Below are 56,086 nucleotides of genomic sequence, written 5' to 3' on the forward strand. Positions count from 1 at the left end.
CGCGGCCTTTCACGAACACCTCAGTCTGGTGGAGCGGGACCGGGCAGCCGCCTATTTTGCCGACAGCGAGCAGGGCGCCCAGGCGCTGATCTGTTCAGAGATTGGCAGTGAGGGCCGCAACTTCCAGTTTTCCCATCACCTGGTGCTGTTTGACCTGCCGGCCAATCCGGATCTGCTGGAGCAGAGAATCGGGCGCCTGGATCGTATTGGCCAGACCGAGACCATCGATATTCACATCCCCTACCTGCAGGGAACCGCCCAGGAAGTGCAGTACCGGTGGTTCCAGGATGGCCTGAATGCCTTCGCCGAGAGCTGTGCAGTGGGGGTTGCCGTTCAGGACAAGGTACAGGATCAGTGGCAGCGGGCCATCGAGGGTGGCACCGGGGTCGTCGACAACCTGGTTGCCCACTCCGCCGAAGAGGCCGCACGCCTCAGGACCCTGCTTCAGAATGGCCGCGATGCCCTGATTGAACTCAATTCCTGCCGCCGCGACGTGGCTGATCGGTTGATTGACGGTATCGAGGCTGAGGAAGGTTCTGCCCAGGTGCGGGATTACATGATCGAGGCCTTTGATATTCTGGGTGTGGATGTGGAAGACCACAGCGATCACTCGGATGTGTTGCGTCCCGGCGAGCACTATCATGCCGGCCATGTGGCAGAGTTACCGGAAGACGGCGTTACCGTGACCTGGAGTCGGCAGCAGGCCCTGGAGCGCGAGGACCTGTCCTTCATGAGCTGGGAACATCCGATGGTGACCGGGGTGATGGACTCCGTAACCAGTTCCGGCCTGGGCAAGGCGGCCCTGGCCAGCCTCTCGGTCAAGGCGCTGCCACCGGGGACACTGCTGATGGAAGCGCTGTTCACCGTGCACTGTCCGGCGCCGGAGTCGCTGCAGTTGACCCGTTACCTGCCAGTATCCCCGTTGCGCCTGCTGGTGGACGTGAATGGCAAGGAGTTGTCGGCGGCATTGCCCCATGACCGGCTGAACGAATTGTGCTCCAACATCCGGCGCAAGACCGCTCAGGCAATCGTGCCCCAGATACGACCCCAGGTGGAAACCATGGTGGATCATGTTGAACGCCTGTCGGAACCTCACCTGGAGCCGTTAAAAGAGCAGGCACTGGCTCGGGTCGATGCCAGCTTTGGCCCCGAAATCCGCCGATTGGAGGCTCTCCAGGTCGTGAATCCGGCCATCCGCAACGAAGAAATCGATTTTTTCCGGAATCAGCTGGATGCGGCGAGGGACGCCATTGGGCGGGCCAGTCTCGCGCTCGAAGGGATCCGGGTTATCGTAACCGCGTAAGTCCGTATGTGACCGGCATTACTGACTCCGTGGCGACCGCTGTTATGCTTTCATCTGATGCGGTAATGTGGGCGTACCTACTTTAGTCTAATAATTTCCCGAACCATGGATGACTGAGAGAACCTATGATGACTTTTCTTCTGTTTGTTGTGGCGCTGGCCGGTCTCTTGATCGTGATGCGTCGTGAATCCGGTGCCATGCCGGCGATTGGCGTGATGGCAGTGGTCGGTCTTGTGTCCCTGATCTTTGCCTCCGGATGGCTCGCCCTGATTCTGTTTGTCGGTGCCGGTGTCACCGCCGCCGCGGGCTTGCCCGGTTTCCGTCAGAGCTGGCTGACACCGAAGATTTTCGCCACCTTCAAGAAGGTGGCGCCCAAGGTTTCCGATACGGAAAAGGTTGCCCTTGAGGCCGGCACCGTCGGCTGGGACGGCGAGCTGTTCACCGGCCAGCCGGACTGGCACAACCTGCTGATCAACCGCTACACCGGCCTGACTGAGGAAGAGCAGGCGTTTGTGGACAACCAGTGCACCCAGGCCATCGCCATGTGCAACGCCTGGGATCTCGCCGTCGAGCGCGCAGACCTGCCCAAGGAACTCTGGGATTTCCTGAAGAAAGAAGGTTTCTTCGGTATGATCATCCCGAAGGAATACGGTGGTCTCGAGTTTTCCGCCAAGGCCCAGACCGCGGTGCTGCAGAAACTGGCCGCCAACGAGATGCTGATGGTCTCGGTCGGGGTGCCCAATTCCCTCGGTCCGGGCGAGCTGCTGGTCAAATACGGTACCGAGGAACAGAAGAAGCATTACCTGCCCCGTCTGGCCGACGGCCGCGAAATTCCCTGTTTCGGCCTGACCGGTCCACGGGCCGGCTCAGACGCCACCTCGCTCCCGGATACCGGCATCGTCTGCAAGCGCAAGATTGATGGTAAGGAAGTGGTGGGCATTGAGCTCAACTTCGAGAAGCGCTGGATCACGCTGGCGCCGATTGCCACCGTGGTCGGCCTGGCCTTCCGTATGTTCGACCCCGACGGCCTGCTGGGGGACGAGAAAGACTACGGCATCACCTGCGCCCTGATCCCCCGTGACACCAAGGGTATGGAAATCGGTCGTCGCCATTGTCCGATTGGCACGCCGTTCCTGAACGGGCCGATCAAGGGCAAGAACGTGTTCATTCCGCTGGACTACATCATCGGTGGTCAGGAGATGGCCGGCCAAGGCTGGCGTATGCTGGTTGAATGTCTGTCGGTCGGCCGCTGCATCACCCTGCCTTCCGGCGCAGCCGGGGCTGCGGCCTATGCGGCCGGTACGGCCGGTGGCTTTACCCGAGTCCGTCGCCAGTTCAATACCCCGGTCGCGGATATGGAAGGTGTGCAGGAGCCGCTGGCCCGAATCGTGGGCAAGACCTACATTGCCCAGTCGGCCGTGAACCACACCGCCAACATGATCGACCGCGGCGAGAAGCCGGCCGTACCCTCGGCCATTCTCAAATACCACCTGACCGAATTCCAGCGCGGCGTGCTCACTGACGCCATGGACGTCCACGGCGGCAAGACCGTGACCCTCGGCCCCCGCAACTACCTGGGAATAGGCTTCAGCGGTGCTGCAGTGTCCATCACCGTGGAGGGCGCCAACATCATGACCCGCAGCCTGATGATCTTCGGTCAGGGCGCGATCCGCTGCCATCCCTACGTTTTGAAGGAGCTGGCGGCCAAGGACAATGATGACATCCAGGCCTTTGATAAGGCTTTCTTCGGGCACGCTGGCCTGATTTTTGGTAACGCCGCCCGAGCCTTCACCCAGGCGCTGGGTCTTGGCCGTGCCGATGTACCGTTCGACAGCGCCAGCCGCCGGTACGCGCAGGCGGTAGCTCGCTTCAGTGCCGCATTCGGTCTGTGTGCGGACGCCGCCATGACGACGCTGGGCAGTGAGCTGAAAATGCGCGAGCTGATCTCCGCTCGCCTGGGCGATATGTTGTCCAACCTCTACCTGGCCTCCATGGTGTTGAAGAACTGGCACGAAGGCCAGCCGGTGGAAGGTGAGAAAGAAGTGATGGAATACAGCCTGGGCCTATTGCTTTACCGTACTGAAAACGCCCTTGACGAATTCCTCCAGAATCTTCCGAACCGGGTCGTGGCTATGGCGCTCCGGGGCATCACCATGCCTCTGGGCCGTCGCTGGGATGCGCCTCATGATGACCTGTCCCGCAAGCTGGCCAGGGCCATTTCCACCGACACGCCCATCCGTAACAAGCTGATTTCCGGCGTCTGGACCACCGATGGCGAAGGCACGGTAGAGAACCCGCTGGCGCGATACAATGGTTTGCTGAAGGACTACGACAAGGCCGAGCAGCTGTACCGGAAGGTGACCAAGGCCTACGCCAAGGGCGAGCTGCCCATGACCGCGTTGCATCCGGAGGAGCGCTTCGAGGCGGCCCTGGAAGCGGGGGTTTACACCAAAGAGGAGGCAGACTTCATGCGGCAGTATGAAGCCGTCGTGCTGGAAATGCTCACGGTCGACGACTTTCCGTTTGACGAGTTTGCCAGCAACAAGGATACGGTAATCGATCATAACCCGGCCTGATGGGGCCAACCGTTTCCGACTAAACAAGGGGTGCCGGCGGGCGCCCCTTTTTTGTGCCCGGTTATAAGGCCTTAACTTGATTGCGCTTTAACGGCATACTCGAAGAATGCGTGCCGAATAAGGTACGGGCCAAGTCAGCAGAGGAGGGGAGTCAAACCCGATGTGGCTTTCAGTATTGGCAGTAAGCGCCGGAGCCGTCATTGGCGCCAATCTGAGGTGGGTTCTGGGCCTTTGGTTGAACAGCACCTACCATGCAGTGCCGTACGGGACACTGGTGGCCAACCTGAGTGGTGGCTGGCTCATCGGTCTGCTGATCGGTTACTTCAGTCACGGTAGCACGCTGGCACCGGAGTGGCGCCTGTTTGCCATTACCGGGCTGTGCGGTGCGCTGACCACCTTCTCCACGTTCTCGCTGGAAATGTTCGCTGCTATCCAGGAAGGCAAATGGGCCATGGCGCTCACCGGTATCCTCGCTCACGTTGTGGGGTCATTGCTGATGACGGCACTCGGGATTTATACCTTTGGATTGGTTCGTGGCTAGGTCCGGTTTCGGCGCCTATGGGTGGGTAACACTACCTACTTAAATTATTGAAAATCCACTTGGCAATCCTGAAATTCAGGAGTAGAGTTCTGTGGGTAGGAAAGATTCAGTTAAGCATTTCATGAATGAGACGTACCTCCGCAGTTAGTAGTGACCGTCCTGTTTTTGATTCCGCGAGTTCTGTATTTCCGTAAACGCCAGCCTGCATCAAGAAGGTGCGAGGCGGCAGATTAAATGATTGATTTCAGGAAGTTTAAGTATGTCTACTACTACCGGTACTGTTAAGTTCTTCAACGAAGCTAAAGGCTTTGGCTTTATCACTCGTGAAGGCGGCCCGGACGTATTCGTTCACTACAGCGCAATTCAGGGCAGCGGTTTCAAGACCCTGGCAGAAGGCCAGCAGGTTGAGTTCACCGTTACCCAGGGCCAGAAAGGTCCGCAGGCGGAGAACGTTGTTGCTCTTTAATCCCTGAGGGATTAAGCGACAAACGTGAAAAAGGCAGCTTCGGCTGCCTTTTTTCATGCCTGATCCGCTTGCTCGCTTTGTGATTTTCTCCCCGGCGTGTAATCTTTATGCCCCTGTTGCTCGTTTAAATGGTTGTCGAGACGTTCAGGACCCGTTCATGCTCAATACCCTCAAGGCCATCTGGATTCTTTTCTGGGCCTCCCTGCTGACCTTAATCCTGTTTCTGCCCATTGTGGTAGCAGCCCTGGTGGGCAAACGCGGCGATGCCGCTTTTCATGGCACGCAGGTATACGCCTGGGCCATTCTCAAGCTCTGTGGCATTCGTCTGATCGTCAGGGGCAGGGAGCATATCCAGCCCCGCCAGCGCTACGTGATTCTGAGCAATCACGCCTCCTATTTTGATCCGCCGGCGCTGGTTCTGGCGCTGGGGCTGCAGTATCGCTGGGTCATCAAGAAGGAGTTGCGAAAGGTGCCCCTGTTCGGGCTGGCCCTGGAGACGTCGCGCAACCTGTTTATCGACCGCTCCCGTGGCAGTGACGCCCTGGAGAGTATCAAGCGCGGGGTGGGGCAGTTACCGGAAGGCACCGGAATCCTGATTTTTCCCGAAGGCACCCGGTCATGGGACGGCAAACTGCTGCCCTTCAAGAAAGGCGGATTCGTCATTGCCAAAGACGGCCAGTTGCCCATCCTGCCCATCACCATTCGTGGTTCCCATGATCGGCTGCCCAAGGGCCAGGCCGCCTTTTCGCCGGGCGAAATCGAGATCTTGATCCATCCACCGGTTGCCACCGAAGGCCAGTCGGTCGAATCCCTGATGGATGGAGTTCGAGGCACCATCGAGTCCGGCCTGTAGTGAACAGATTCGCGGCCGGACCGGCAAACTAGCGGGCGAAAATTTCCTCATAGAAACGCATGGTGCCCTGCCAGGAGCGCGAAGCCGCTTCCTCGTCGTACCCCACCGGCAAGCCAAAGTTTTCAGCAAACCTGTCTGCCCCCGGATTGGTGAATGAGTGCAGGACGCCCGGGAAGCTAACCAGGGTCAGATCCACACCGGCATCCTGCATTTCCTGAACCAGGCCGGCGACCTGCTCGGATGGAACCATGTCATCCGCTCCGCCGGTGTACACCTGAACCCGCGCTTTGACCATTCCAGGCTGGGCCTTGATCGGGCTGCCAAGGGCACCGTGGAAACTCACCACGCCGCTGAGGTCGACGCCCAGCCGTGCCATGTTCAGTACGACGGCTCCCCCGAAGCAGTAGCCCTGAGCCGCAATGCGGGTGCTGTCCACGCTCTCGTGGTTTTCCAGTAGTGACTTGGCCTTCATGAAGCGGGCCTTGACCTGGTCAATGTCCCGGGTCGCTTCCTGCATGAACTTCTGGGCGGTATCCGGGTGTTCGGCGAGCTTGCCGCTGCCGTACATGTCGAGGGCGAACGCCGTGTAGCCGGAGGCGGCAAGCTTCTCTGCCTGCTCACGGGCAAACTCGTTGTGGCCCCACCACTCATGAACCACAAGTACGCCGGGCCGTTTGCCCTCCAGCTCGTCGTCCCAGGCCATGTAGCCGGTGAACGTCTGATCGTCGATCTGGTATTCCACGGTTTGGGTCTGCATTTCTGCCATCACCTGCGAGGTTGCAAGGGAGAATGAAAGTGCTGCGACTGATGTGGCTGTTTGCAATGTAGTCATGATGGGACTGCTCCTTGTAATACACGCTATTGCTTCCGTCGGACAATCACCTTTTTACTACACTTCAGACACAGACACACGAATTGGCGTAACCTTCGCGGAACCGAGGAGATGATCGATGAAGATTGGCGTGCCCAAGGAAATCAAGAATAACGAATACCGGGTGGGGATGACGCCGGCTGCGGTCCATGAACTCTGTGGCCACGGCCACGACGTGTTCGTCGAGACCCAGGCGGGGGCGGCCATTGGGTTTACCGATGAGGATTACCAGAGTGCGGGCGCCCAGATTCTGGCGGATGCCAAGGCGGTTTTCGGGGCGGCGACACTCATCGTCAAGGTCAAGGAGCCTCAGCCGGAAGAGCGAGCCCTGCTGAACCGGGAGCATACCCTGTTTACCTATCTGCACCTGGCGCCGGATCAGGCCCAGACCGACGATCTGGTGGCGTCCGGTGCCATCTGCATTGCCTATGAGACGGTGACTGACCGTAGTGGTCGTCTGCCGTTGCTGGCGCCCATGTCTGAAGTGGCTGGACGTATGTCGATCCAGGCCGGCGCCCACTGTCTGGAGAAATCGGTTGGTGGTCGCGGAGTGCTTCTGGGCGGAGTGCCCGGTGTCAGCCCCGCCCGGGTGACCGTGGTCGGAGGTGGCGTCGTCGGACAGAATGCTGTTGCCATGGCCATCGGCATGGGGGCCCAGGTGACCGTCCTGGATCGCAACATGGATGTCCTGCGCAATCTCGATCACCTGTACGGCAACCGGATCACAACACTGTTTTCCACCGTCCATACCCTCGATCAGGCGATGGTGGAGTCTGACCTGGTGGTCGGCAGCGTTCTCATACCCGGAGCGTCCGCGCCCAAACTGATTACCCGGGATATGATCCGCCGGATGCCCGAGGGCAGTGTGCTGGTGGACGTCGCCATTGATCAGGGCGGGTGTGCGGAAACCTCAAAACCGACCACCCACGATGACCCCACGTATATTGTTGATGGTGTGGTACATTACTGCGTGGCCAATATGCCCGGCGCCGTGGCGCGCACCTCGACGCTGGCTCTGAACAACGTAACGCTGCCCTTCGTGGCGGCCCTGGCCAACAAGGGGCCGATTCGGGCAATGAAGGAAGACCCGCACCTGATGGCCGGACTGAATATAGCCGATGGCAAGGTGACGTACAGGGAGGTGGCAGAAGCCACTGGGCATTCATACACAGACCCGGAATCCCTGCTGGGATCCTGAGCCGTGACACACTCGGAGAAATCATGAAACTGATCGGATCGACCACTTCACCCTACGTTCGGCGCATTCGCATCCTGCTGGATGAAGAACCGTATGAATTCGTTAACCTTAATATCTATGGTGAAGGCCGGGATGAGCTGCGGAAGAACAACCCAACCCTGAAGATTCCGGTACTGGAAGACGACGGCCAGGAAATTTATGACTCACGGATCATTGCCCGCTACGTCAGCGCCAAGCAGGGCCGCGATCCCCTGACGTGGGACCAGCAAAACCAGCTGACCATGATTGATGGTGCCAATGACTCGGCAGTCACCCTGCTGCTTTCGGAAAAGTCCGGCATCGACACCAGCCAGGACCTGATGTTCTACAACCTCCAGCGTGAACGCATCATGACCACGCTGCGCACCCTGGCAGCCATGGTCGATGACGGTCAGTTCGAGGCCTGGAACTACCCGGCTATCTGCCTGTACTGCCTCGTTGACTGGCTGGAGTTTCGCGATCTGGTGGACTGGACCGGCGTCGAGAGCCTGCTGTCATTCCGGGACAGTCACCGGACCAAGCCCTGGGTCGCCGAGACCGATCCTCGCCAGGCCTGAGCAATTGCGGCTGCCTCGTGAGCTCCGGCGGGCGGCCGCAGGCACCGGAGTGCGAAGCGGAACAAATTTTCACCAGATGGCCTTCCCCATTTGTCGTTCTTGACTATAGTTAAGGGCAGGAACGGTCGCTGATCCGACCCGATCAGACGCCCGTACTTGACTGTACTTACAACGACTAATAAAAGGGGGTCATCCATGCTCCTGTCTCATGCCTTCGGTCTCTTCACCCACCCGGATGATGAGTGGGCTTCCATTCGAAAAGAACACGAAACGCCTCGTCGGCTCTACGTCGCCTACGTTGTCATTCTGGCCGCCATCGGTCCGATCTGCGCTTACATTTCGACGGCTTATTTTGGCTGGACGGTCGGTAATGATCGGTTGATCAAACTGACGGAAATCAGTGCCCTGCAACTGAGTGTACTCACATACCTGGCAATGCTGGTGGGGGTTTTCGCGCTCGGTTATGCGGTTAACTGGATGGCCAAGACCTATGGCGCCCGGGAGGAGCACGTGCCGTCCAATGGCATTGCCCTGGCGGCCTATTCCTGCACGCCGCTGTTCCTGGCGGGATTCGCGCTCTTGTATCCGGTGCCCTGGTTCAATGCCGTGGTTTTCCTGATTGCCGCCTGCTATGGGGCCTGGTTGATGTATGACGGGCTGCCCATTGTCATGGGGATCGAGAAAGACCGTGCCGTATTCTACGGCGGCGCTCTGCTCACCGTTGCCCTGGTCATTCTGGTTGCGACCCGGGTCGGTTCCGTCATCATCTGGAACTTCGGCGTCGGTCCGGTCTTCGTCAGCGGATGACCGCCGCCGGCATTGTTCAGAATTAAGGGAGGAAGCAGCCTCCCTTTTTTGTGCCCGGTTTTGGCGTCCGGAAGGCCGTCAGGTGGGCAGGCCCCGGGTGATCACCGAAGGATCCCCCCGCCCCTCGACCGCTGCCAGTTCCGCAGCAGAAAGCCACTCTCCGGGCGGCTGGTCCATCACCACTGCGCAGGCGGCCAGCGCGTGCGCCCAGGAACAGTGATTGGCGAACAGCATGCCGGCCTCGTTCAGGGTGCCCCCGCGGTTGATATAACCCAGGACCCGGGAGCGAACCGGATCAGGAAACAGGCTGTGCAGGTGTCCGCGAAAAACCTCCGGACGCATGTGGGTGAGTGCGACCCTGCGATGGATGCGGCGCGGGAACAGCCGTTCGCGCTCAAATTCGGACAGGCAGGTTTCGGCTTCCAGGGTATCCCTGGGCTGACGGAAGCGGCCCGGCTCCTGGAGATAGACGAGGCGGAAGGGTGTGCCGGTCTCCCGCAGCCGTTCACTGGTCCGAATCGCCTCGGATAACTGGTAGGCGCCATTGGCAATCAGAAGGATGGGTTCGCCCTCGGAGGTGTCTTCATCGACCACCAGTGCGCCGTGCCGTGCCAGTGTCTCGGCTTCGCCCGCGTCGAACACGCAGGGGCGCTCCCGCTTCGGAATGACCATGCAGCTGATTCGTCCCCGGTCGGTGTAAACCCCCGGCAAGGCAGCCAGGGTGCTGTTGTAGTCAGCGGGAAACAGAACCCGGGAAACGTCGTTCATTTCACCGAGCAGTGCTTCGCAGAAGGTTGTGTCCTGGTGCGACTGTTCGTTCTTGCCGTTCTCCCAGGTGTGGGAGGTGGCGATAACCGGAAATCCCAGCCAGCGGGCCGGACGCCCGACCTCCCTCTGGTGCCGGGCAAAGATCAGTTCCTGACGGATGGCGCCGAGCATCTTGACGCAGAAGGCCTCGTAACTGGCGACCAGGTTCAGGCCGGCCTTGTTCGCAAGGCACGCGGACACCACCGCTTCCTCGTTGAGGGCGGTGATAATCTGGCCCTGCACCGACTCCTGATCGTTCTCCGGCTGCGTTACCCGGTGTTTCAGGTCCGCCAATACACCACCAAGCCGGTTGCTGGCCATTTCGTCCGGGTTGCCGACGCGGGCACGCAGATGGCGGTTTTCCGCAACCAGTGCCCGGAAAAAAGTGTCCACGGCGCTCATCGGTGAAGTCAGGCTGTTGCTCCAGGGCAGACGTGGCAGGGTCGGCTCCGGCGGGTTACGCCGGGCCAGCGGGTGGTCTCGTTCAAGGGCGCGCCCCTGCAGGGAGTGCTCATTAAGCAACGCGGTACTCCGGCTCAGATCGGTCGGATCAACCCACAGTTTGCTGGTATGTTCCAGAAACAGCTCACGGGCCCGGGCATCCATGCGGGGGTTGCCGGGCAACGGCAGGTTGTGGGCCGCGTTGCTGCCGGCCCCGTAAAAGCCGAAGCCCTTCGTGGTTTCGGCGATGCCGTAGGGAATGCGCACCGGGTAGCCGCTTTCGCCCCGGAACGCGCTGTCAGCCTGGTACCGGAGGGATTGTTCCATCTCGAACAGGGCACACACGAACGCTGCCGGATCGCGGCCGTCGAAGCGGTAGGGATCGAAGCCCCGTTCCGCCAGATGCGACTCGAAACGCTCCAGACCCGCCCGGGTCCCGAGTTCGGTCCGCTGCTCGATGCGTCGACCGTTGGCGATCATCACTGGCAGCACGAGCCCACAGTCATCGGCCCGCCACCAGCGAGGGATCCAGTCACTGCCGCGCTGCTCCTCGGCGGCGCCATCGGAGAGAAACGTCACCAGGGTCTCGCCGGGTAAGGGCATGTGGCCGTACTGAAGTTCGGCAAAACCAAGGTATCCGCCTTCCAGAATGCCGCCGGCGGTGTGGGGGTTGATGTGGCTTCCAAGAGGCGCGCTCATGCTGCCGTCCGGTTTTTGCCGGTAGCTGTAGAAATCGGCGGCCAGCCGTGACAGCCCATCCGGCTTCCGATAGCGTTCCGCCTGTTCCGGGTGCAGGTTGCCGGTCAGCACGTTGAGAGCATCCACGGCGGCCGCACAGTGGCCCTGACCCATCAGCCAGCTGCGGGTCCGGCCGGTCAGATTGTTGAGCGCCAGGTAGGCGGCGTAGGCCGGTACCATGTTCAGTGCGCCGCCGGTGTGGCCTTCCGGGCTGACCTTGAAATCCTGCGGCGCAAGGGGTTGGCCACCGGCGTCGACCCGGTTGGCGTAAGTCATGTGAACCACCAGCCAGAGTCCGGCGCTGGCCAGCCTGTCCAGCGCCGCCAGTTTGCGAAAGACGGTTTCGGTGTCGGGTTGCAACCCGGCCTCGACCAGGCGATTGGCGAGGCTGCAGGCGTGGGCACAGGTGACATCAGTATGCTGGATGACGCCATAACCCTGGCGCCAGATATTGTAGGACTGGGACGCCGGGGTGTCGGCTGCGTCCGACCCGGTTGTGGTTGGCGAGGGCATGGCACGCCTCCATTTCTCCATTGGTAGCACTGATTGTAAAAGGCACCCACTCCTTATCCCTTGATGCAAGTCAGTCGGAACAGCATCTTGTCCAGCGTGGCGGAAGCGGTGCATCGTATCGCCGGACCATTGCTGCCGGGTCGCCACGGGATAATGCTGAATATCGTTGCCCGCCGGCGCCGATTCTGCCAGCCTGAAGACACTACTAAAAAGCGCAACAGGAGAGACAGCGATGGCTCAGGATAAACGGCGCCGTTATTCATCGCCTGTGGTCGACGGCATCGGCAAGTCCGCCAGCCGGGCGATGTTACGGGCGGTTGGCTTCGGTGATGATGACTTCAGGAAACCCCAGGTGGGTATCGCATCCACCTGGAGCAATCTCACCCCCTGCAACATGCACATCAACCGCCTGGCTGAAGAGTCCGCCGTCGGGGCCGATGAGGCTGGCGGCAAGTCACTGATTTTCAACACTATTACCGTTTCTGACGGCATTGCGAATGGCACCGAGGGCATGAAGTATTCGCTAGTGTCCCGGGAGGTCATTGCCGATTCCATTGAAACGGTGGCCGGCTGTGAAGGCTTTGACGGACTGGTGGCCATCGGCGGCTGCGACAAGAACATGCCCGGTTGCTTGATGGGGCTGGCCCGGCTCAATCGCCCGTCGGTGTTTGTCTACGGTGGAACCATCATGCCCGGGGAGAACCACACCGACATCATCTCCGTGTTTGAGGCGGTTGGGGCGCACGCCCGTGGTGACCTGGATCTCATCGAGGTCAAGCAGATTGAGGAAACTGCCATACCCGGGCCGGGTTCCTGCGGCGGCATGTACACTGCCAACACCATGGCCTCGGCGATCGAAGCCATGGGCATGAGCCTGCCGGGAAGCTCGGCACAGAATGCAGTGTCTGAGACCAAGGCCGAGGACTGCCGTGCCGCCGGCGCAGCCGTCCTCAATCTTCTGGAGCGGGAGATCAAGCCCTCGGACATCATGACCCGGGAGGCCTTCGAAAACGCGATCACCGTGGTCATCGCTCTGGGTGGGTCGACCAATGCCGTTCTGCATCTGTTGGCGATGGCCAGTACCGTGGGCGTAGAGCTCGATCTGGAGGATTTCGTCGAGATCGGCAAGCGGGTGCCCGTGCTGGCGGATCTGCGTCCCAGCGGCCATTACATGATGTCGGAACTGGTGGCGATCGGCGGTATCCAGCCGCTGATGAAAATGCTGCTGGAGCGTGGGCTGTTGCATGGCAACTGCATGACTGTGACCGGGCAGACCCTGGCGGAAAATCTTGCCGATGTGGCGCCGTACCCGGAAGGTCAGGACATCATCCACGCCTTCGACAATCCGATTAAAGCCGACAGTCACCTGCGCATTCTCTACGGGAATCTTGCCCCGACCGGTGCGGTGGCCAAGATCACCGGCAAGGAGGGCACCCACTTTACCGGCCGGGCCCGGGTGTTTCACTCCGAGGAGGAAGCCCAGGAACGGATTCTCGACGGCACGGTCGTGGCCGGCGACGTCCTGGTTATCCGCTACGAAGGACCCAAAGGTGGGCCGGGCATGCGGGAGATGCTCAGCCCAACCTCTGCGATCATGGGTAAAGGGCTGGGCAGCGATGTTGCGCTGATCACCGATGGTCGCTTCTCTGGAGGTAGCCACGGTTTTGTGGTGGGGCATATTACCCCGGAAGCTGCCGAGGGTGGGCCGATTGCGTTGGTTGAGGACGGCGACACCGTCACCATTGATGCGGTCGGCAACCGGATCGAGCTGGATGTGACCGACCAGGAGCTGGAGCGGCGCCGCCAGAACTGGCGGGAACCGGCACCCCGCTTTGAGCGGGGCGTGTTAGCCAAATACGCCCGCACCGTCAGTTCGGCCTCGAAAGGGGCGGTTACCGATCTGCCGTGAGGGTCCGGGGCTGGGGGGCGAGCCGTTCGGGCCGCGCCCAGTAGTAGCCCTGGCCATACAGGCCAGGGAACTGTTGCAGCCAGATGGCAATCGACTCGTCCTCTACGCCTTCGACCACCACATCCAGATCCAGTGCATCGCCCAGTTCCAGAGCCGCCCGGAAAATGCGCTGGCGGGTGGGATGCTGGAGGATGTCCTTGAGGAAACTCCGGTCGATCTTCAGTTCGTCCAGGTCAAAGGTGGCCAGCGTGCCGAGGGAGGAGTGGCCGGTGCCGAAGTCGTCCAGAGCGATCCGGAAACCGGCCTGACTCAGGGTCCGGATCATTGTTCGGGCAGCCGTGGCGTCCACCATCATGGCCGTTTCGGTGATTTCCAGAATCAGGTTCTCTGGTCGGGTGCCATGGTGCCGGGTAATGGCGATGACCTCCTCATGGAAATCCGGATGCGACAAGTCCTTCGCTGACACGTTGACGGCGATGCTAACGTGTTCTCCGTGGCGATCTTTCAGCTGGCCATGGTCCTGGCAGGCCCGGTCCATCACCCAGAGCGTTACCGGGTGAATCATGCCAACCTGTTCTGCCAGGGGAACCCAGTGCGCGGGAGGCACCGGGCCAAATTCCGGATGCTGCCATCGGATCAGAGCTTCCAGTGACTCGGTGCGCTTGTCCCGGATACACACCTTGGGCTGGTATTCCAGCCACATCTCACCGTTTCGCAGGGCTCCTTCCACATCCAGCATTAACACCTGTTGCCGGTACTGCCATTCGGCGATGGCCGGGTCATAAACGGTCAGGGTCTGACGTCGGTCCAGAGCGGCAAAGCCGGCAGACGACAGGGCACTGGCGACGTCGTCACCGTGTTCGGGAGCGTGAGCAATGCCCACGGAGGCGCTCCAGGAAAATGCAAACCGACCTTCCCGGAAATTCTCTTCGAGCCAGTTGGTGAGTTCCCCGAGTATCTCTCCTGTCGCTCCGGATGCCTCATCGCGATGCAGGGCAAAGGCATGGGTGGCGGTGTCTATACTGGCGATGGCGTAACCATTGATCATCACCAGGCGGTCGCCGAGGAGCTGTTTCAGGAAACTGTTGAGGTGCCTGAGGTAGCTTTTAAGCAGTTCTTCGGTAGTTCGGTAACCCAGAGCCTGCTCGATCTCGTTGAACCGCTCCAGCCGGATCAGGCCAAGGGTGTAGGGCTGTTTCCGGCTGTCCAGCGCATCAAGGCTTTCCTCCAGCATGGCCCGGTTGGGTTTGCCGGTGATCCGGTGGGTCTTGAGCAGACGATCATAGTCCTGCTCCACCAGGGTTCTCAGCCGTTGTTCCTGTTGGGCCCGGATATCCGACTTCATGCGCCGTTTGCGTTCTTCGAACATCTGCCGGCCGACAGCGCTGGTCAGGATCAGTGACCCGGCCGCCGCCCCGAGGAAGAAGGCCGAATCCGTCAGGCTGTTGATGGGCACCCAGCCAATGGTGCGCAGGGAGGAAATCAGCGAGCCGGCCAGGATGGCCAGAATGGAGAGGGCGTAGTAGCGGGCATAGACGTGACTGCTGAACTGCCTGAGAACCAGTCCGAGAATCATGGTGCCCCCGGCCATGGCGAGCAGCAGGAACGAGCCCTGACCAAGCAGCGGCAGGCCCAGGGGGATTGCCAGCAGGTGCACGAAGGCCAGGACACTGATGCCAAAAAGAATCCGGACGGCGTTCCGGGGCACCGGCATAAAGTGCGGGGTAAACTGGCACAGCGCAATCAGGCACAGGGGCAGAGTGATGTTCAGGAGTCGGTTCATTTCTGGCAGGTTGGGCCAAAGGTACCAGAGCCCGAAACCCTCCATCACCAGCTGGCTGTAGACCAGGCTGAACATCAGGACGCTGAGCCAGGCGAGCCCCGGGCGTTTCATCTTGACCACGATGCTGAGGTTGAACAGCAGGGCAAAGACCAGCAGGCCGGTGATCGATGCCTTCCAGGCCAGGGTGCCGGCACTTTCGCTGATGACGGTATCCGGTTCCAGTATCGACAGCGGCAGCATGGTTGGACCGGCATTACGGACTTCGAACAGCAGAATGGAGGAGCCTGGTGGCAGGGTTATCGGCCAGACCCATTGCGGGAGCGCAATCGTTCGGTGGTCGAACGGATACAGGTCGCCCATGGCTGGCAGTAACGAGGCCGAGCCGTCTTCGCCGATAACCGCCGGCTGGATGTAATCCAGGGATGGCGCCGAAACCACGGCCCACTTGCGCAGGGGCTGATCACCGGGGTTATTGAGGGTCACCCTGAAGGTGACGGGTACAGAGAAGTAACCCAGGCCGGAGCGATTCTCCGGAATCGGCTGCCAGTTATCGTCTAGCCAGCGTTGCTGGTCGAGGACCTCGGTCAGGGATTTTGTCAGATAATGCGTCTGGGGAGATTCCACGGCTATCGGCGGAGGCCTGGAAGACGTGGCTTCAGGTTTCAGGAGGCCGGTATTCAGAATGGTGGTGGCCAGCAGGCCGTAGCCAAACGCGAGAATCAACAGCAGAAACGGAGACCAGCGCCGAAGAAAGAGGCGGGTGCGACGGGGCTGTTGCACCCTCGCGTCCTTGTCCTCAGTGTGTCCTGCGCTTGAGTCCATGCAATCGAAGTCCCTGTCGCCACCGCGGCGGATTCGCCATCTTGTTACAGTCTAATTACATTTTGAAAAATATTGTAACGCTATGAATTTTCGGCAATTTTAATACATTTTAAGGTATTTTGCATTTCCTGTTTAAAACGAGTGACTTAAAATTGTGACCTGATCGTGTTCCTCGTTGCCTGTTATAGTGGTGTCATTGACGGCTGTAGCCCGGCGGAGACCGCCCCCGAGGTGCAGGAACAAACATGTGTTTAAGACAGGATTGGTTTGAATGAGAGTGCGCGGCTTTGCCCCGATGGTGTTTTTTCTCCTGATTTGTCTGCCGGCTTCAATCGCGGCGCATCAGTCGTCGGAATCGACCAGTCAGGAAGCTCAGGCATCGGGCCCTAACCTTGCTTCCGTCAATGCTGCGGTCGCCGTGATCGACGAAGACTCGCTGGTTTTTGGCAAACACGCCGATCGGCCCGTGCCAATCGCCTCACTCACCAAGGTGATGACGGCACTGGTGGTGCTGGATTCCGGCGAACCGCTAGACGAGTGGCTCACCTTCACCGAGCGCCACACACCGGCGGCGGCCAACGCTTACACCAGGATCCGTGTTGACTCCGAGCTTCGCCGGGGCGAGGCGTTGCGCATCGCCCTGATGTCGTCAGAGAACTTTGCGGCCTACACCCTGGCCCGGAGTCATCCCGGCGGCTTCGACGCCTTTATTGAGGCAATGAACGCCAAGGCCCGGGAACTGGGCATGGACGGAACCCGTTTCGTTGATCCGACCGGTCTGTCCGCCGACAATATCTCGACCGCCGCTGACCTCGTGCAGCTCGTGAAGGTCGCTGCAAAGCACCCGGAGATTCGCGAGTATTCGACCACCGGTTACCACCGCGCGCATTTCCGCAACCCGCGCTACAGCCTGTCCTTTGGCAATACCAACGCCCTGGTGCACCGGCAAAGCTGGGGCGTGGAGCTGAGCAAAACCGGCTACCTGAGTGAGGCAGGTCGGTGTCTGGTGATGATCTCCGAGATGAATGGCAAGCAGGTGGTGACCGTGCTGCTGGATTCTCTGGGTACCCGATCCCCCATGGGGGATGCCGGTCGCATCAAGCGCTGGCTGGACACCGGGGCACCGGGGCAGGTCGCCAAGGCAGCCCGGCGATACGAACAGCAGAAAAACGCGGCGTACGCGGCCGCCAAAACCAACACGGTCAGTGCGACGAACTGACACCGAAGGGAAACGACCGGTCATGATCCAGATCTTTACCACGGGTGGCACCATCGATAAGGTGTATTTCGACGCCAATAGCGCGTTTGAAGTGGGCGATTCCCTGCTCCCGGAGCTGCTGTCGGAATCGAACATTCATGAGGGCTACCGTTTGCGCGAGTTGATGCGCAAGGACAGTCTGGAGATGAACGACACCGATCGAGCGGCCGTTCTCCAGGCGGCAACCGAGAGTGACTGTGATCGGATTCTGGTAACCCATGGTACGGACACCATGGCCGATACTGCGGCGGTCCTGGCCGCCCTGAAGGACAAGACTATTGTCCTCACTGGCGCCATGCAACCGGCCCGTATGCGGCGATCCGACGCGCTGTTCAATATCGGGTTCGCCTGGGCCGCGGTGCAGCTGTTACCCCCCGGTGTCTATCTCGCCATGAATGGTGAGGTGTTCGAGGCAGGCGCGGTCCGAAAGAACCTTAAGGCCCAGCGCTTCGAGCGGACCTGACTGAAACCTGGCCCACGCTGTCGACTTCCTCCGGCGTCAACATCCGGAACTGACCCGGTTCCAGCCCCGGATCCAGCCTGATGGCACCGATGCGCAGGCGATGAAGAGCGTCCACGTGGTTGCCGACGGCGGCCAGCATGCGTTTGACCTGATGGTACCGGCCCTCGGAAATGGTCAGCTCAATCAACCGTGGTTGCCTGACCCGTACCCGCGCCGGTCGCGTGGGTTGCGGGTCGTTGCGCAGGGCTACGCCCTCCTCCAGGAGCTGGATTGCGGATTCAGAGAGGTCATCGCTCAGGGAGACCAGGTAGGTCTTCGGGCATTCCACCCTGGGTGAGGTAATCCGGTGGGACCACTGGCCATCCGTGGTCAGCAACAACAGCCCGGTGGTGTCGGCATCAAGGCGACCGGCGATGTGAAGGCCAACGGCAAGCTCAGCCGGCAGCAGATCCAGAGCGATCGGGTGTTCGCTGTCCCGGGTGGCGCTCACGACGCCCGCAGGCTTATTCAGCATCAGGTACCGCTCCCCGGGAACGGCGCAGGCCTGTCCATCCAGGGTGACGGTCACATCGGCACGCAGCTTGGTGTTGGCCAGTTTGCACGGCACGCCGTTGACCCGTACGCGCCCGGCGCCGATGGCGCGCTTGGCATCCTTTCGTGATAGCGGTGTGCTGGCGGCAATAAATTGATCCAGTCGTACCATGGCTAACACTAACAGGTTTGCTCGGGCGCTGGTGTCGCCAGGTCGGCCAGGCAGAGCACGGGTGTCTCGCCGGTGAGTCGTGCCCAGAGTATCCCCAGCGCCTTCGGATCAAGCTCCGGTCTTGGGGTGCGGACGCTGCGTACGGGCTGAACGCCGTCGGCACCCTGACGGGCCAGCACGAAGGTAAACGGGTGGGCGCCGGGTATTCCGAGCCGGATATCGGTGGCGGTTATCCGGTCACCGTCGCGGTTGTAGTCGAGCAGGCCCCGGGTGAACCACTCCAGACGCTGCGCCTCGGGGAAATCTGCAACCGCCCGGGCAAGCTCCGGTTCCCGCGCAAAATATTGAAGTTTCAGTGGCGCATCGCCATCGAAAAAGCCGGTCACGATTTCCACATGCTGGCGCTCGGTAAGGGCTGTGGCCCGCCATAACACGGTGTTGAAGGGCATGGGCTGGATCAGCAGTGTCGGGTCATGCAGTCCGGCGCGGGCCAGTGCAGGCCGGATTCGCTCTGTAATGACCTGCTGTGCCGTCAGTGTCCAGCCGAGGTACAGGCTGGACAGCACCAGCCCGGCGACCACCGCCGAACGGGCCGGTGGCCGGATCAGGAAGGCGAGACAGCCCACCAGAAGGGGCAGGGTGTAGAGCGGATCGATGATGAAGATACTGCTTAGCGCCACCGGTGGGCCAAGGGGCCAGAACAGCTGGGTCCCGTAGGTGGTAAAGCAGTCCAGCAGCGGATGGGTGATCAGCACCAGCCCGGTGAGCGTCAGCCAGCGCTGGAAACTCTGCTCGGGTCGCCAGCGCCAGAGCAACCACGCCAGTAGCACTGCGAGGGGCGCCAGCACGAACACCGAATGACTGAACCCCCGGTGCTGAGTGAAATTGCTGACGGCGGAGCCATAGTCAATAACCACGTCCAAATCCGGCAGGGTGCCGAGCATGGCGCCCACGACCAGGGCGGTCCGGCCCAGGGTCTTGCCTGCAACGGCACCGGCTATTGATGCGCCCAGTGCCACTTGGGTGATGGAATCCATGTCGGGTTATCGCTCTACGCTGACCCCCAGTTTCTCCAACACAGTTTCGCCCGGATAGCCATCGGCAACCAGCCCTGAGGATGCCTGGAATTGACGGATGGCGGAGCGGGTTCCCGGCCCCATGATGCCATCCGGCTTGCCGCTGTCGTAGCCGCGTTGATTGAGGGTTTCCTGCAACTCAAGAATGGATGTCCGTGACAGCGATGGCACATCTTCCGGTGGCGGATTCTGCAGCCCGCCGGCTCCGGCGACCCGGTCGGCCAGATGGCCAACCGCGATGGCGTAGAATTCGGACCGGTTCCAGCCCATGATTACGCGGAAGTTGTGGTACGCCAGGAATGCCGGCCCCTCATGGCCGGCCGGCACCACCAGCGAGGCTTTGATCGGTTCGTCGGCCAGGGCGTTGCCAAAGGCGTCGGTGATGCCCAGTTCACGCCATTTGGAGAGCGGAAGCTTGCGGCCGTCCGCCAGCGCGTAGTCGAAGTTGTCCGGCAGAATGACTTCCCGGCCCCAGCGGTAGTCCGGGTCCCAGCCCATGGACTCCAGAAACTTTCCAGCGGACATCATGGCATCCGGCAAGCTGTTCCACAGATCGCGGCGGCCGTCACCGTCGGCGTCCACGGCGTGTTTCAGGAACACCGTGGGCATGAACTGCACGTGCCCCATGGCGCCCGCCCAGGAGCCCTCCATCTGCTCGGCGGCGATCGCCCCCTCATCAATAATGCGCAGGGCGGCTATCAACTGCTGGGTAAAGAAACTGCTGCGTCTGGCATCGCAGGCCAGTGTGGTGAGTGAACTGGGTACCGACATCTTGCCGAAATAGCTGCCGAAGTTGGTTTCCAGGCCCCAGAAGGCGACGAGGTAAGGTGCAGGTACGCCGGTTTCCGCGGATACACGCTCCAGGAGATCGGCATGTTCTTCCAGCATTTCGCGACCTTTGCCGATGCGATCCTCGTTGACGCGTCGGTTCAGGTAGTCGGCGAAGGTGGTGGTGAATTCTGGCTGGCGCCGGTCCAGTTCAATGACCCGATCCAGGTGCTCGACACTGGCCATTACAGTGCTGGCTGTCTCGCGGCTGACTCCGGCAGCCATGGCGCGGTCCTGCAGGCGCGCCTTGCACTCACTGAAGGCCTCGGTGTTGGCGGTTGATGTGGGTTCCTCGCTCAGCGCTGGCAGGGCGAGGGTGGCCAGGAGGCCGGCGATTGACAGGCGGCTCAGGGCGCCCCGGCTGGGCAGATTCCTTACGAATGTGTTCAGCACACAAAACCTCGGCATGGTAACAATGGTGTGAAAATTCTGAGGCCCATGGTAGCGCGTTTTGGAAGGACAGAAATACCGACTTGGGCCCTTGGTAGTGACAATTGTTTAACCTCCGGGTTCCAGTGTGTCGCATTAGTACGTCTGTTTGTCGTCTTTTTGTAGCGGCAGGGTTTCCGGTCCGGTCCGGGCCGATGTTCCATAGTGAGGCGATAACATCTGGGTCGCGGTTAACGGAAGGTAGTACAGATGCCAATGCTGAAAGCGCTGGTGGCGGACGATGCCAGCTTCGTGAGGGATCTGGCCAAGCGGGACCAGGAGTTTCCGGGCATTCTCGATCAGGCCGTGATTGATATCGAGATCGGTGAGGGGCAGATGGCCCGCCTGAACCGTTTCGTTAACCAGTTGCAGGCGGTCGACAAGCGTCAGGACACGGATTTCGTCAGCGTTACGATCCGCTTTGTGGATGAGGACCCGAAGAAACTTGAGGACCTGTCGCGCTTTATCGCCCGCAACCGTTAACCGGAGAGGGCTATTCCGTACTTTCCGGCACTCGCTCGACCAGCCGCTCCCGGGGGAAGTGACAGATGAATTCGCTGCCCTCGCCAAGGTGGCTGCGGATTTCCAGGTTGCCGTCGTGATTGATCAGGACATGCTTGACGATGGCCAGACCCAGGCCGGTACCGCCGGTATCCTTGTGACGACTGGGGTCGGCCCGGTAGAAGCGCTCGGTCAGGCGGGGAATGTGGATCGGGTCGATGCCAATGCCGGTATCCCGGACGCTCAGGTGGGCTCCTTCCCGGTTGGTGGTCCAGGTGACGGTGATGTGGCCGTGGGGAGGGGTGTATTTCACCGCATTGAAGATGAGGTTGGAAAACGCGCTGCGCAACTGGCTTTCATCGCCCCGTAGCAGCCGATGGTCGGCGACCGTTACGCTGATCTCATGCTGTTTCTCGCCACTCAGCGCCCGGGCATCGTGACAGATCTGGCCCAGCAGCCCTTCCACGTCGGTGAGACTGTCGTTTACCGTCTGCTCCCCGGTTTCAATCTTGGACAGCAGTATCAGGTCGGTGATCAGGGCTTCCATCCGGGATGACTGTGCCGCCATGGTGTTGATCGCCCGTCGCCATTTCGGTGGCAGGTCGTCGGCATTGTCCACCAGGGTTTCCAGGTAGCCGCTGATCACCGTCAGTGGTGTCCGCATCTCGTGGGATACGTTACCGACAAAGTCCCGGCGCATCTGTTCCAGCTGGTAGAGACGGGTCACGTCCTTGGCGACAATCAGGCGATCGTCGTCGCCGAACAGGCTGATCTGGATTTGCAGGTGAATGTGGGGTCTGGCGGGCGAGTGGATTTCCAGCGGCTCCCGGTAGTCACGGGAATCGAAATAGCTTTTGAAGGCCGGGGTCCGAATCAGGTTGTGAATGTACTGGCCCTGGTCGGTGTTGCGCCGGAATCCCAGCAGGTACTCGGCAGAACCGTTCCACCACTCCATCGCACCCTGGTGGTCGGTCATGATGACCCCGTCACGCATGGCGTTGGTCGATTCCTGGACCCGATTGATCTGGGCCCTGAGCCGGTCCCGGGCTCTCAGGTGACTCTGGTGCAGTTTGTGAAGGTTGTCGAAAATGTCGCCCCACAGGCCAACGCTCTGGGGCGCGTCATCTGAGGCGCTGGGATTGGCGAGCCACTGGTACAGGCGTCGGGCCTGAACCAGGGTCCACCACAGGTAAACGATCAGGCCAACGGTCAGTCCGTAGAGTGGCTCACCAAAATACAGGCCGACCACTGTCGAGCCAATGAGGCCGCCAATGATATAGCGGAGGTACCGCGACCAGTTGTGCTGCATCAAACGCTGCCTTGTGTCGTGTGCGGAGTTGATGCCCTGCCGCCGGCGCCGGTCAGGCGGCCCTGGTTGAGAACCGGTACCCCGTTCCCCGAACCGTCTGGATCAGGTGGTCATACCTGTCACCCAGTGCCTTACGCAGCCGGCGAATGTGGACATCAACGGTACGCTCTTCTACGTAAACGTTACCACCCCAGACCTGATCCAGGAGTTGGGATCGAGTATAAACCCGTTCCTGATGCGTCATGAAGAACTGGAGCAGCCGGTATTCCGTCGGCCCCATGTTCAGCGCGCCATCGTTTGTGGTGACTCGGTGGCCAATCGGGTCCAGCGTGAGTCCCTCGACTTCGATCGGGGTGTCGACCCCGGGAGGCGTGGCTCGCCGCAGAACCGCCTTGAGTCGTGCCACCAGCTCTCTTGGGCTGAAGGGCTTGGTAATGTAGTCATCCGCTCCCACCTCAAGCCCCTGGATCTTGTTGTCCTCTTCCACCTTGGCGGTGAGCATGATGATGGGGATGTCGGCGGTCGATTCCTCTTTTTTCAGGCGACGCGCGAGTTCGACGCCGCTGGTTCCCGGGAGCATCCAGTCGAGCAGGACCAGATCCGGTTGTTTGTCGACAATCAGGGCATGGGCTTCCCGGGCATCCGCTGCCTCTAGGTAGTCGTAATCCGCCATTTCGAGGGCCACGGCAATCATTTCCCGGATGGGCGCCTCGTCATCGACGATCAGGACGGTTTTTCCAGACATAAGCTAAACCTGTGTCAGACCTTGATTTGTTGCTGACTCATTACAACGCTCAAGTATTACAAGTATATGACAGGTTCAGGCAATCATCAGATCGATCACCAGCCCCGCAAACACGGCAAACCCGGCCCAGTTATTATTCAGGAACGCCTTGAAACAGCCTTCCCGGGACCGTTGCCGGGCCAGGTACTGCTGGTAGACAAACAGACCGGCCATGCCCGCCAGGCCCAGATAATAGAAAGCCCCCAGTTCAGCCCGTTGACCCACCATCAACAGGACGACGACCACCATGGTCTGAAGCATCGCAATGATGGCGCGGTCGGCATCCCCGAACAGGATGGCGGTGGACTTGATGCCCACTTTGAGGTCATCGTCACGGTCGACCATCGCGTAGAAGGTGTCGTACGCCACCGTCCAGAGCACGTTGGCGGTAAACAGCAGCCAGGTGATCTGGCTGAGTGCGTCTGCCTGTGCCGCCCAGGCCATGGGAATGGCCCAGGAAAATGCTGCCCCCAGGAACAGCTGGGGCAGGTGTGTGTAGCGTTTCATGAAGGGGTAGATGAACGCCAGCAGGGCCCCGCCAAACGACAGGTAGAACGTCAGGGTGTTGGTGAACAGCACCACCATCAGAAAGGAGGCCAGGCACAGGCCGGCAAAGAGTGCAACGGCCTCCCAGGCCTTGATCCGTCCGGCCGTCAGTGGCCGGTCCTGGGTGCGCTTGACGTGGCGGTCCCAGTCGCGGTCAGCAAAGTCATTGATGGCACAGCCGGCCGCGCGCATGAAGAACACGCCCAGTGTGAACACAATGATGTTGCCAATGTCCGGGCTGCCCTCACCGGCGAGCCAGAGTGCCCAGTAGGTCGGCCAGAGCAATAGCAGGCTGCCGATGGGGCGATCGATGCGCAGTAGGCGGGCGTAGTCGGCAAGCCGGTTCTGGACGTGATCGGGCATGGCGTTGAGCAGCATAGGGCAGATCCGTTTGGTGGCGCGGTGAACGGGATGCAGGGATTATAGCCAGCCGGAGGTGACGGATTAAAGGCTGGCGTCAGCGATACAGGCCGGGGAGAAAGTATTCGCCCACCAGCAGGGCCCGGTCATTGTGATGAAACAGCGATCGCCGCGCGACTTCCGGCTGGCCGTCCAGGGACCGATTGCAAAGACCGGTTTCCAGGGGGCCGCGCTGCCAGTCCGGGCTGCTGAACAGGTAGGCGCCAAGGGGCCGGTTGCCGAGATGGCGAAGACGTCGGCCGCGACCCTCCAGGCAGGCAAGCGGAATGATGGTGCGAGCCAGGACCCAGGGTACCCCATCACCACACAGCCGGACCTCGCGAATCCAGGCGCGCTGTCGCGCCGGGATGTTGAGATGACGGGCTTCTTCCAGCGTTGGCACGGCAAACCCTTCCCCCTGGACCTCGACATGGAAGGAGTGCAGGCACTGGTGTTGCAGCGCCCGGGTGAACGAACCCTCCACCTGCAACCAGTAGCGGGCGGGACCGTGAACGTCCGGATTTCGAAGCCCTGCGGCGGCAAGCGAGCTGTACCAGTCGGTCGGCGGAATGGTCAGGCAGCACTCGTCGGCGCGTCCGGCAGGTTGGGTAGTGATAGTGTCAAAGTCCTTTGACGGCATAAATTCCGGGCGCGTTGCGCCAGTAGCCCTTGTAATCCATCCCGAACCCGAACAGGAAGCGGTCTTCCACTTCGAGGCCGGTGAAGTCGGCCTTCAGGCCGGGCTGGGCCTTGCGATCGTGCTGTTTGTCGACGAGAACCGCGGTCAGGACCTCCTTGGCACCGTGGGCCCGGCAGTAGTCCGCTATGGCACACAGGGTCGTACCTTCATCAAGGATGTCGTCAACGATCAGGATGGTACGGCCGTTCATGTCCGCGTCCGGGCGCAGCTTCCATTCAAGGATGCCACCAGTGGTTTCCTGCCGGTAGCGGGTAGCATGCAGGTACTCGGCTTGCACCGGAAACTTCAACTGGGTCAGCAGTTGGCCGGTCAGAATGAGACCGCCGTTCATGACGCAGAAAAGCAGCGGATTGCTGTCCCGAAGGCGGTCGGTGATGTCGTCAGCCAGGTTGCGAATGGCGGCTTGTACCTGCTGTTCGTTGACCAGGCAGTCGGCTTCTTCCATAACCTGGTTCATTTCGGCGACGGTATCGGTCATAACGGTCGGTCCTGTCGTAAAACGGCCGATTATACCGGAGAGGGCAGGTGGAAGGGAGGGGCAGTGCCGTGCCCCGGGATCTGTATTTATGGCTATTGGCAGAAATCTCCGGGGCTATCCGTCGGCACTGGCATTGGTCCGGGACGAGGGGATGGGTATGATGGCTGCCTGACGTGTTCAGCGGCCCGATCTGCCCGGTTCGGGCTCTGTCGCCAAGACAAAACAGTTGCGCGCGCGATTGTAGGACAATTAGTATTGCGCCCAACGGAATCAGGAGAGTGAGCATGAAAAAGTGGCAGTGTGTGGTGTGCGGTCTGATCTACGACGAAGCCGAAGGCTGGCCGGAAGACGGTATCGAGCCGGGCACCAAGTGGGAAGACGTGCCGGAAGACTGGGTCTGTCCGGATTGTGGCGTCGGTAAGGAAGACTTTGAAATGATCGAGATTGGCTGACCCCCTCGGAGCAAGGTTATGACTGAACAGGCCCCCATCGTTATCGTCGGCACCGGGCTGTCGGGTTACTCGCTGGCTCGCGAGATGCGCAAGCTGGACAAGGAAACGCCCATCGTCATGGTGACGGCGGATGACGGCGTGAGTTATTCCAAGCCCATGCTGTCCACCGGGTTTACCAAGGACAAGGATGCGGATGGCCTGGCTCAGGCGGCGCCTGAGCCCATGGCAGAGCAACTGAACCTCCAGCTGCGCACCTTCACAACCGTGACCGGGATTGACACCCAGGCCCATGAGCTGGTGCTTGGCGACGAACGGCTGGCGTACAGCAAACTGGTGCTGGCCTGGGGCGCAGACGTTATTCGGCTCTCGATTGATGGGGATGGCCTGGAGCACGTATTTTCCATCAACGACCTGATGGACTACCGGGCATTTCGCAAGGCTCTGTCAGGTGGTAAGCGGGTCGCCATCATGGGCGCCGGGCTGATTGGCTGTGAGTTTGCCAATGATTTGCGTAACGGCGGTTACGACGTGGACGTGATTGCGCCGTCCGATGTTGTGATGCCGGGCCTGCTGCCGGAGCCGGCCGCCGATGCGGTGCAGCAGGAGCTGGAAAATCTGGGGGTCCGATTCCATCTGGAAACCGTGGTGGATCGCATTGACCGTGACGGCCAGGGGGTAAAGCTCACGCTTGCCAACGGTGAGGCATTGAATGCCGACATAGTGATCTCCGCCGTCGGTCTGCGCCCCCGGACCGAACTGGCCCACGCGGCGGGAATCGAGGCCGGCCGCGGCATAATCGTCAACCGGGCCCTGGAGACCTCCGCTCCGGATGTCTACGCCCTGGGAGATTGTGCCGAGGTCGACGGGCATGTCCTGCTGTACGTCCTGCCGCTGATGGCGTGCGCCCGGGCACTGGCGAAAACCCTGGCCGGGGAACGCACGGAGGTGCGTTACGGCACCATGCCGGTCATGATCAAGACTCCGTGTTGTCCTACCGCGGTCTGTCCACCGTCACCGGATGCCGCAGGGGAGTGGCACGTGGAACGGGACGGTTCCGACGTCAAGGCCCTGTTCCGGAGCCCCGAGGGTGAGATTCTCGGTTTCGCCGTAACGGGACGATTTGCAGTGGAAAAGCAGGCGCTGTCCAAGGAAACGCCGCCCATCCACGGTTGATGCCCAGCCGTTCCATCCGGCCCCCCAGAGCCTCTGGGGGCCACGATTTTGTCCCCGGCGGCCATGCTTTTCATTGCGAAATGCGCCGGCTTGGGGTAGAAAACTTCTTCGTGTGCTAACGAATTAACAGGAGCAGGCATGCTTGAAGTAACTAAAAGGCTGGTGGATCTACTGGATCTTTCTCCCATCGGCGACGACCACTTTCAGGGTGACAGCGAGGATCTCGGCTTCCCCAATGTCTTCGGCGGACAGGTGCTCGGTCAGGCGCTGATGGCTGCCAGCCGCACCGTCGAGAACCGCCTGTGCCATTCCCTGCACGCCTACTTCCTGCGCCCCGGCAACCACAGCATGCCAATCGATTACGAAGTGCAGCGGGTCCGGGATGGAGGCAGCTTTTCCGTTCGCCGGGTAATCGCCCGTCAGGGTGGAAAGGAGATCCTGACCGGCTCCATGTCGTTCCAGGTTGCCGAGCAGGGCTTTGAGCACCAGCTTGATATGCCCGAGGCACCGGATCCGGACACGCTGAAGTCCGAACATGAGTGGGGCAAGCTGATTGCCCCTCACGCTCCGGAGAAAATGCGGGATTCGCTGACCCGCGACCGGCCGATCGAAATCCGCCCGGTGGATCCGGTTAACCCGTTCAAGCCGGAAAAGCGCCCGCCCCACAAACAGAGTTGGTTCCGGGCCCAGGGGCACCTGCCGGACGATCCGGTGCTGCACCGGTGCCTGCTGACCTACGCCTCGGATTTCCAGTTTCTCGGAACGTCACTCAATCCCCACGGCGTGACGTTCATGAGCAAGAACCTGCAGGTGGCAAGCCTTGATCATGCGATCTGGTTTCACCGGGATTTCCGCATGGACGAATGGCTGCTTTACGACAAGGACAGCCCGAGTGCGTGTGCCGGACGCGGATTTAACCGCGGCAATTTCTTCAACCGGGAAGGGGTGCTGGTGGCATCAACGACCCAGGAAGCGTTGATTCGCCAACGCTGAGTCGGCGCTAGCCCAGTTTCTGTTGCTGGCTGTCCGAGTGGCTCAGCCAGTCCAGCATGTCATCGAACGGCAGGGGTGGTGTGAGCAGGAAGCCCTGGATCATGTCGCAGCCCATGCCCCGCAGGAGTCCCGCGGTGGTCTCGTCCTCCACGCCTTCGGCGACCACCTTGTACCCCAGGCTGTGGCACATATCGATGGTGGTCTGGACGATGACACGGTCCTCGGCCCGGGTGACCAGGTCCGAGATCAGCGAACGGTCAATCTTGATCTCACTGGCCGGCAGTTGCTTGATGTAGGACAGTGACGAGTACCCGGAGCCAAAGTCGTCTATGGACACCGGAATGCCGCTGTCATTGAGCAGTTTCAGGGCGGTCAGGGAGTTGGCGGGGTCCTGCATCATGGACGTTTCCGTGACCTCGAATGTGATGCTGTCCCGGTGCTGCTGAAAGCTGCTCATCAGCCGCTGCACGTGCAGTGGGAAATCGGGCTCCCGAAGGTTGTTGGGGGAGATATTGACCGACAGGTCCAGGGGCCAGCCGTGCTCGAGCAGCCGGCTGCGCATGGTGAGGGCCTGCTCCAGAACCCAGCGGGTCAGGGGCTTGATCAGGCCGGTCTGCTCTGCCAGCACCACGATTTCATCCGGACGAATCTGGCTCTGTTTTTCGGGCCAGCGGATCAGGGCCTCCAGGCCTACCACCGCACCGGTTGCCAGTGACACCTTGGGCTGCAGATACAGCGCCAGTCGGTTGTCGATCAGGGCCTGGCGCAATTCGGAGACGATGGTCAGCCGGTCGGCGCTGAAGGAGTCCCGGGACGGCTTGTAATAGGCCATGCCCCGCTCCAGCGCCCGCTCAGTGCCTTCGGCGATGACCGCACGACGAATCAGGGTATTGGCATCCATTCCGTGGTCCGGAAAGATCGCCACGCCCAGGCGGGCATCCATGGGCACCTGCATCCCCAGGTAATCAACCGGGTAGCGGATATCCTCCAGGGCGTTGACGACGGACCGTGCCGCGGCTTCGGCGACGTCCGCATCGACCACAAACGCGAAGGTCTGTGGGTCCAGGGAGGCCAGGAAATAGCTGCGTTTGTCGGTCTGTTCGACGGCAATGGCCCCGGGCAGGTCGCGTAAAACGGCGTTGTAGTGCTTCGAGGCCAGTTCAAGAATCTGGTCGCTGTTGCGGTGGCCCAGGGTCTTGGTGACCGAATCCAGGTTGTTCAGATGAATGACGACGATGCCGAACCGCTTTTCCGGACTGCGCATCATCAGATCGTTCAGGGTCATCTCAAAGCCGCTGCGATTGGGCAACCCGGTGAGCGGGTTGTGAAGGGCGTGGTCCATCAGTTTGAGCTCGGCGGACCGGCGGGCGGTCATTGCACGCAACTCGGCTTCCCGCGCTTCCACCTTGTCCTGGCGCTCCTGGAGCATCCGGACGGCCATGGCCATGGCCAGTAACACGGCCTGCAGCGCAGAACCGATCTGCATGGCATAGACCGTGAGAAAACTGTTGGGCAGGAATCCGTACTTGTTGGCCGCGGTAATGGCACTGCCGAGGGTTAATGCGCCCCACGCCAGGGTGTAGTAGGCCGCCTGACGGTTACCCCGAAGCCACTGCTGGGGGCCGAGCAGAGTCAGCAACAGGCTGCTGGGTATGGAGAGTGCAACCACCAGGCGGATTGACGTGCTGTAGTCCAATACGAAGGTGGCCAGCGCCGCCGCTGAGTTTATGGCAATGGCGAGGATAACCGTGCGTTCCAGGGCCGGGCTGGCACGGTCAAGGTTCAGGAACGAGCGCGAGAACCAGAGCGTGAAGATCAGGGCCATCGGGATGCTCAGCAGCATCGCCCGGTTCTGGATCTCCGGGCTGGTGGGCCAGAGCGCCTGAAAGGTCATGCCATTCAGGGTGCCGATCAGCAGGAGGTAGCCCAGGGTCGAGAGCACATACAGCAGGTAGACCCGCTCCCGTAGCGCCAGGAAAACGAAGAGGTTCAGGAAGATGGCGGTAATCAGGATACCGTAGTAGACCGCGTGTACCTGATCCTCGATAAACGAGCTCTCGAAGAATGACTTGTCATTCCAGAGTGTCAGGGGAACCTGCATAGCTCCGCTGGTCTGGACTTCGAGCAGGATGTCGTAGCGGCCCTCACCGGAACGCTCGAACGGAAACAGAAAGTGCCGGTGAAGGATCGGACGCTGCTTGAACGGGAAGGCATCGCCGGTGGTCACGCTGCGAACGATCTTGCCGTCCTCGACCAGAAAAAACCGGACCCGATCCAGGTGGGCGTAGCTGATTTCCAGGAGATTCAGGGATTGCTGGTCCGGGACCGGAAATCTCAGCCAGAGCGTGTCTTCGATGTAGCCGAAGTTCGGGCTCCGGCCCCGAAGTGACTGCCAGTTTCCGGATTCGAGCAGATTTTCAGGCAGGGCATCCGTGCCGGCCGGGACAGTCAGATAACTGGCATGGGGCACATAGTAACCCTCCGCCCCGTGGGACGGCGAGGCGAACGCAAGCAGCAGAAGCAGCGTCGCAAGTAGTCTTGGCCAGTCAATAAATGTCACGAAGTGTCGCATTCAGTCTCGTTGTAAGCGCGAGTATGGCCGTTCACCGGAAACGGCTCAAGCGTCAGCGACTGCAATTGTGATGCTCTCGCCAGCCGGGGTTCATAGCTGGGTGAGCCACTGCCTCACCCACGGCAGCGCTTCGGCCTCAGGCTCCATGGTTTCCAGGGCATCAATGCGCAAGGTGTCGCCGACTTTGCGGGCAGCGGTCTCGCTGAGGGCTTCTTCCATAAGGTCGCCGGCGCCGCAGAAGGTATCTCCGTAGGAGCTGTCGCCCAGGACAATGACCCCGAAGGGGCGACCCGGTTGCTGGGGCAGCCGGTCGCGCAGATCGACATAAAATGGCAGCAGGTTGGCGGGCACCTCGCCCTGGCCGGTGGTCGATGTGCACACCAGCAGGGCGTCCTCGTTTCCGGTGATGTCCTCCAGGACCGGGTGCTCCAGCACCGTTACCCGATGCCCCTCGGCCTCCAGGCTCTCTTTGATTGCCCGCGCGGTCAACAAGGCACCGCCGTAGACGCTGCCCACCAGAATTCGCATGCTTGTCATTTCTTTTCCTGTCAGTTCGGTATTTCCCCGGGGTTTACGGGGCGGAGTAGGCGTCCGATCATAATCGCAGCAGGTTTACCGCTCAAGATCAGGCCGTTCCGGCAGTGCTCGCATCCCGGCTGCGAACCCTGGGCGCTATGCGGTTCCGGCCGGCTTCCTTGGCATTGTAGAGATGCACATCTACCTGCTTGAGCAACTCGTCGATTGAGCCGGCCTTGGCGATGGAACAGACGCCGGCGCTGATGGTGACCGGCAGGTCGGCACCGCGGAACTGGAACCGGGTGCTGGCCACTTCCGAGCGAAGTCGCTCAGCCAGGGTCAGCGCCTGGAGCAGCGAGGTGTCGGGCAACAGCAGCAGAAACTCCTCGCCACCCCAGCGCGCCGCCACGTCGGTCTGGCGAATGATGGCTTTCATCAGAGTGGAAAATTCCCTCAACACCGCGTCGCCGGCGTCGTGGCCAAAGCGATCGTTGATGGCCTTGAACAGGTCCAGGTCGATCAACGCAATCGAGAAATGATGACCGGAGCGCCGGTACCGGGAAAATTCAGCGCCCAGCCGGTTCTGCATGTCCCGGCGGTTGGACAGACCGGTGAGTTCGTCGGTCTTGGCAGCATGCTCATGGGTTTCTGCCAGTGCCACCAGTTCGTTGCGGGCTTTCAGGCGGCTGGCCTCGAGCACGAAGCAGAGAATGGATTCGAAGGTCAGGGTGGCAAAGAACCGGATCTTAAAGTCGGTACTGTATTCAGTTGAAACCAGGGGCATTCCGGGGAACTGGAAGACAATGACCGCAACCAGGTAACAGAACAGCAGCACAGCGGTTCCGGTCTTGAGGTTGGTCAGATAGAACAGCAACGGTGGGAACACATAGAACCACAGCGGGCCGGTATTGCTCTCGCCACCCGAGGCAATCAGGTAGGTAAACAACAGGCCGACAACCAGGAGCAGGCCACCTTTCTGGGCGGTGCGGTCGCCGGTGTGGGCAAACCAGGCCATGTTGGCGGCGACCACCAGCACAAACGACCAGAGTACCCAGGCGTGGGTGTTGTGGCCCGCATACCACGCCTTGGCGCCGATACCGATCAGGAACGCAATGGCCATTACCGACAACCAGGTGATCAGTCGCGATACCTGGGCGTCCTCGCGCTCGCCGACGGCCCGTTGGCCGCATGAAGTTTGGTCGGTCATGTGAGCCTTAACTGGAGTTATTATAGTTTTGACGCTTTTTCCCGGAATTATGGGGCAGTTCCCGTAAAGAATGCATCCTTTGGCTACTCATTGTGTGATCTGGGTGAGCTATACCCCCGTTTATTTCAATTTGATGTCAAAAAATTTATAGTTGCGGCGCGTAACTGTCGCAGTTTCCCCATTCAGACCAAACGAGACCCAATCTGTTATGGCCCGTTCAACCGGATTTCTGGATACTCTTCTCACCAGCCCTTCCACGGAACGATACAGGGTCGGATTCAGCCTGCTGTTTCTACTCGGCATATGGCTGACCGTTGGTTCTTTCAGCCAGGGAATGCCTAACAGCATGCTGTTAATGGCGGCTGCCGTTATCGGTGGCTACATGGCAATCAACATCGGCGCCAACGACGTTGCCAATAACGTGGGGCCTGCAGTTGGCTCCGGGGCGCTGACCCTTGGGGGCGCAATCGTTATCGCCGCCATCTTCGAGGCCAGCGGCGCCCTGATTGCCGGTGGCGAAGTGGTGTCGACCATCAAGGGCGGCATCATCGACCCGACGTCCCTGGCTGACAGTCAGGCCTTCGTCTGGCTGATGACCGCTGCGCTCCTGGCCGGGGCGCTGTGGCTCAATCTGGCGACCTGGATGGGGGCGCCGGTCTCGACCACGCACTCCATTGTTGGCGGCGTCCTGGGTGCAGGCATTGCCGCCGGCGGCTGGGGCATCGCAGATTGGGCGGTAATGAGCAAGATCGCCGCCAGCTGGGTCATCTCACCGGTTCTCGGGGGCGCGCTGGCCGCGCTGTTCCTGTTCGCGATCAAGAAAACGGTGCTGTATCGCAAGGATGTCGTTCCTGCGGCGCGCACCTTTGTGCCCCTGCTGGTGGCCATTATGGCGTGGGTCTTCGGGACCTACCTGATGATCAAGGGCGTCAAGAAGGTCGTGAAGGTCGACTTCCTGGAGGCGTCACTGATTGGTCTGGTGGCGGCAGCCCTGGCCTATGTGCTGGTCCGCACCATGGTGAATCGCCGGGCGGCCACCATGGAAAACAGCGCCGTGGGCGTAAGCTCACTGTTTACCTGGCCCCTGATCTTTGCCGCTGCCCTGCTGAGCTTTGCGCACGGTGCTAACGACGTTGCCAACGCGATTGGCCCGCTGGCGGCGATCAACGATGCCCTGGCCTCGGGTGGGGTGGTAACGGCAGCCAGTATCCCGCTGTGGGTGATGCTGGTCGGCGCGCTGGGTATCGCCGTCGGCCTGATGCTGTTCGGTCCGCGCCTGATCAAGACCGTGGGCAGCGAAATCACCGAACTGGACAAGACCCGCGCGTTCTGTGTCGCCCTGTCGGCGGCACTGACGGTGATTCTGGCTTCTCAGCTCGGTCTGCCGGTCAGTTCCACCCACATCGCGCTTGGCGGGGTATTCGGCGTCGGTTTCCTGCGCGAGTATCTGAAGTCCAACTACGCGACCCAGCTGCACAAGATCATGGAACATCATGATCCGGAGGAGCAGGAGCGCCTGAAACCCTTCCTGGATGATTTCCGCAATGCCTCGGTCGAGGAAATGGAAAAGCTGCTGAAGCAGGCCAAGAAGAATAAGCAGGTACCGCTGGTGAAATCCGAGCGCAAGCGTCTGAAAAAGATCTATCGGGAAGAAATGGTCAAGCGTTCACATCTGATGAAGATTGCGGCGGCCTGGATCATCACCGTGCCGGCCTCGGCCATCATGGCGGCGATCCTGTTCTTCACCCTGCGCGGGTTGCTGATCTGATCGACCGGGCTGGTTGCAGCCCGTCAGTTTGGTCATACTATTTGAAGGTAAGGGGCGAGCACGCCCCTCTGGCATCCATATTTGTCCGTGGAGTGAAGTATGAGTTCATCTGTAGAGAGCCGGCAGGCCAAGACCATTGATGAGCTGCGAGTGTTCATCAAGAAAGTGCTGAGTGAGCCGACCATCGCCGTCAAGTCCATGGAGATTGCCCGCAAGCATCGCAATGAGCCGAATGCGAACGAGATCATTGCCCGGGAGATCAGCGCCAATACCACGATCCGGATCCCTGAGAGCTGGAGCGATGCGGATCACATGTTCCTGGAGATCATTCACGAAGTGCTGGATGACGAAGAGGCGCTTTACTGAAGTCAGCCTTGATCCTCAGTGAGGGAGGCGGATAACCGACCACAACCGTGCGGAGCCATGGATGACGGAGCCGAGCGCACAGGGATGTGTTCACAGCGTGTTGTGGTCAGTTACCCGACTTCTTTGCGGTTTCCGCGCCAGTGAGGCCTCAGGCCTGTCTGGCACCAAGTTGGCCCTGTTTCAGCACTGCATCGGCCATCTGATGCAGAATGCTCATCTCGTCCTGAATCCCCTCATCCGTCGACAGTTCCCGCTGTTCAGCCAGAATATCCGTCAGAATCTCCCGCGTGGTCAGCGGGTTCGCCAGCACCACCCGGAACACGATGCACGGGAAGTGATAGTAGCGTGATGGTTCCAGTCGGGTCCGTGAGACAAACGCCTTGCCCCGCTCCCGCTGGGTTTTCTGGATAAACTTGGTGATGCGGTTAAGGCAGGTGTTGAGCTTCTCCGCCTGCAGTGGGTCCGCCATTGCCAGGGCCTTCTGGACATTTTCCGGGCAGTAGCGGTAGGTGAGGATGTTCAGCTCCGGTCGGGTGACCAGTTCAAAGTCCGGTTCGTCCTCTATCATCCCGGCAAACGTCTTGGCCTTGTCGATGCCCTGATCGATCAGAATCTCGTAGCCTTCCCGCGCCAGGATCTTCAGGCCGGAATGGATCAGCATCGACATGCCTGGGCGTGAACCCTCCAGGGTGGTGCTGCCCAGGTCCCGGGAACCTTTCCGGATGATGTACTGGGCATGGTGTTCTACGGCGCTGGCCAGGCTCGGGTCCTTGAAGACCACCAGACCGACGCCCATGGGCACGTAAAGCTGTTTGTGGGCATCGAAGGTGACTGAGTCGGCCTTCTCAATGCCCCGGAGCAAGTGCTTGTGGGTTCGTGAGAACAGGGTCGGGCCTCCCCAGGCCGCATCCACATGGAAATGGGCGCCGAATTCCCGGGCGATGTCCGCCATTCCGTCGAGCGGATCGACGTTGCCGGTCTCGGTGGTGCCTGCTACCCCGCAGATGGCCATGACCTTGATCTTCTGGCGCTGAAGTTCCAGGCATTTGTCGCGCAGAGCGTCGGTCTGGATGCGGTTTTCATCGTCTGTATCCACCGGCACCAGCGACTCCCGGCCCAGGCCCAGCACATCGGCGGCCTTGCGCAGTGAGTAGTGGCCCCGGCGGGATACCACGATTGCCGCTCCTTCATAGCCGTAGTATTTCAGGGCCCGGAACAGACCTTCCTGATGCAGACCGCGGAAGTTGCCTTCGGCCGGGAAGGCACGGTTGCGGGCCACCCAGAGTGCTGTCAGGTTGGCAATGGTGCCGCCGGAGCACATGGCGCCCAGGGCATAGCGGGGGTTGTGCATCCACTTGCGATAGAAAGCGCCGTCCTCTTCGTACACCAGGCGGTGAATCATGCCGAGGACCTGACGTTCCATGGGTGTGAACGCCTTGGAAGTCTCGGTTTTCACCAGATTCTGGTTCAGCGCAATCATGATCTTGGACAGCGGCAGCATGAAATACGGCAGCGCTGAGGTCATGTGGCCAATGAAGGCCGGGGAGGCGGTATGAACGGAATTGGCCACCAGTTTATCGAGCAGGAACTGGGCCTGCTCGGATACGAACACGGGTTTTTCGGGGATCGCGTAGTCGGAGAAATTCTTCTCTACTTCCGACAGGTCCCGTTCAACCGCAACGATATGCTCCTGCAGGAAGCCTGCAAGATTTCTGGAGATGTTCTGGTCGATCCGGCTCAGCGTGGATTCCGGGGCCTCGGGCACCGTGAACACGCGATACATGGCCTCAACCGAGGCCTGGGCGGATTTTTTCTTTCCGGTCATAGGTACCACACGTAATCAGTGGTCATCCGCAGGGCCGGTTCCGGATGCCCGACGGATATTGCCGAAGTGTTGATCCGGCGTTGGTAACTCGCCGCCTGTAGCAGGCTGGCGCACTGGCATCCCTGAGGGGGCGTAGTATACGGCGTGAGAAGACGTTACGCCACAAGGCCCCGTTCCAGTGCGCGCGGCAGGTCAGAGAATTTCCCGGTGGATATCCAGTATGGCAGCATCCACCCGTTCCTCGATGGCTTTTTCAACCTGGTCGAGGCGCTGGGTAATCTGCTGGGACGAGGTGCCGAGTGCCGCAATGGTCCAGGTTGCACAGTCCAGAGCGTCCTGGTCCGCGGTTTCGGACACCGCCAGATCCGGCTCTCTGCCCCAGACCGCGCGCAGGGCTGTAAATACCTTGCGTTTGGCCTTGAGATCTTCGCAGCCGTACAGCTGGAAGTGCAGGGTGAGGACGCCCACGTGGGGCGTGATCACCGGTTGCGGGCCAGGCTGGCTCAGCAGTTTTCGGAGGGCTTCAGACATAGTGATCCGTGCTCAGAATGGGATCGGACTAGCCTACTACAGGTGTTGCACGTTTGATAATGGCGGCGGCGTCCGTCCCCGAGGGCAGGTTGCCGTAGTTGAGCCCGCCGCCGGCTTCCAGGCGGGTGGCGCAAAAGGCATCTGCGACCGCCGGGTCCGAATGCTGCAACAGCAGGGCGGCCTGCAGCGCCAGGGCCATGCGATCGACCAGATTGCGGGCCCGGTACTGGAAGTCGCTGATGTCGGCAAAGTCGTTCTGCAACTGGGCCAGGAACCGGTCAAAACGGGCGTCGGCTCCCCGCGCCAGGGCCGCTTCGCGGAAGAAGGCGTCCAGGGTGTCCGGTTCTTTCTGCAGGGCGCGCAGGGTGTCCAGGCACTGGACATTGCCACTGCCTTCCCAGATCGCATTGACCGGAGACTCCCGGAACAGCCGGGGCATGATGCAGTCCTCCATCACGCCGCTGCCACCAATGCACTCCATGGCTTCGTAGGCGTGATTCGGAGACCGCTTGCAGATCCAGTATTTGCCCACCGGGGTCGCCAGGCGAGCCAGCAGGCGTTCGTGTTCCTGACCCTGACTGTCCAGCGCCCGGCCAATGCGCATGGTGTAGGCCAGCGCCGCTTCGCTTTCGAGGGCCAGATCGGCCAGTACATTCTGCATCAGGGGCTGATCGATCAGGCGATTGCCGAAAGCGCTGCGATGGCGGCAGTGGTGAGTGGCCTGGGCCACGGCCTGGCGCATGCCGGCGGAACTGCCGATCATGCAGTCAAAGCGGGTCATGGCCACCATCTCGATGATCGTGGGTACGCCCCGGCCCTCTTCGCCGACCATCCAGCCCAGGGCGCCTCGCAACTCGGCCTCGCTGGAGGCGTTGGCCACATTGCCCATCTTGTTCTTGAGGCGTTGAATCTGCCACGGGTTCTTGCTGCCATCCGGCCGCCAGCGGGGCATGAGGAAGCAGGACAGGCCGCCGCGGGACTGCGCCAGCACCAGGAAAGCGTCGCACATAGGGGCCGAGACAAACCATTTGTGGCCGACCAGTTCGTAGGCCTGGCCCGGACCCTCAAGACCTACCGGGTAGGCTTTGGTGCTATTGGCGCGAACGTCACTGCCGCCCTGTTTCTCGGTCATCGCCATACCGATGGTCACCGAGGCTTTCTGGCCGTCGGGAAGGTTGCGGGGGTCGTAGCTGTTGGCGAGGATCCTCTGTTCCCAGTCCCGGGCGAGGTTCGGCTGTTTCCGGATTGAGGGTATGGCAGCGAACGTCATTGTGATCGGGCAACAGTGGGCCGCTTCCACCTGGGAATGCATGTAGTACTTGGCGGCCCGGGCAACGTGCGCTCCCGTGCCCGGATGGGTCCAGGGGCTGCTGTGCAGGCCATGCTCCATGGCGATAGCCATCAGCTCATGATAGGCCGGATGGAAATCCACCTCGTCGATGCGATGCCCGAACCGATCATGGGTGTTGAACACCGGCTTGTTGTTGTTGGCACGGAACCCAAGATCGATAGTTTTCGCGGCACCCGCCAGAGCGCCAAACCGTTTCAGGTCATCCTCGGCCCAGCTGGCCCCTTCCCGAGTGGCCGCTTCCTGCAGGGCCATGTCCTGCTCGAAGAGGTTGTAGTCCTCAAGTGCTGGCGGTTGGTTCACCACGTCGTGGGTGCTGGCCAGATACCGGTCTTCGGTATTGCCGGTCTGACTTTCGGGATGGGGCTGCCGTGCGTTCATGGCTATCTCCTGGTGCCGGTCAACCCCTGCATGCAGAAGCGAATAATGGTGTCGACCAGCATATCGTTGTTGTCAGTTGTAGCCGCGGGCTTCGTTCCGGCCTGGGTTGGAGACAACGGGCCGACGAGACTCTCCGCGATTGCGCCCACAAGGCAGGTACTGCTCTGGCAGGCGTCCTGGTCCGGAATGCATCCTTCTTCGATGCCGTCTCGGATCGCTGTTTCGAATAGGCTTGCGTAAGCCTTCCGGTATTTCAGCCGTTCCTCTTCAACCTTGGGGTCCACTGGCTCGGCAATCAGTGACCACGCCATCGTCGGCCCTCTCAGCGCCCGTTCGGCGAACTGCCGCAATGCCTTTTCCAGACGCACATCGGCCTCGTCGCTGGTTGCCAATGCCTCGGCGACCTTGTCCACTTCACGCTGGGTCGCCAGGCGGAACACTTCTGCGAACAGGTCTTCCCTGGAGTCAAAGTGCCGATAAATAGTGCCGGTTGCTACGCCTGCGAGGCCTGCGATCCGGGTGATCCGGGCACTCCGGAAACCGCCCCTGGCGACGCATTCATAAGTGCAGTCGATGATGCGTTGCCGTGCCTCGGCCTTGCGTTGGCGCATTTTCTCCGTTTCACGATAAGCCATACCGGCTCCCTACAAGTAGTGAATCATTATTCATTCTTTTAGTCAATCTGTCAGGGTTCTGATATTGGTCCATTTTGTCACATAAAATCAGCGTGTTATTTTTGGTTACAAAAAGTTACAAAAAAGGCATTGTTCAGAAATAGCGCAGTCACAAAAACCGGATTATAAAGACGCCAAGACGATGCCCCCGTTGGCAGTTCGTCGAGACTGAGTGTAGTCGCCCTGAGTGGGCTGCCGGCACTCGACCATCTGTTTTCGTTGATGGAGAAAATATCATGAGTGAATTCGACGAAAGCAATCTGGAGTCGTCAGGAAACTGGGGCGGCGACAGTGACGACAGCCATACCATTGCAGGCCGTGCGCGGGTTCGTGCCCAGTTGCAGGCAGACATCGAAGCCTACCTGAGCCAGGGAGGGAAAATTCAGGAGGTTGATACGTACTTCCGATCTGATTCCCCCCGCAAGGTGGACGTGGGTTTCAATAACCGCTCCCTGTGATTCCTTGTCAGGACAGGCCGGGATAATCCATCCCGGTCCTGTTTTTGACGTCGTTCTCGGTACGCCTGGTCGACCTGGTTTATGCTCGTGCAATCCCATCGTGTCCGGAGTTAATCCGGTGCGGTAGCCAATTCCCGGGAACACGGACAGCCCTGACCATGAATGCCTTCGCCCGCCCTCTGGTTCTCGTACCGCTGGTCCTGATCGGTCTGACCGCAATCGTTTGGCTATGGCCCGGGACGATGGGCGGGGAAACCCAGGGCGTCATAACACCGCAGGAACCCTCATCATTGATCCCGGGTAAGGCGCCGTCGGTGCAAGAATCCACGCCCCCCTCGCAACTGGTGGGTCGGCCCCGGGATGTGCCGGTGCCGGAGCAAATGCCCGCCTCCCTGGCCGGCACCTCCGTTCCGGGCGGATGGGCGCGGGTGGATGCCTTCGGTGGGCTTATCCCGACGTTGGCTCTGCGGCAGATGTTCGAATACTACCTGTCTGCGCTCGGGGAGGAGTCCCTTTCGCAGCTGGTTGCCCGAATCGAACAAACCCTGTCGGTTCTGGAAGAGCCGGCTCGAAGTCAGGCCCTGGAAACCCTGGGCGCCTACCTTGACTACAAGCTGGCGGTTTCCGACCTTGAAGCCGGCTACGGGGACGGATTGGATGCCCTGGAAATGCAGCGGCGGATGGCAGAAATCCATGCCCTGCGACGGACCTGGCTGGACAGTGCGACGGCGGAGGCGTTTTTTGCCCAGGATGAAGCGATAGATCGTTTCCAGGTCGAAAAACTTCGCATAGCCCGGGATCCGGAACTGACCCCTCAGCAAAGGCAGGCGGCTCTGGAAGACGCCGAGGCATCGTTACCGGAGTCCCTGCGCCGGGCGCGGAGAGATACCCGACGCTTTGCCGACTACGAACGGGCGCGCCAGGAGCTGGCGGACGATCCGGTGGCCCTTCGGGCGTGGCGGCAAGAGGCATTTGGTGCCGAAACCGCGGCACGGCTGGAGACGCTGGAGCAGGAACAGGCGGACTGGACCCGGCGCTGGCAGGCCTACTCGACGGAGCGGGAGAGGCTGATGGCATCCGGGTTGGCAGGCCCCGAGTTGCAGGTCGCCCTTGATCGCCTGCGAAACCAGCGCTTCGATGAACGGGAGCGCATTCGAGCCCAGGCGCTGGATTCGATTCGGTAACCCGATTGTCACGCGTCGTTCCTATCCCGATGCGGGAGTCTGCAACTGCTGGCCGAGGCCGTGTATGATGGGCGCAGAGCGTCATTCCGGCGTTGTCGTCAGCCATTGAGTTCCCGTCATCAATCAGGAGGTTATTCGTGCCGAGTCCCACCCCCCGTGCGTTTCCCGCCACCCGCTTACGTCGCAACCGCGCGAGTGATTTTTCCCGGCGCCTCGTGAGGGAGAACCAGTTGGCTCCCGACAACCTGATTTACCCTGTGTTTGTCCTTGAAGGCGAGGGCCAGCGGGAGTCGGTGCCGTCAATGCCCGGCGTTGAGCGGTTGAGCGTGGACCTGTTGGTGGAGCAGGCAGCGGAGTTGGTGGAACTGGGCATCCCGGCAATCGCTCTGTTCCCGGTGGTGGCCGCCGAAAAAAAGAATCTGTCCGGCTCTGGCGCCTGGGATTCGGACGGCCTGGCCCAGCGCGCGGTTCGCGCCCTGAAACAGGCCTTCCCGGAACTGGGTGTGATAACCGATGTGGCACTGGATCCGTTCACCACCCACGGGCAGGACGGAATCATCGACAATGACGGGTACGTAATGAACGACGTCACCGTGGAGGCGCTGGTTAACCAAGCGCTTTCCCACGCCGACGCCGGCGCAGATGTGGTCGCTCCCTCGGACATGATGGACGGCCGTGTCGCCGCCATCCGGGAGGCGCTGGAAGCCGCCGGGCATGTTAATACCCGGATTCTGGCCTATTCTGCCAAGTATGCCTCGAGTTATTACGGGCCGTTCCGGGATGCGGTCGGCTCTGCGGGCAATCTTGGCAAGGGCAACAAGTCGACTTACCAGATGGACCCTGCCAACGCCGACGAGGCAATACACGAAGTGGCCATGGACCTGGCAGAAGGGGCCGACATGGTGATGATCAAGCCCGGTATGCCCTACCTCGATATCGTGCACCGGGTGAAGTCCGAGCTGCAGGTGCCCACGTTCGTCTATCAGGTCAGTGGCGAATACGCCATGCACATGGCGGCGGCAGAGAACGGCTGGCTTGATGGTGATGCCGTGATGATGGAGAGCCTGATGGCAATGCGCCGGGCCGGCGCCGATGGCATTCTGACCTATTTCGCCGTACGCGCGGCGCGGCTGATGCGCGAGCAGCGACGCTGAATCGGCAAACGATACGACAGCATGGCCGGCGCGAGGCCGGTGGTGCATCCAACTGGAATTGAGGGATTATGACGACGGAAACGGCGAAGCAACCCAAGTCGGACAGTGGCCAGGGCGCGCCCGAAGCTATGGATGTGCCTGCGGTCGACGACGGCATCAACCTGGATGCCAGCGAGAATTACTTCAACCGGGAAATCAGCCAGCTGCAGTTCAATTACCGGGTTCTCAAGCAGGCTCTGGACACCACCCACCCTCTGATCAACCGTCTGATCTTCTGCTGTATTTTCAGCAGCAACATGGACGAATTCTTCGAGATCCGTGTTGCCGGTCTGCGCCAGCAGATGAAATATGGCCGGGAGACCGTGGGTATGGACGGCATGATGCCCGAGCAGGTGCTGTCGGAAATCAGCCGGGTGGCCCACGACCATATCCACGAACAGTACGACATCCTGAATAACGTCCTGATCCCGGAAATGGAACGCGAGAATATCCATTTCGTCCGCCGCCGGGAGTGGACACCGGCTCAGGCCGAATGGGTGCGTAACTACTTCGAGGAGGAAATCCTTCCGGTGGTCAGTCCGATCGGACTGGATCCGTCCCATCCGTTCCCGCGCCTGGTCAACAAGAGCCTCAACTTCATTGTCGAGCTTGATGGCAAGGACGCTTTTGGCCGTGAGACCGGCATGGCCATCGTGCCGGCGCCAAGGTCTTTGCCGCGCCTCGTGCGTTTGCCCGACGACGTGTGTAACGGAGGTGAGAATCTGGTGTTCCTGTCGTCGATGATTCACGCCCACGCCGACGAGCTGTTCCCGGGTATGGAGGTGAAGGGCTGTTACCAGTTCCGCCTGACCCGCAACGCCGACCTGGAGCTGGAAGACGACCTGGAAGACCTGGCGTCGGCCCTGCGGGGTGAGTTGCTCAGTCGCCGGTTTGGTGACGGGGTCCGGTTGGAGGTGGCGGATAACTGTCCCGAGGAGCTGATGCAGTTCCTGCTGACCGAGTTCGGGCTGACGGAACGCGATCTCTATCAGGTGCACGGACCGGTGAACCTGACCCGACTGATGGCCGTCAGTGGTCTGGTGGATCGGCCCGACCTGACCTACTCCGGGTTCTCCCCCTCGATTCCGAAGCTGATCCGCAGCAAGGACTCGATGTTCGACAGTATCCGCAAGCAGCCGATTCTGCTGCTCCACCCCTTTGAGAACTTCAGTCCGGTGGTGGACCTGTTGCGCCAGGCGGCCAAGGATCCCCAGGTACTGGCGATTCGCCAGACCCTGTATCGCACCGGCGCCGATTCCGAGATTGTCGAGGCGCTGGCCGATGCGGCCCGGCGTGGCAAGGAGGTGACTGCCGTTATCGAATTGCGGGCCCGTTTCAGCGAAGCGGAAAACCTCGAGCTGGCCAGTCGTCTTCAGGAGGCTGGAGTGATCGTGGTGTATGGCGTGGTCGGTTACAAAACCCATGCCAAGATGATTCTTATCGTCCGTCGTGAGGAGGGCCGGTTACGCCGTTACGTACACTTGGGTACCGGTAACTACCACGCTGGCAATGCCCGCCTGTATACCGACTACAGCTTCATGACCTGCGATGAGTCCATCGGCGATGACGTCAACAAACTGTTCCAGCAGTTAACCGGCATGGGCAAGGCCCTGAAGATCAAGAAGCTGTTTCACGCGCCGTTTACCCTGCATACCCGCCTGCTCAGCCTGATCGATCGCGAGGCGAGCTTTGGTGACAAGGGGCGGATTATCATCAAGTTCAACGCGCTGACCGAACCGGAGATGATCAAGGCACTGTACCGGGCGTCCCAGGCAGGCGTGAAGATTGATCTGATCATCCGCGGCATCTGCTGCCTCCGGCCCGAGGTACCGGGGCTGTCCGAAAACATTCGGGTGCGATCCATCGTGGGTCGATTCCTGGAGCATACCCGGGTGTATTATTTTGGCAATAACCGGCGGCCTGATGTCTACTGTTCCAGTGCCGATGGCATGGAGCGAAACCTGCTCAGCCGGGTGGAAACCGCTTTCCCCATTGAAGACCCGGCGCTGGTGGCGCGCGTCCGCGAGGACCTCGACACGTACCTGGCGGATAATTGCCAGTCCTGGGTGCTGCAATCGGATGGCAGCTATATTCAGAATCAGCCTGCCGAGGGCGAGGAGCGACTGGCGTCGCAACTGGTGTTGCTTGAGCGGCTGACCAGCAAACCCTGAGACGGAGAGATTTCTTGCAGAAAAAATGGATGATTGCCGGCGCTTCGGTGCTGGTCGTGGCCGGGGCCATGCCCTGGATCGTCGGGTTTGTCACCGAGCAGCAGTGGCAGCAGGCGACCGAGGAAGTCAATCGCTCCCAGCCGTTTGTGCGGATGGAAACCGGAAACTACCGTCGCGGTGTGCTGGGCTCGGAGCTGACCGGATCGTTGGTGCTCCAGAACCCGGATACTGGGGAATCCCACCATCTCGATTACAAGGCCAGCGTGAGTCATGGGGTCACCGGCAGCCTGCTGGACTTCCAGCCGGTGGGTGGTTGGTCGCCAGAGGGCACGGACTGGTTCCCGGATACCGAACCGCGCCTGACGCTTGAAACCCGTCTCTGGGGAACCGCAACGGTGGAGTTGGAAGCGCCCACGATGACCATGACCAATGAGGTCACCGGCGAGTCGCTGAACACCAGCGGTGGCCTGGCCCGCGTTGAAATCAGCGAGGCCGGGTCCCGGGCTGAGGCGCTGATGGTGTGGCCGGCCGTGAGTCTGTCCGGCCCGGAAGTCGACATCCGAATTGCCGACATCCATCTGGAGCAGAGCATGGAGCATCTGGTTGGTGATGTCTGGACCGGGGCCGGCGAATTGGATATCGGATCCATGGTGGTGACCCCGAAGACCGAGGCGCCCGTTAACTTCCGGGATTTCAGCCTGACGTCTGCCACCGAGGCGAATGCCGACGAGACCCGGATCGATTCGACGGTCACGATCGAGCTGGAAGAGATCGTACGAGCCGATCGGGGCTACGGTCCTCATCGCATCGAGTTTGCCCTCAAAGACCTGGATGTGGCGAGCTGGAGCTCCCTGACCGGCGGGATGTCCGACCTGCAGGCCATGGTCGTGGCGGCGGGCCCGAACGGTGGACCGGAGCCGGAGCGGCAGATGGCGGCCATGGAGCAGGTAAACCAGGCATTGCGGGATCTGGCGGCGTCCGGCTTCTCGCTGGGCTTCCCCGAACTGAGTCTGTCGACGCCTGAAGGCACGGTGACCGGCCACGCCATGATTGGTCACCCTGAGCTGAGCGCCGACGAACGGGCGGGGATGCTGATGGTGATGCAAAGACTGACTGGTGACATGAGTCTGAACGTGCCGACGGTGCTGGTGGAGAAATACCCGGAGGTGCGTCTGCAGCTTGCGCCGTTGATCAAGCAGGGTCTGCTGATCGAGGATGGCGACCAGTTGGTTATGCAGGCGGTCATGAAGGACTTGATGGTGGACGTGAACGGCCGGGAAATTCCGCTGCCGCCGCTGCTCTGAGCCATCGGTGGCGCCTGAAAAAAAGCCCCTTGCGGGGCTTTTTTCGTTTCAGTTCCCGGTGAGCTTCCGGTACTTGTCCATCAGTTGCGCCTCGGATTCCCGATGGGCCGGATCCAGGGGAATACAGTCCACCGGGCACACCAGCTGGCACTGGGGTTCATCGAAGTGGCCGACGCACTCCGTGCACTTGTTCGGATCGATGACGTAGATTTCGTCGCCCGGCGAGATCGCCTCGTTCGGGCATTCCGGCTCACAGACGTCGCAATTGATGCATTCGTCGGTAATGATCAGGGCCATCTGTGTTACCTCAGGCTGATTCAAACTTCTTTTTCATGGCCGCCTCGACGGCGGGATCGACGAATTCCGAGACATCACCGCCCAGGGAGGCAATTTCCCGAATGAGGGTCGAAGAGATGTAGGACAGATGGTTGGCCGGGGTCAGGAAAACACTTTCCACTTCCGGTGCCAGACGACGGTTCATGTCCGCCAGCTGAAATTCATACTCGAAGTCAGAAACCGCACGCAGCCCCCGCAGGATTACCGTGGCGCCCTGCTCACGGACAAAATCGGCCAACAGGTTGCTGAAACCCGTGACACTGACATTCGGAAGGTGGTCAGTTGCCTGACGCACCAGTTCGCAACGTTCTTCCAGATTCAGAAGCGGTTGTTTCTTGGGGTTGTAGGCAACCGCTACAACAATCTCATCGAACATGCGGCCGGCACGCTCTATCAGATCGGTGTGGCCATTGGTGATGGGGTCGAAGGTGCCCGGGTAGATAACTTTCGGCATGCACAGCTCCTTTTTCAGAAGTGCCTAGAATACCAGTTTGCCGACCATCCCAAAACGGCTGGCGGTTACCCCGCGAGTTTACCAGCCAGCCGGGTACTGTTCCTGGCGGCCAGGGCATAGACCGACAATTGCGGATTGGCACCGATGCTGGTCGGAAAGATCGAGGCATCGTGCACGCTGAGGTTGCTCACATGGTGGTGCTCGCCGAAGCCGTTGACCACCGACTCCTGCGGTTTTGCGCCCATGCCACAGCCGCCCATCTGGTGAGCGGTGAAGAGTCTGGTCCGGTGCGGTGCCATGGCAATGGTCTCGATGGCGGCCTTGGCGTCAGCCCAGCTGCTGTACCAGTCAGAATCCAGGTGCACGGGCCGGACCCGCTTGGCGCCAGCGGCAAACTGGATTTCGGCCATGGTCAGGTAAGCCTGCCGCAGCCCTTTCCAAAGATAATCGGAAATCGGATAGTCCAGAACCGGGCTGCCGTCGTCCCGGAGCGACACCGTGCCGCCGGGACTCTCCGGATGAAATCCGTCCCGGACCAGGGCGATGACCGATTGGGTCCGGGTCAGGTCAGCCATGGCATCGATCTGGGGCCGCCCGTGGCCGGGAATGACGCCGGCGGACAACGCAGGGTGCAACGGTGGCACTTCCAGCTTGAAGCCGGCGGGGCCATCCACCCCGTGTTTGAAATTGAATTCGTCGGAATAGATGGACTGCGGAGCCCCATAGAATGGGTCAACCTTCTCGGGCATCTGGGCCATGGTGGCGTTGACGGGGTGCAGGAACGAGCGCTTGCCAACCCGATCATGGGGGTCGGGAACATCGGAGCGCAGCAACAACCCCGGTGAGCCAATGGCGCTGGCGGCCACGACAAAATGGCGGGCTTTCAGGGTCACCGTTACGCCTGACGGGGTAACGCCGTCGGCATTCATGGCCGAGGCCTGCAGGTGGTCGATGCGGTCCTGATTCATCACCAGCCGATCGGCCCGAAGGCCGTGGAACAGTCGGGCCTGGTGATCCAGCGCACCGGGCACGGTGGTCATCAGCGCTCCCTGCTTGGCGTTGGTGGGGCAGCCGACCCCGCAATAGCCCAGGTTCCAGCAGCCCTTCACGTTTCTTGGGATAATCTGCCATTGGTAGCCCAGTTTCTCACAGCCCTGCCGCAGGATGTCGTTGTTGACGTTGGGGTCCATGTGCCAGGGGGCCATGGAGTGCCGTTCTTCACGACCGTCAAACCAGGGGGCCATGGCGTCCGGAGTCAAATGATCCAGGCCGAATTGGCGGGACCAGTAGGTCAGGGTCTGCTCCGGAGTGCGAAAGCTGGAGGTCCAGTTGACGGTGGTGGAACCTCCGACACAGCGGCCCTGAAGGATGGCAATGGCACCGTCGCGGGTCACCCGACTCATGCCCTCCTGATACAGGTTGGCGTAGGAGGTGAGTTCGTCCATCTTGAAGTCTTTCCGGTAATACAGCCGGCCCTCTTCCACCAGAATCACCGACAGCCCACTCTTGGCCAGGATCTCGGCGGTGGTGCCGCCACCGGCACCGGTCCCGACCACCACCACATCGGCTTCGTGGGTCTGGTTTTTAACCAGAGTGGCGCCATCGGTGACGTTCCAGCCGGCCTCAAGGCCCCGGGCAATGCGATCGGTTAACGACATGGTTGGCTCCGTAATTCGGTGGTGAATCAGGCGTTTTTGATATGGGGCAGGGCGTCGACGGCCCACTGGGGCGGTCCAGGGTAGCCGGATAGATGCCAGTGATCCTGGTGGCCGTAGAAGGCGACATTGCTGATCTTGGTCAGGGCGATGTAGCCGTTATTGAACAGGCCAATGCCGCTGGTACGCCAGCGTTCAAGAAATGCATCGGCCTCGGCGGTGGTTACATTGGGCCAACTTGACCAGACCCGGGCCACGGTGACGCGGGTAACACCGAAATTGAGCAGGTCAAACAGGCGGCGCAACTCACGCTGGTTGGCGGGCCCGAATTTGTAAATCCCCGCGTCAATGCGTTCGATGGTTGAGGTCATGGCGACGCGGCGGGCCCGCGGCTCTTCCGTCAGGGCAGGCCCGATCATGGCAGGCAACAGGGCTTCGAACAGCTGGATGTCGTCCCGGGTCAGAAACCGGAATTGGTAGCCTGCGCCGGTGCGGGCGCCGACGTCGTCCTGAGAACCGGCGGGCGCCGTGGCGCATCCGCCAAGACCTGCCGCGACACTCGCGGTGCCAAGTAACAGGGTGCCGCCCACGCCGGTTTTAAGGAAGCTTCGGCGGTCGAGATGGGCAAGGTCGTGGGCGGGCGATCGGGCTTGCGGCTGATCGTTCATGGATCCTGTTCTCTTATTATTTTTGGAGCGGGTGGGAGCCCTGAACGGACTCCCACGTTGGGCGTTAGCGGATAAAGAACTTGTATACCATCTTGTGGCCGGCAGTGCCGTGCGGTGCGTACACAAATTTGCCGCTGTTGAATTTCTGTTTGGAGAAGATGGCCCGGTGGTGGGAGAAGGTCAGGAAACCTTCCTTGCCGTGGTAATGGCCCATGCCCGAGTCACCGATGCCGCCGAACGGCAGATCATCCTGGGCGACGTGCATGAGCGCATCATTGATGCACATGCCACCGGAGTGGGTGTTTTCCACCACGTGCGTCTGCTCATCCTTGTCGTAGCCAAAGAAATACAGGGCCAGGGGCCGCGGGCGATCATTGACGTAATGCAGGGCCTCGTCCAAGCCGTTGTAGCTCACGATTGGCAGTAACGGACCAAAGATCTCGTCCTGCATCACTTTCATGTCCGGCGTGGTATTGAGGATCAGCGTCAAGGGGATTTTCCGGGTGCCGTCACCAAGGTTTTCCCGGGCCGGATTGATCTCGATAACCTCGGCGCCCTTGGCGCGGGCATCCTCAAGGTAGCCCTGCAGGCGGTCGTACTGGCGCTCATTGATGATGGCGGTGAAATCGTCGTTATCCCGCAGGCTCGGGTACATTTCCGAAAACCGGGTGCGGAATTCGTCCACAAAGGCCTGTACCCGGTCGGCGGGACACAGGACATAGTCCGGTGCCACGCAGGTCTGACCCGCATTGAACGCCTTGCCGAAGGCAATGCGCTGGGCGGCATCCTCCATGGGAACGTCCGGAGAGACAATGGCCGGTGATTTGCCGCCCAGCTCCAGGGTCACCGGCGTGAGGTTCTCGGCCGCCGCCCGCATCACCAGCTTGCCGACGGAGGTAGAGCCGGTGAACAGCAGATGGTCGAAGGGCCGGGACGAGAAATCGGCGGCGACATCGGCTTCACCGGTAATCACCGAGATCAGATCCTCCGGGAACGACGCCTCGATGATCTCCTTGAACAGGGCCGCGGTATGGGGAGTGAACTCGGACATCTTGATCATGGTCCGGTTGCCGGCGGCAAGGGAGGCGACCAGGGGGCCAACGGCCAGGTACAACGGGTAGTTCCAGGGCACGATGACACCGACCACGCCCTTGGGCTGGTAGTGAACCTTGTTGCTGGCCGGCTGGAACAGCACCGACACATGGCGTTTCGAGGGCTTCATCCAGCCACTCAGGTTTTTCAGGGTGTAGTTGATGCCCTGGATCGAGGGCATCACCTCGGCGATCAGGGATTCGTCCCGCGAGCGGCAGCTGAAGTCTCGGTCAATGGCTTCCAGCAGGCGATCCTGGTTGGTCAGCAAGGCTCGCTTCAGGCGTTTGAGGTTTTCCTGGCGCTCGGTCTGTGAGGGCATGGGGTTGTTGCGGAACGCTTTTTTCTGATCCTCGAAAACCCGATGGGTGTGCTGGATCTGCTTCTTGCTTTCAGTAAGCTGGACGACAGTGGCTCCCATGGCGTACTCCCCAATAATGACGCCGCTGCGATCGCGCGGCCGTCTGTTGTTGATTGTGGTGGCGAAAAAATGCTCAATTTGCGCTTGGGGGTATTATTAGAGTATATACTCTAGGGAGTCAAGCAGGGGGCGATGGCCTATCAGGCCATCCGTGAGCGATATAACAACAACCGCCGACATGTTTATGAAAACCAGAGACAAGATACTGCTTTCCAGCCTCGAGCTGTTCAACGAGCGGGGCGAACGCAACGTCACCACCAACCATATAGCGGCGCACCTGGCGATCTCTCCGGGCAATCTGTATTACCACTTCCGCAACAAGTCGGACATCATTTACGAGATCTTCCTCGAGTACGAGAAGCTGGTGGATTACTACCTGGATATTCCGGAAGACCGGGCCATGACCCTGGATGATATGACGTTCTACCTGGAGTCGGTTTTTGATGGTCTCTGGAGTTATCGGTTCTTCCATCGGGATCTGGAGTATCTCCTGGACAGCGATTCCCGGTTGCGTAAGGACTATCGGGAGTTCACCAACCGCTGCCTGAGTGCCATCAGCCGGATTTTCGAGAAGTTGTCGGAGGCCGGTATCATCGAGGAGCAGCCCGACAATCTGCGGGCGGCGATGTCACTGAATGTCTGGCTGGTAATCACCAACTGGATGGCGTTCCTGAAAACTGCCCACGCCGAGGAAACCTATGCCGCCCTGACCCTGACGGAACTCAAGCAGGGAATCTATCAGGTGCTGACCCTCGAGATTCCCTACCTCACGCCGGCCTATCGTGATCGGGTGATGGCGTTGCGCGAGAACTATCGACCGTCCCTGCCCGAGCGCAGGCTCGAGGGCGTTCCGGTATGAGGTGTAAGTAGAAATCGAAAGTCTGGTTAAAAAATAATCGGGATTGGAACTTTTGCGCGAAATCCCCGTCACAGATTGTGACGTGGGAAATCCGGACATTTCTTGCGTCTCCTGAGTGAGTTCTCAGGTTTTAGCACGTCGCAAACCCTGACGTTTTACCGGTCTGTCGTTTGGCAGACCGGTTTTTTCTTTTTGGCTCAGGGTTCTTCGTCCGCCTCCGGTGCTTCCAGCCAGTCGATCAGTGCCTCACGGCAGTCATCTACGCCCCGTTTCGATGTTGCCGAGAACATGATCAGGTGCTGTACGCAGGAAAACGCCTTGAGCTTGTTCGCGATGCCGATCATGGCGGTTTTCGCCTGCCCGAATTTCAGCTTGTCGGCCTTGGTGGCAAGAATCATCAGCGGAAGGTTGTTATGTTCACACCATTCCACCATCATTTGATCGAAGTCCGTGAGCGGGTGGCGGATGTCCATCACCAGAACCAGGCCGCGCAGGCAGCGCCGATCGTTCAGGTAATGGCCGAGGTGCTTTTGCCAATCGTCCTTCATGTCCCGTGAGACTTTGGCATAGCCGTAGCCGGGGAGATCGACCAGGCGGCAGCCTTCCCTGTTCAGGGTGAAAAAATTGATCAGGCGGGTGCGGCCCGGGGTTTTACTGGTGCGGGCCAGTTTGCCGTTGGCGGTGATGGCATTGAGTGCGCTGGACTTGCCGGCATTGGAGCGCCCGGCAAAGGCCACTTCAGCGCCGAAGTCCGGCGGACACTCATCCAGCCGGGAGGCGCTGATCAAGAAGCGGGCACTGTTAAAAGATAGGGATTTTTGAGTCAGATCAGGGTCCACAGCGGTCGGCTTTCCTTTGGATTTCAGTTATCAGGGATTAATGTATAATGCTACACCAATTCCGGGCGGCGCGCTGAGCGCGACCGCTGTCAGCCCCGGTTTTGAGCCTGACTGATCAGTGCCTGCCGGCTGCACAACGAAGAATACCTTTAAGATGAGAGAAGCGGAGCGAGCATGAAAAAACTGATCGCAGGAGTTGTTCTCGGTGTTAGCCTCACAGCGATGGCTCACGGGGCAGGAGATCCTCAAGCGGGCGAACAGAGCGCGGCGGTATGTGCCAGTTGTCACGGCCAGGGTGGCCAGAAACCCATTATGGGGGCGTACCCGAAGCTGTCAGGGTTGGGCGAAAACTACTTGCACGACCAGCTGGTTGCCATCCAGTCGGGTGATCGCGTTATCGCAGAAATGACCGGATTGCTGGACGGCAAGTCGGATCAGGAGCTGCAGGATCTGGCGGCTTACTTTGACAGTCAGGAGATGATTGTCAGCCAGGCCAATCCGGATCTGATCGAACAGGGCGCCGCCCTGTACCGCGGCGGTAATATGGCCTCGGGCGTTCCGGCCTGTGCCGGTTGTCACAGCCCGCAGGGCAAGGGCAATGAGCCCGGCGGCTATCCGCGCCTGGGCGGCCAGAACGCCGAGTACGTGACCAAGCAACTGAAGGCCTACCGCAGCGGCGATCGGGCGACCGGTTCCAACGCTGCGATCATGATGGACGTGGCCGCAAGGCTGACCGACGCAGAGATCGAGGCCGTGGCCAACTACGTGTCCGGCCTGCACTGATTGCCTGACCGTCGCCTGGCCTGAAACCGGAAAACCCCGCCTGATGCGGGGTTTTTTGTTGCTTACGGCTCTGTAACCTGCGGTTTTCACTCGCCTGTGGAACTTTTCAGGTTGCCTGGGTCATAATTCCTCACACTTACGAATCCCTAAGATCGGAGATGCCTAATGATAAGAACACTCGGAACGGCGGCTTTCCTGGCTGCAGTGTTTGCTTTCGGTGCACCTGTCAGTGCAGAAACCTGGGAGGAAGGAACGCACTATCAGAAGTTGGACACACCGGTGCGCACAGACAGTGATGGCAAGATCGAGGTGGCCGAGGTGTTCTGGTATGGATGCCCCCACTGCTACAACTTCAAGCCGGTGGTCGAAGCCTGGGAACAGGATCTGCCCGCTGACGTGGACTTCGAAATGCTGCCGGCCGCCCTGGGGCGTTCCTGGGAGCCCCACGCCCGCGCTTACTATGCCCTCGAGGCCATGGGTGAACTCGACAAGGTTCACGATGCCCTGTTCGATGCCCTGGCCGGCGAACGGCGTCCGTTGAATACCCCGGAGGCGCTGGCGGACTTTGTGGCCGGATACGGTGTGGACGCGCAAGCGTTCCTCAAGAACTACGAGAGTTTCGGCGTGAATGCCCGAATGCAACAGGCTCAGGCCAAGATCCGCGGCGCGCGAATCACCGGTGTTCCGACTATGCTGGTAAATGGTAAGTACAAGGTGAGTGCGTCTATGGCTGGCAGCCATGAAGCGGCACTGGAAGTGGTCGACTATCTGGTGGCCCGGGAGCGTGAAGCTGGCGCGGAATAATCCGGCGTGCCCGCGGCTTCCGGGTTGCGGGCTTTCCAGATGCATAGTGGGGCTGGGGTAATGTACAAGCGAATCCGCAAGCAACTGAACGGGAATAACAAGGCGGTCCATAAGCCTCGCGGCAGTTGCTCAGGAGTTGACCATGTGCCCGAGTTTGAAGCCCACCGCCATATCCGGTTGCTGACCTTCAATATACAGGTGGGCATCAACACGTCGTCCTATCAACATTACCTGACCCGAAGTTGGCAGCACATCCTCCCGCATCGCAAGCGGATCCAGACTCTGGACCGGATTGCCCACCTGATCAGTAATTACGACGTCGTCGCGCTGCAGGAATGCGATGGCGGTAGTCTGCGCAGTAACTATATCAACCAGGTTCAGTACTTGGCGGAAGCCTCAGGCATCCCGTATTGGTATCAGCAACTGAACCGTAATCTGGGGCAGATTGCCCAGCACAGTAACGGTCTGTTGAGTCGCTTCCGGCCCCTGGACGTCACCGAGCACAAGTTGCCCGGGCTCATCCCCGGACGGGGCGCAATCATCGCCCGTTACGGTTCCGCGGAGGATCCCCTGGTGCTGGTGCTCATGCACCTGTCCCTCAGCAAGACCGCGCAGCAGCGCCAGCTTGGCTACATTCGCGAGCAGATTGCCGACTACCGCCACGTGGTCTTGATGGGGGATATGAACAATCACGCGGAAGAACTGCTGACTCAGACGCCGTTGAAGGATACGGACCTGGTGCCGTTGCCGGATTCGGCGCACAGCTTCCCAAGCTGGCGACCGGAGAAGGCGCTTGATCACATTCTGGTGAGTCCGTCGCTGGAGATCCGCCGCTCCGAGGTGGTCAGTTACCCGGTCTCGGATCATTTGCCGATCGCCATGGACGTGGCCTTGCCCAAGGGCTATCTGGAAACCTTTTAACTCGCCGGGTAGTCAGGCACAAAAAAAACCCGGCGCCTGGCCGGGTTTTTCTGGATGCCGGATCAGTGATTACTTGATCTTGGCTTCCTTGTACGCAACGTGCTTGCGGACAACCGGATCGTACTTTTTGATCTCGATTTTTTCCGGAGTGTTACGCTTGTTCTTTTTGGTCGTGTAGAAGTGACCAGTGCCTGCGGATGATACCAGCTTGATTTTCTCGCGCATGATGCGGCTCCTTAAAATTTCTCGCCGCGGGCACGAAGGTCTGCCAGCACAGCGTCAATGCCTTTTTTGTCGATGATGCGCATACCCTTGGTGGAAACGCGCAGCTTCACGAAACGCTTCTCGGACTCAACCCAGAAACGGTGGTTCTGCAGATTCGGCAGAAAACGACGACGAGTGTGGTTCATCGCGTGGGAAACGTTGTTACCGGATACCGGACGCTTACCGGTAACCTGACAAACTCTGGACATACTTGCCTCCGACCTGAGCAATGGTCTCAATAATACGAATTCGTTTTTAATGCGTCTCTGGTTGCTGAGGAGCGCTTGCGCCCCTGTTCGAGCCTCTAAACTGAAGGCTGCTCGCCAGACGCCGCCAGAAAGGGACGCTTTTATACCAGAACTCGCCCCCCAACGCAAAAAATTGTTGGGAAATTGGCCAGTTTTCCGGAGGCCACGTTCCGGCAGTCACATCAATCCCCGTTCAGCGAGCGATATTACCTCACCGTGGCCAACAACCATATGGTCAAGAACCCTGATATCGACCAAATCAAGCGCTTCCTTGAGTCTTCGGGTCAGCGCGATGTCGGCCTGGCTGGGTTCGGCCACCCCGGACGGGTGATTGTGGGCGAAGATCACCGCGGCCGCGTTATCGTCCAGTGCTTGGCGGACCACCTCGCGCGGATAGACGGCGGCACCGTCGATGGTACCGCGAAACAATTCCCGGTACTGGATGATCCGGTGCCGGTTATCAAGAAACAGGCCCGCAAACACTTCGTGAGGGTAGGTGGCAAGACGGCTGGTCAGAAAACGCCGGGTGTCTTCCGGTGAGCGCAGCGGGTCGCCTTGGCGTAGCGGTTCGTCCATCACGCGCCTTGCCATTTCCATGGCGGCCTGGACCTGTGCGTACTTGGCGGTTCCGAGCCCTTTCACACCGCAGAACTGAGTACGTGAGGCGGTGATCAAGCCGCGCAGGCTGCCGAACTCGGAGATCAGGGCGCGGGCCATCGTCATCACCGGGGTGCCGGCTGTGCCGGTGCGGAGAAAGATCGCCAGTAACTCGGCATCGGAAAGTGATGGAGCGCCGTGAGTGAGCAGGCGTTCCCGGGGACGTTCGTCCATGGGCCAGGCGGGATTGGGCATGGTTGCTTCCTTGCAGATCGGGTGGTGTCGTGGCGGGCGCGTCCGGCGCCGGGATGTAAGTCTCAGGGTTACAAAGGTT

At 60.4% G+C, this 56,086-nt stretch carries 52 protein-coding genes and 1 pseudogene (1 of these 53 cut by a window edge); 26 read left to right on the plus strand and 27 right to left on the minus strand.

Annotation, left to right across the window (positions count from 1 at the left end; translation table 11 throughout):
* From rapA to QQF73_RS01620, 5 genes are all read left to right on the plus strand, one after another.
* Positions 1-1,303, plus strand: partial view of an RNA polymerase-associated protein RapA gene (rapA, locus tag QQF73_RS01600; protein WP_285367008.1) — the 3' end only. 1,559 nt of this gene lie to the left of the window's left edge; the window shows 1,303 of its 2,862 coding nt (coding positions 1,560-2,862); its start codon lies off the left edge, out of view; the stop codon is at positions 1,301-1,303.
* A gap of 125 nt (positions 1,304-1,428) precedes the next feature.
* On the plus strand, positions 1,429-3,879 hold the full coding sequence (locus QQF73_RS01605; RefSeq protein WP_228743347.1) for an acyl-CoA dehydrogenase: 2,451 nt from the start codon (positions 1,429-1,431) through the stop codon (positions 3,877-3,879).
* A 160-nt stretch (positions 3,880-4,039) separates the two neighbouring features.
* On the plus strand, positions 4,040-4,420 hold the full coding sequence (crcB, locus tag QQF73_RS01610) for a fluoride efflux transporter CrcB (protein WP_285367009.1): 381 nt from the start codon (positions 4,040-4,042) through the stop codon (positions 4,418-4,420).
* 259 nt (positions 4,421-4,679) lie between these two features.
* Complete coding sequence (locus QQF73_RS01615) at positions 4,680-4,886, plus strand: cold-shock protein (RefSeq protein WP_008172950.1); 207 nt, start codon at positions 4,680-4,682, stop codon at positions 4,884-4,886.
* Positions 4,887-5,043: 157 nt separating this feature from the next.
* Entirely contained in the window at positions 5,044-5,739 is a 696-nt protein-coding gene (locus QQF73_RS01620) for a lysophospholipid acyltransferase family protein (RefSeq protein WP_285367010.1), read from the plus strand.
* A 28-nt stretch (positions 5,740-5,767) separates the two neighbouring features.
* Here the strand turns inward: QQF73_RS01620 and QQF73_RS01625 are convergent, their stop codons facing one another.
* Positions 5,768-6,571 (minus strand): dienelactone hydrolase family protein, encoded by an 804-nt coding sequence (locus QQF73_RS01625; protein ID WP_285367012.1) that lies wholly within the window; start codon positions 6,569-6,571, stop codon positions 5,768-5,770.
* 118 nt (positions 6,572-6,689) lie between these two features.
* Between QQF73_RS01625 and ald the strand changes: the two genes are divergently transcribed.
* From ald to QQF73_RS01640, 3 genes are all read left to right on the plus strand, one after another.
* Positions 6,690-7,808 carry an alanine dehydrogenase gene (ald, locus tag QQF73_RS01630; protein ID WP_219867160.1) on the plus strand — a complete coding sequence of 373 codons (1,119 nt, stop codon included), beginning with the start codon at positions 6,690-6,692 and terminating at the stop codon, positions 7,806-7,808.
* Between the two features lie 23 nt (positions 7,809-7,831).
* Entirely contained in the window at positions 7,832-8,404 is a 573-nt protein-coding gene (locus tag QQF73_RS01635) for a glutathione S-transferase N-terminal domain-containing protein (protein WP_219867159.1), read from the plus strand.
* Positions 8,405-8,599: 195 nt separating this feature from the next.
* Positions 8,600-9,211 carry a Yip1 family protein gene (locus QQF73_RS01640; RefSeq protein ID WP_219867158.1) on the plus strand — a complete coding sequence of 204 codons (612 nt, stop codon included), beginning with the start codon at positions 8,600-8,602 and terminating at the stop codon, positions 9,209-9,211.
* A 78-nt stretch (positions 9,212-9,289) separates the two neighbouring features.
* Here QQF73_RS01640 and QQF73_RS01645 read toward each other — a convergent pair whose 3' ends face one another.
* Complete coding sequence (locus QQF73_RS01645; RefSeq protein WP_285367014.1) at positions 9,290-11,710, minus strand: phosphoketolase family protein; 2,421 nt, start codon at positions 11,708-11,710, stop codon at positions 9,290-9,292.
* A 232-nt stretch (positions 11,711-11,942) separates the two neighbouring features.
* Between QQF73_RS01645 and ilvD the strand changes: the two genes are divergently transcribed.
* Positions 11,943-13,619: a dihydroxy-acid dehydratase gene (ilvD, locus tag QQF73_RS01650; protein WP_285367015.1), complete on the plus strand. Its 1,677-nt coding sequence runs from the start codon at positions 11,943-11,945 to the stop codon at positions 13,617-13,619.
* Here the strand turns inward: ilvD and QQF73_RS01655 are convergent.
* Positions 13,603-16,224, minus strand: coding sequence for an EAL domain-containing protein (locus QQF73_RS01655; RefSeq protein ID WP_285367016.1), 2,622 nt, complete (start codon positions 16,222-16,224; stop codon positions 13,603-13,605). The two genes, ilvD and QQF73_RS01655, sit on opposite strands and share 17 nt — an antisense overlap.
* A gap of 271 nt (positions 16,225-16,495) precedes the next feature.
* Here QQF73_RS01655 and pbpG point away from each other — a divergent pair, with 271 nt between their 5' ends.
* Positions 16,496-17,443 carry a D-alanyl-D-alanine endopeptidase gene (gene pbpG / locus QQF73_RS01660; RefSeq protein WP_285367018.1) on the plus strand — a complete coding sequence of 316 codons (948 nt, stop codon included), beginning with the start codon at positions 16,496-16,498 and terminating at the stop codon, positions 17,441-17,443.
* A 22-nt stretch (positions 17,444-17,465) separates the two neighbouring features.
* Positions 17,466-17,945 carry an asparaginase domain-containing protein gene (locus tag QQF73_RS01665; RefSeq protein ID WP_219867153.1) on the plus strand — a complete coding sequence of 160 codons (480 nt, stop codon included), beginning with the start codon at positions 17,466-17,468 and terminating at the stop codon, positions 17,943-17,945.
* Here QQF73_RS01665 and QQF73_RS01670 read toward each other — a convergent pair.
* Genes QQF73_RS01670 through QQF73_RS01680 form a run of 3 tightly spaced genes read right to left on the minus strand, consistent with a single transcriptional unit; the run spans position 17,917 to position 20,921 of the window.
* Positions 17,917-18,648 (minus strand): pseudouridine synthase, encoded by a 732-nt coding sequence (locus tag QQF73_RS01670; protein WP_219867152.1) that lies wholly within the window; start codon positions 18,646-18,648, stop codon positions 17,917-17,919. The two genes, QQF73_RS01665 and QQF73_RS01670, sit on opposite strands and share 29 nt — an antisense overlap.
* Positions 18,649-18,656: 8 nt before the next feature.
* On the minus strand, positions 18,657-19,685 hold the full coding sequence (locus QQF73_RS01675; protein ID WP_219867151.1) for a metal-dependent hydrolase: 1,029 nt from the start codon (positions 19,683-19,685) through the stop codon (positions 18,657-18,659).
* A gap of 6 nt (positions 19,686-19,691) precedes the next feature.
* Positions 19,692-20,921, minus strand: coding sequence for a lytic murein transglycosylase (locus tag QQF73_RS01680; RefSeq protein WP_416383207.1), 1,230 nt, complete (start codon positions 20,919-20,921; stop codon positions 19,692-19,694).
* 312 nt (positions 20,922-21,233) lie between these two features.
* On the opposite strand from QQF73_RS01680, the pseudogene QQF73_RS01685 reads away from it, so the two are divergent.
* A pseudogene (locus QQF73_RS01685) lies at positions 21,234-21,464 on the plus strand (response regulator); the annotation flags it as partial.
* A gap of 10 nt (positions 21,465-21,474) precedes the next feature.
* On the opposite strand, the gene phoR reads toward QQF73_RS01685, so the two are convergent.
* The 5 genes from phoR to QQF73_RS01710 form a co-directional block, all read right to left on the minus strand.
* Positions 21,475-22,791: a phosphate regulon sensor histidine kinase PhoR gene (phoR, locus tag QQF73_RS01690; protein ID WP_219867149.1), complete on the minus strand. Its 1,317-nt coding sequence runs from the start codon at positions 22,789-22,791 to the stop codon at positions 21,475-21,477.
* Positions 22,792-22,843: 52 nt separating this feature from the next.
* A complete protein-coding gene (gene phoB / locus QQF73_RS01695; RefSeq protein WP_219867148.1) occupies positions 22,844-23,536 on the minus strand; it encodes a phosphate regulon transcriptional regulator PhoB in 693 nt (230 codons plus the stop codon).
* 75 nt (positions 23,537-23,611) lie between these two features.
* A complete protein-coding gene (gene ubiA / locus QQF73_RS01700) occupies positions 23,612-24,499 on the minus strand; it encodes a 4-hydroxybenzoate octaprenyltransferase (protein ID WP_219867147.1) in 888 nt (295 codons plus the stop codon).
* 79 nt (positions 24,500-24,578) lie between these two features.
* The gene (locus QQF73_RS01705) at positions 24,579-25,160 is read right to left on the minus strand and encodes a chorismate--pyruvate lyase family protein (protein ID WP_219867146.1); all 582 of its coding nucleotides are present in this window, start codon (positions 25,158-25,160) and stop codon (positions 24,579-24,581) included.
* The gene (locus tag QQF73_RS01710; protein ID WP_219867145.1) at positions 25,141-25,698 is read right to left on the minus strand and encodes a hypoxanthine-guanine phosphoribosyltransferase; all 558 of its coding nucleotides are present in this window, start codon (positions 25,696-25,698) and stop codon (positions 25,141-25,143) included. The genes QQF73_RS01705 and QQF73_RS01710 overlap by 20 nt, the downstream gene beginning before the upstream one ends.
* A gap of 284 nt (positions 25,699-25,982) precedes the next feature.
* Between QQF73_RS01710 and QQF73_RS01715 the strand changes: the two genes are divergently transcribed.
* The 3 genes from QQF73_RS01715 (at position 25,983) to QQF73_RS01725 (ending at position 28,316) form a co-directional block, all read left to right on the plus strand.
* Positions 25,983-26,150 carry a rubredoxin gene (locus tag QQF73_RS01715; protein ID WP_008173532.1) on the plus strand — a complete coding sequence of 56 codons (168 nt, stop codon included), beginning with the start codon at positions 25,983-25,985 and terminating at the stop codon, positions 26,148-26,150.
* An 18-nt stretch (positions 26,151-26,168) separates the two neighbouring features.
* Positions 26,169-27,323, plus strand: a complete 1,155-nt coding sequence (locus tag QQF73_RS01720; protein WP_219867144.1) for an NAD(P)/FAD-dependent oxidoreductase — start codon at positions 26,169-26,171, stop codon at positions 27,321-27,323.
* A gap of 138 nt (positions 27,324-27,461) precedes the next feature.
* Positions 27,462-28,316, plus strand: coding sequence for an acyl-CoA thioesterase (locus tag QQF73_RS01725; protein WP_219867143.1), 855 nt, complete (start codon positions 27,462-27,464; stop codon positions 28,314-28,316).
* A 7-nt stretch (positions 28,317-28,323) separates the two neighbouring features.
* Here QQF73_RS01725 and QQF73_RS01730 read toward each other — a convergent pair whose 3' ends face one another.
* The 3 genes from QQF73_RS01730 to QQF73_RS01740 all read right to left on the minus strand — a co-directional run bounded on the left by QQF73_RS01730 (position 28,324) and on the right by QQF73_RS01740 (position 32,611).
* Positions 28,324-30,888: an EAL domain-containing protein gene (locus QQF73_RS01730; protein ID WP_285367022.1), complete on the minus strand. Its 2,565-nt coding sequence runs from the start codon at positions 30,886-30,888 to the stop codon at positions 28,324-28,326.
* Positions 30,889-30,978: 90 nt separating this feature from the next.
* The gene (locus tag QQF73_RS01735; protein ID WP_285367024.1) at positions 30,979-31,425 is read right to left on the minus strand and encodes a flavodoxin; all 447 of its coding nucleotides are present in this window, start codon (positions 31,423-31,425) and stop codon (positions 30,979-30,981) included.
* An 88-nt stretch (positions 31,426-31,513) separates the two neighbouring features.
* Complete coding sequence (locus QQF73_RS01740) at positions 31,514-32,611, minus strand: GGDEF domain-containing protein (protein ID WP_285367025.1); 1,098 nt, start codon at positions 32,609-32,611, stop codon at positions 31,514-31,516.
* Between the two features lie 208 nt (positions 32,612-32,819).
* Between QQF73_RS01740 and QQF73_RS01745 the strand changes: the two genes are divergently transcribed.
* On the plus strand, positions 32,820-34,379 hold the full coding sequence (locus tag QQF73_RS01745; protein WP_285367026.1) for an inorganic phosphate transporter: 1,560 nt from the start codon (positions 32,820-32,822) through the stop codon (positions 34,377-34,379).
* Between the two features lie 99 nt (positions 34,380-34,478).
* Positions 34,479-34,745 carry a hypothetical protein gene (locus tag QQF73_RS01750; RefSeq protein WP_219867138.1) on the plus strand — a complete coding sequence of 89 codons (267 nt, stop codon included), beginning with the start codon at positions 34,479-34,481 and terminating at the stop codon, positions 34,743-34,745.
* Positions 34,746-34,893: 148 nt separating this feature from the next.
* Here the strand turns inward: QQF73_RS01750 and panP are convergent, their stop codons facing one another.
* From panP to QQF73_RS01770, 4 genes are all read right to left on the minus strand, one after another.
* A complete protein-coding gene (gene panP, locus QQF73_RS01755) occupies positions 34,894-36,570 on the minus strand; it encodes a pyridoxal-dependent aspartate 1-decarboxylase PanP (protein WP_219867137.1) in 1,677 nt (558 codons plus the stop codon).
* A gap of 192 nt (positions 36,571-36,762) precedes the next feature.
* Positions 36,763-37,101: a DUF503 domain-containing protein gene (locus QQF73_RS01760; protein WP_219867136.1), complete on the minus strand. Its 339-nt coding sequence runs from the start codon at positions 37,099-37,101 to the stop codon at positions 36,763-36,765.
* Positions 37,102-37,129: 28 nt separating this feature from the next.
* Positions 37,130-38,830 carry an isovaleryl-CoA dehydrogenase gene (locus QQF73_RS01765; protein WP_285367027.1) on the minus strand — a complete coding sequence of 567 codons (1,701 nt, stop codon included), beginning with the start codon at positions 38,828-38,830 and terminating at the stop codon, positions 37,130-37,132.
* Between the two features lie 2 nt (positions 38,831-38,832).
* Positions 38,833-39,465: a TetR/AcrR family transcriptional regulator gene (locus QQF73_RS01770; RefSeq protein WP_285367028.1), complete on the minus strand. Its 633-nt coding sequence runs from the start codon at positions 39,463-39,465 to the stop codon at positions 38,833-38,835.
* Positions 39,466-39,740: 275 nt separating this feature from the next.
* Here QQF73_RS01770 and QQF73_RS01775 point away from each other — a divergent pair, with 275 nt between their 5' ends.
* From QQF73_RS01775 to QQF73_RS01795, 5 genes are all read left to right on the plus strand, one after another.
* Complete coding sequence (locus QQF73_RS01775; protein ID WP_219867133.1) at positions 39,741-39,962, plus strand: hypothetical protein; 222 nt, start codon at positions 39,741-39,743, stop codon at positions 39,960-39,962.
* Between the two features lie 158 nt (positions 39,963-40,120).
* Positions 40,121-41,146, plus strand: coding sequence for a lipase secretion chaperone (locus tag QQF73_RS01780; RefSeq protein WP_285367029.1), 1,026 nt, complete (start codon positions 40,121-40,123; stop codon positions 41,144-41,146).
* A 137-nt stretch (positions 41,147-41,283) separates the two neighbouring features.
* Entirely contained in the window at positions 41,284-42,300 is a 1,017-nt protein-coding gene (gene hemB / locus QQF73_RS01785) for a porphobilinogen synthase (protein ID WP_219867132.1), read from the plus strand.
* A gap of 68 nt (positions 42,301-42,368) precedes the next feature.
* Positions 42,369-44,510, plus strand: coding sequence for a polyphosphate kinase 1 (gene ppk1 / locus QQF73_RS01790; protein ID WP_219867131.1), 2,142 nt, complete (start codon positions 42,369-42,371; stop codon positions 44,508-44,510).
* A gap of 14 nt (positions 44,511-44,524) precedes the next feature.
* Positions 44,525-45,814 (plus strand): DUF945 family protein, encoded by a 1,290-nt coding sequence (locus QQF73_RS01795; protein ID WP_219867130.1) that lies wholly within the window; start codon positions 44,525-44,527, stop codon positions 45,812-45,814.
* A 48-nt stretch (positions 45,815-45,862) separates the two neighbouring features.
* Here QQF73_RS01795 and QQF73_RS01800 read toward each other — a convergent pair whose 3' ends face one another.
* The 5 genes from QQF73_RS01800 to QQF73_RS01820 form a co-directional block, all read right to left on the minus strand.
* Positions 45,863-46,111, minus strand: coding sequence for a YfhL family 4Fe-4S dicluster ferredoxin (locus QQF73_RS01800; RefSeq protein ID WP_219867129.1), 249 nt, complete (start codon positions 46,109-46,111; stop codon positions 45,863-45,865).
* A 10-nt stretch (positions 46,112-46,121) separates the two neighbouring features.
* The gene (gene coaD / locus QQF73_RS01805) at positions 46,122-46,604 is read right to left on the minus strand and encodes a pantetheine-phosphate adenylyltransferase (protein ID WP_219867128.1); all 483 of its coding nucleotides are present in this window, start codon (positions 46,602-46,604) and stop codon (positions 46,122-46,124) included.
* Positions 46,605-46,669: 65 nt separating this feature from the next.
* Complete coding sequence (locus QQF73_RS01810; RefSeq protein WP_285367032.1) at positions 46,670-48,262, minus strand: GMC family oxidoreductase; 1,593 nt, start codon at positions 48,260-48,262, stop codon at positions 46,670-46,672.
* 26 nt (positions 48,263-48,288) lie between these two features.
* The gene (locus QQF73_RS01815) at positions 48,289-48,927 is read right to left on the minus strand and encodes a hypothetical protein (protein ID WP_285367033.1); all 639 of its coding nucleotides are present in this window, start codon (positions 48,925-48,927) and stop codon (positions 48,289-48,291) included.
* A 64-nt stretch (positions 48,928-48,991) separates the two neighbouring features.
* Positions 48,992-50,437 (minus strand): coniferyl aldehyde dehydrogenase, encoded by a 1,446-nt coding sequence (locus tag QQF73_RS01820; RefSeq protein ID WP_219867125.1) that lies wholly within the window; start codon positions 50,435-50,437, stop codon positions 48,992-48,994.
* A 184-nt stretch (positions 50,438-50,621) separates the two neighbouring features.
* Between QQF73_RS01820 and QQF73_RS01825 the strand changes: the two genes are divergently transcribed.
* Positions 50,622-51,296 (plus strand): TetR/AcrR family transcriptional regulator, encoded by a 675-nt coding sequence (locus QQF73_RS01825; RefSeq protein WP_219867124.1) that lies wholly within the window; start codon positions 50,622-50,624, stop codon positions 51,294-51,296.
* Positions 51,297-51,493: 197 nt separating this feature from the next.
* Here QQF73_RS01825 and yihA read toward each other — a convergent pair whose 3' ends face one another.
* Entirely contained in the window at positions 51,494-52,135 is a 642-nt protein-coding gene (gene yihA / locus QQF73_RS01830; RefSeq protein ID WP_219867123.1) for a ribosome biogenesis GTP-binding protein YihA/YsxC, read from the minus strand.
* Positions 52,136-52,309: 174 nt separating this feature from the next.
* On the opposite strand from yihA, the gene QQF73_RS01835 reads away from it, so the two are divergent.
* From QQF73_RS01835 to QQF73_RS01845, 3 genes are all read left to right on the plus strand, one after another.
* A complete protein-coding gene (locus QQF73_RS01835) occupies positions 52,310-52,918 on the plus strand; it encodes a c-type cytochrome (RefSeq protein ID WP_219867122.1) in 609 nt (202 codons plus the stop codon).
* Positions 52,919-53,083: 165 nt separating this feature from the next.
* Positions 53,084-53,722, plus strand: coding sequence for a thiol:disulfide interchange protein DsbA/DsbL (locus QQF73_RS01840; RefSeq protein ID WP_219867121.1), 639 nt, complete (start codon positions 53,084-53,086; stop codon positions 53,720-53,722).
* 60 nt (positions 53,723-53,782) lie between these two features.
* Entirely contained in the window at positions 53,783-54,643 is an 861-nt protein-coding gene (locus QQF73_RS01845) for an endonuclease/exonuclease/phosphatase family protein (RefSeq protein WP_219867120.1), read from the plus strand.
* A gap of 69 nt (positions 54,644-54,712) precedes the next feature.
* On the opposite strand, the gene rpmG is transcribed toward QQF73_RS01845, so the two are convergent.
* From rpmG to radC, 3 genes are all read right to left on the minus strand, one after another.
* Entirely contained in the window at positions 54,713-54,868 is a 156-nt protein-coding gene (rpmG, locus tag QQF73_RS01850) for a 50S ribosomal protein L33 (RefSeq protein ID WP_008173465.1), read from the minus strand.
* A gap of 11 nt (positions 54,869-54,879) precedes the next feature.
* On the minus strand, positions 54,880-55,116 hold the full coding sequence (rpmB, locus tag QQF73_RS01855; RefSeq protein WP_008173462.1) for a 50S ribosomal protein L28: 237 nt from the start codon (positions 55,114-55,116) through the stop codon (positions 54,880-54,882).
* Between the two features lie 216 nt (positions 55,117-55,332).
* Positions 55,333-56,007: a RadC family protein gene (gene radC / locus QQF73_RS01860; protein ID WP_219867119.1), complete on the minus strand. Its 675-nt coding sequence runs from the start codon at positions 56,005-56,007 to the stop codon at positions 55,333-55,335.
* Positions 56,008-56,086: the final 79 nt, after the last annotated feature.

Source organism: Marinobacter albus (genome assembly GCF_030238305.1).
In the GTDB taxonomy this organism is placed as follows: domain Bacteria; phylum Pseudomonadota; class Gammaproteobacteria; order Pseudomonadales; family Oleiphilaceae; genus Marinobacter; species Marinobacter albus.

What these genes read in the sequence shown, in the direction of transcription:
- phoB (WP_219867148.1), bottom strand. Translation starts at nt 23,536, where the DNA reads ATGTCTGGAAAAACCGTCCTGATCGTCGATGACGAGGCGCCCATCCGG.
- QQF73_RS01730 (WP_285367022.1), bottom strand. Translation starts at nt 30,888, where the DNA reads ATGCGACACTTCGTGACATTTATTGACTGGCCAAGACTACTTGCGACG.
- QQF73_RS01835 (WP_219867122.1), top strand. Translation starts at nt 52,310, where the DNA reads ATGAAAAAACTGATCGCAGGAGTTGTTCTCGGTGTTAGCCTCACAGCG.
- QQF73_RS01780 (WP_285367029.1), top strand. Translation starts at nt 40,121, where the DNA reads ATGAATGCCTTCGCCCGCCCTCTGGTTCTCGTACCGCTGGTCCTGATC.
- QQF73_RS01765 (WP_285367027.1), bottom strand. Translation starts at nt 38,830, where the DNA reads ATGAACGCACGGCAGCCCCATCCCGAAAGTCAGACCGGCAATACCGAA.
- crcB (WP_285367009.1), top strand. Translation starts at nt 4,040, where the DNA reads ATGTGGCTTTCAGTATTGGCAGTAAGCGCCGGAGCCGTCATTGGCGCC.
- ppk1 (WP_219867131.1), top strand. Translation starts at nt 42,369, where the DNA reads ATGACGACGGAAACGGCGAAGCAACCCAAGTCGGACAGTGGCCAGGGC.
- QQF73_RS01770 (WP_285367028.1), bottom strand. Translation starts at nt 39,465, where the DNA reads ATGGCTTATCGTGAAACGGAGAAAATGCGCCAACGCAAGGCCGAGGCA.
- ubiA (WP_219867147.1), bottom strand. Translation starts at nt 24,499, where the DNA reads ATGCTGCTCAACGCCATGCCCGATCACGTCCAGAACCGGCTTGCCGAC.
- pbpG (WP_285367018.1), top strand. Translation starts at nt 16,496, where the DNA reads ATGAGAGTGCGCGGCTTTGCCCCGATGGTGTTTTTTCTCCTGATTTGT.
- QQF73_RS01625 (WP_285367012.1), bottom strand. Translation starts at nt 6,571, where the DNA reads ATGACTACATTGCAAACAGCCACATCAGTCGCAGCACTTTCATTCTCC.
- rpmB (WP_008173462.1), bottom strand. Translation starts at nt 55,116, where the DNA reads ATGTCCAGAGTTTGTCAGGTTACCGGTAAGCGTCCGGTATCCGGTAAC.
- QQF73_RS01825 (WP_219867124.1), top strand. Translation starts at nt 50,622, where the DNA reads ATGAAAACCAGAGACAAGATACTGCTTTCCAGCCTCGAGCTGTTCAAC.
- QQF73_RS01725 (WP_219867143.1), top strand. Translation starts at nt 27,462, where the DNA reads ATGCTTGAAGTAACTAAAAGGCTGGTGGATCTACTGGATCTTTCTCCC.
- QQF73_RS01605 (WP_228743347.1), top strand. Translation starts at nt 1,429, where the DNA reads ATGATGACTTTTCTTCTGTTTGTTGTGGCGCTGGCCGGTCTCTTGATC.
- coaD (WP_219867128.1), bottom strand. Translation starts at nt 46,604, where the DNA reads ATGCCGAAAGTTATCTACCCGGGCACCTTCGACCCCATCACCAATGGC.
- QQF73_RS01655 (WP_285367016.1), bottom strand. Translation starts at nt 16,224, where the DNA reads ATGGACTCAAGCGCAGGACACACTGAGGACAAGGACGCGAGGGTGCAA.
- QQF73_RS01705 (WP_219867146.1), bottom strand. Translation starts at nt 25,160, where the DNA reads ATGCCGTCAAAGGACTTTGACACTATCACTACCCAACCTGCCGGACGC.
- QQF73_RS01820 (WP_219867125.1), bottom strand. Translation starts at nt 50,437, where the DNA reads ATGGGAGCCACTGTCGTCCAGCTTACTGAAAGCAAGAAGCAGATCCAG.
- QQF73_RS01675 (WP_219867151.1), bottom strand. Translation starts at nt 19,685, where the DNA reads ATGGATTCCATCACCCAAGTGGCACTGGGCGCATCAATAGCCGGTGCC.
- QQF73_RS01815 (WP_285367033.1), bottom strand. Translation starts at nt 48,927, where the DNA reads ATGAACGATCAGCCGCAAGCCCGATCGCCCGCCCACGACCTTGCCCAT.
- QQF73_RS01745 (WP_285367026.1), top strand. Translation starts at nt 32,820, where the DNA reads ATGGCCCGTTCAACCGGATTTCTGGATACTCTTCTCACCAGCCCTTCC.
- QQF73_RS01840 (WP_219867121.1), top strand. Translation starts at nt 53,084, where the DNA reads ATGATAAGAACACTCGGAACGGCGGCTTTCCTGGCTGCAGTGTTTGCT.
- QQF73_RS01800 (WP_219867129.1), bottom strand. Translation starts at nt 46,111, where the DNA reads ATGGCCCTGATCATTACCGACGAATGCATCAATTGCGACGTCTGTGAG.
- ald (WP_219867160.1), top strand. Translation starts at nt 6,690, where the DNA reads ATGAAGATTGGCGTGCCCAAGGAAATCAAGAATAACGAATACCGGGTG.
- QQF73_RS01715 (WP_008173532.1), top strand. Translation starts at nt 25,983, where the DNA reads ATGAAAAAGTGGCAGTGTGTGGTGTGCGGTCTGATCTACGACGAAGCC.
- radC (WP_219867119.1), bottom strand. Translation starts at nt 56,007, where the DNA reads ATGCCCAATCCCGCCTGGCCCATGGACGAACGTCCCCGGGAACGCCTG.
- rpmG (WP_008173465.1), bottom strand. Translation starts at nt 54,868, where the DNA reads ATGCGCGAGAAAATCAAGCTGGTATCATCCGCAGGCACTGGTCACTTC.
- panP (WP_219867137.1), bottom strand. Translation starts at nt 36,570, where the DNA reads ATGACCGGAAAGAAAAAATCCGCCCAGGCCTCGGTTGAGGCCATGTAT.
- QQF73_RS01845 (WP_219867120.1), top strand. Translation starts at nt 53,783, where the DNA reads ATGTACAAGCGAATCCGCAAGCAACTGAACGGGAATAACAAGGCGGTC.
- QQF73_RS01640 (WP_219867158.1), top strand. Translation starts at nt 8,600, where the DNA reads ATGCTCCTGTCTCATGCCTTCGGTCTCTTCACCCACCCGGATGATGAG.
- QQF73_RS01620 (WP_285367010.1), top strand. Translation starts at nt 5,044, where the DNA reads ATGCTCAATACCCTCAAGGCCATCTGGATTCTTTTCTGGGCCTCCCTG.
- QQF73_RS01670 (WP_219867152.1), bottom strand. Translation starts at nt 18,648, where the DNA reads ATGGTACGACTGGATCAATTTATTGCCGCCAGCACACCGCTATCACGA.
- QQF73_RS01740 (WP_285367025.1), bottom strand. Translation starts at nt 32,611, where the DNA reads ATGACCGACCAAACTTCATGCGGCCAACGGGCCGTCGGCGAGCGCGAG.
- phoR (WP_219867149.1), bottom strand. Translation starts at nt 22,791, where the DNA reads ATGCAGCACAACTGGTCGCGGTACCTCCGCTATATCATTGGCGGCCTC.
- QQF73_RS01645 (WP_285367014.1), bottom strand. Translation starts at nt 11,710, where the DNA reads ATGCCCTCGCCAACCACAACCGGGTCGGACGCAGCCGACACCCCGGCG.
- QQF73_RS01710 (WP_219867145.1), bottom strand. Translation starts at nt 25,698, where the DNA reads ATGACCGATACCGTCGCCGAAATGAACCAGGTTATGGAAGAAGCCGAC.
- QQF73_RS01810 (WP_285367032.1), bottom strand. Translation starts at nt 48,262, where the DNA reads ATGTCGTTAACCGATCGCATTGCCCGGGGCCTTGAGGCCGGCTGGAAC.
- QQF73_RS01665 (WP_219867153.1), top strand. Translation starts at nt 17,466, where the DNA reads ATGATCCAGATCTTTACCACGGGTGGCACCATCGATAAGGTGTATTTC.
- ilvD (WP_285367015.1), top strand. Translation starts at nt 11,943, where the DNA reads ATGGCTCAGGATAAACGGCGCCGTTATTCATCGCCTGTGGTCGACGGC.
- QQF73_RS01760 (WP_219867136.1), bottom strand. Translation starts at nt 37,101, where the DNA reads ATGTCTGAAGCCCTCCGAAAACTGCTGAGCCAGCCTGGCCCGCAACCG.
- QQF73_RS01775 (WP_219867133.1), top strand. Translation starts at nt 39,741, where the DNA reads ATGAGTGAATTCGACGAAAGCAATCTGGAGTCGTCAGGAAACTGGGGC.
- QQF73_RS01720 (WP_219867144.1), top strand. Translation starts at nt 26,169, where the DNA reads ATGACTGAACAGGCCCCCATCGTTATCGTCGGCACCGGGCTGTCGGGT.
- QQF73_RS01615 (WP_008172950.1), top strand. Translation starts at nt 4,680, where the DNA reads ATGTCTACTACTACCGGTACTGTTAAGTTCTTCAACGAAGCTAAAGGC.
- QQF73_RS01750 (WP_219867138.1), top strand. Translation starts at nt 34,479, where the DNA reads ATGAGTTCATCTGTAGAGAGCCGGCAGGCCAAGACCATTGATGAGCTG.
- QQF73_RS01635 (WP_219867159.1), top strand. Translation starts at nt 7,832, where the DNA reads ATGAAACTGATCGGATCGACCACTTCACCCTACGTTCGGCGCATTCGC.
- QQF73_RS01735 (WP_285367024.1), bottom strand. Translation starts at nt 31,425, where the DNA reads ATGACAAGCATGCGAATTCTGGTGGGCAGCGTCTACGGCGGTGCCTTG.